At 66.5% G+C, this 56,793-nt stretch carries 51 protein-coding genes (1 of these 51 only partly in view); 20 read left to right on the plus strand and 31 right to left on the minus strand.

The genetic code is table 11. The features are described 5' to 3' along the window. On the plus strand, window positions 1–1,561 hold a 1,561-nt coding region (locus tag TSB10P1A_RS11390; protein ID WP_371515094.1), incomplete at its 5' end, for an FIST N-terminal domain-containing protein. Continuing rightward, window positions 1,558–2,910: a hybrid sensor histidine kinase/response regulator gene (locus tag TSB10P1A_RS11395; RefSeq protein ID WP_186388055.1), complete on the plus strand. Its 1,353-nt coding sequence runs from the start codon at window positions 1,558–1,560 to the stop codon at window positions 2,908–2,910. The genes TSB10P1A_RS11390 and TSB10P1A_RS11395, both read left to right, overlap by 4 nt. A gap of 10 nt (window positions 2,911–2,920) precedes the next feature. On the opposite strand, the gene TSB10P1A_RS11400 is transcribed toward TSB10P1A_RS11395, so the two are convergent. The 16 genes from TSB10P1A_RS11400 to phnG form a co-directional block, all read right to left on the minus strand. Further along, on the minus strand, window positions 2,921–3,637 hold the full coding sequence (locus TSB10P1A_RS11400; RefSeq protein ID WP_186388056.1) for a response regulator transcription factor: 717 nt from the start codon (window positions 3,635–3,637) through the stop codon (window positions 2,921–2,923). A gap of 161 nt (window positions 3,638–3,798) precedes the next feature. After that, window positions 3,799–4,533 carry an FkbM family methyltransferase gene (locus TSB10P1A_RS11405; protein ID WP_186388057.1) on the minus strand — a complete coding sequence of 245 codons (735 nt, stop codon included), beginning with the start codon at window positions 4,531–4,533 and terminating at the stop codon, window positions 3,799–3,801. A 165-nt stretch (window positions 4,534–4,698) separates the two neighbouring features. Further along, entirely contained in the window at window positions 4,699–5,280 is a 582-nt protein-coding gene (gene phnN / locus TSB10P1A_RS11410) for a phosphonate metabolism protein/1,5-bisphosphokinase (PRPP-forming) PhnN (protein ID WP_186388058.1), read from the minus strand. Between the two features lie 3 nt (window positions 5,281–5,283). After that, a complete protein-coding gene (locus TSB10P1A_RS11415; RefSeq protein WP_186388059.1) occupies window positions 5,284–6,423 on the minus strand; it encodes an alpha-D-ribose 1-methylphosphonate 5-triphosphate diphosphatase in 1,140 nt (379 codons plus the stop codon). A gap of 30 nt (window positions 6,424–6,453) precedes the next feature. Then, a complete protein-coding gene (locus tag TSB10P1A_RS11420; protein ID WP_186388060.1) occupies window positions 6,454–7,146 on the minus strand; it encodes a DUF1045 domain-containing protein in 693 nt (230 codons plus the stop codon). 126 nt (window positions 7,147–7,272) lie between these two features. Further along, window positions 7,273–8,619: a phosphonate ABC transporter, permease protein PhnE gene (gene phnE, locus TSB10P1A_RS11425; RefSeq protein ID WP_208987082.1), complete on the minus strand. Its 1,347-nt coding sequence runs from the start codon at window positions 8,617–8,619 to the stop codon at window positions 7,273–7,275. Between the two features lies 1 nt (window position 8,620). Beyond that, window positions 8,621–9,478, minus strand: a complete 858-nt coding sequence (gene phnE, locus TSB10P1A_RS11430) for a phosphonate ABC transporter, permease protein PhnE (protein WP_186388061.1) — start codon at window positions 9,476–9,478, stop codon at window positions 8,621–8,623. An 80-nt stretch (window positions 9,479–9,558) separates the two neighbouring features. After that, a complete protein-coding gene (gene phnD / locus TSB10P1A_RS11435; RefSeq protein WP_186388062.1) occupies window positions 9,559–10,464 on the minus strand; it encodes a phosphonate ABC transporter substrate-binding protein in 906 nt (301 codons plus the stop codon). A 74-nt stretch (window positions 10,465–10,538) separates the two neighbouring features. Next, window positions 10,539–11,390 carry a phosphonate ABC transporter ATP-binding protein gene (phnC, locus tag TSB10P1A_RS11440; RefSeq protein WP_186388063.1) on the minus strand — a complete coding sequence of 284 codons (852 nt, stop codon included), beginning with the start codon at window positions 11,388–11,390 and terminating at the stop codon, window positions 10,539–10,541. Between the two features lie 122 nt (window positions 11,391–11,512). Further along, entirely contained in the window at window positions 11,513–12,133 is a 621-nt protein-coding gene (locus TSB10P1A_RS11445) for a DapH/DapD/GlmU-related protein (RefSeq protein WP_186388064.1), read from the minus strand. A gap of 10 nt (window positions 12,134–12,143) precedes the next feature. Further along, window positions 12,144–12,842: a phosphonate C-P lyase system protein PhnL gene (phnL, locus tag TSB10P1A_RS11450; protein WP_186388467.1), complete on the minus strand. Its 699-nt coding sequence runs from the start codon at window positions 12,840–12,842 to the stop codon at window positions 12,144–12,146. A 35-nt stretch (window positions 12,843–12,877) separates the two neighbouring features. Further along, on the minus strand, window positions 12,878–13,654 hold the full coding sequence (phnK, locus tag TSB10P1A_RS11455) for a phosphonate C-P lyase system protein PhnK (RefSeq protein ID WP_186388468.1): 777 nt from the start codon (window positions 13,652–13,654) through the stop codon (window positions 12,878–12,880). A gap of 5 nt (window positions 13,655–13,659) precedes the next feature. Further along, the gene (locus TSB10P1A_RS11460; RefSeq protein WP_186388065.1) at window positions 13,660–14,589 is read right to left on the minus strand and encodes an alpha-D-ribose 1-methylphosphonate 5-phosphate C-P-lyase PhnJ; all 930 of its coding nucleotides are present in this window, start codon (window positions 14,587–14,589) and stop codon (window positions 13,660–13,662) included. After that, entirely contained in the window at window positions 14,586–15,704 is a 1,119-nt protein-coding gene (locus TSB10P1A_RS11465; RefSeq protein WP_186388066.1) for a carbon-phosphorus lyase complex subunit PhnI, read from the minus strand. The genes TSB10P1A_RS11460 and TSB10P1A_RS11465 overlap by 4 nt, the downstream gene beginning before the upstream one ends. Beyond that, a complete protein-coding gene (gene phnH, locus TSB10P1A_RS11470; RefSeq protein WP_186388067.1) occupies window positions 15,704–16,330 on the minus strand; it encodes a phosphonate C-P lyase system protein PhnH in 627 nt (208 codons plus the stop codon). Before phnH ends, TSB10P1A_RS11465 begins: the two co-directional genes overlap by 1 nt. After that, window positions 16,330–16,797, minus strand: coding sequence for a phosphonate C-P lyase system protein PhnG (gene phnG, locus TSB10P1A_RS11475; RefSeq protein ID WP_244293086.1), 468 nt, complete (start codon window positions 16,795–16,797; stop codon window positions 16,330–16,332). The genes phnH and phnG overlap by 1 nt, the downstream gene beginning before the upstream one ends. A 279-nt stretch (window positions 16,798–17,076) precedes the next feature. Here phnG and phnF point away from each other — a divergent pair, with 279 nt between their 5' ends. The 3 genes from phnF to TSB10P1A_RS11490 all read left to right on the plus strand — a co-directional run bounded on the left by phnF (window position 17,077) and on the right by TSB10P1A_RS11490 (window position 19,625). Beyond that, window positions 17,077–17,835, plus strand: coding sequence for a phosphonate metabolism transcriptional regulator PhnF (phnF, locus tag TSB10P1A_RS11480; protein WP_186388068.1), 759 nt, complete (start codon window positions 17,077–17,079; stop codon window positions 17,833–17,835). 120 nt (window positions 17,836–17,955) lie between these two features. Beyond that, window positions 17,956–19,260, plus strand: coding sequence for an FAD/NAD(P)-binding oxidoreductase (locus TSB10P1A_RS11485; protein ID WP_186388069.1), 1,305 nt, complete (start codon window positions 17,956–17,958; stop codon window positions 19,258–19,260). An 11-nt stretch (window positions 19,261–19,271) separates the two neighbouring features. Then, window positions 19,272–19,625, plus strand: a complete 354-nt coding sequence (locus TSB10P1A_RS11490; protein ID WP_186388070.1) for a DUF5368 domain-containing protein — start codon at window positions 19,272–19,274, stop codon at window positions 19,623–19,625. A 28-nt stretch (window positions 19,626–19,653) separates the two neighbouring features. Here TSB10P1A_RS11490 and argE read toward each other — a convergent pair whose 3' ends face one another. Further along, a complete protein-coding gene (argE, locus tag TSB10P1A_RS11495; protein ID WP_186388071.1) occupies window positions 19,654–20,817 on the minus strand; it encodes an acetylornithine deacetylase in 1,164 nt (387 codons plus the stop codon). 18 nt (window positions 20,818–20,835) lie between these two features. Next, entirely contained in the window at window positions 20,836–22,020 is a 1,185-nt protein-coding gene (gene doeA / locus TSB10P1A_RS11500; RefSeq protein WP_186388072.1) for an ectoine hydrolase DoeA, read from the minus strand. Between the two features lie 192 nt (window positions 22,021–22,212). Between doeA and TSB10P1A_RS11505 the strand changes: the two genes are divergently transcribed. The 3 genes from TSB10P1A_RS11505 (at window position 22,213) to TSB10P1A_RS11515 (ending at window position 25,732) form a co-directional block, all read left to right on the plus strand. Beyond that, the gene (locus TSB10P1A_RS11505) at window positions 22,213–22,698 is read left to right on the plus strand and encodes an Lrp/AsnC family transcriptional regulator (protein WP_208984856.1); all 486 of its coding nucleotides are present in this window, start codon (window positions 22,213–22,215) and stop codon (window positions 22,696–22,698) included. Window positions 22,699–22,842: 144 nt separating this feature from the next. Further along, window positions 22,843–24,330: an NAD-dependent succinate-semialdehyde dehydrogenase gene (locus TSB10P1A_RS11510; protein ID WP_186388073.1), complete on the plus strand. Its 1,488-nt coding sequence runs from the start codon at window positions 22,843–22,845 to the stop codon at window positions 24,328–24,330. Between the two features lie 31 nt (window positions 24,331–24,361). Then, window positions 24,362–25,732: an aspartate aminotransferase family protein gene (locus TSB10P1A_RS11515; protein WP_186388074.1), complete on the plus strand. Its 1,371-nt coding sequence runs from the start codon at window positions 24,362–24,364 to the stop codon at window positions 25,730–25,732. Between the two features lie 63 nt (window positions 25,733–25,795). Here the strand turns inward: TSB10P1A_RS11515 and TSB10P1A_RS11520 are convergent, their stop codons facing one another. Then, complete coding sequence (locus tag TSB10P1A_RS11520; RefSeq protein WP_244293087.1) at window positions 25,796–26,296, minus strand: MarR family winged helix-turn-helix transcriptional regulator; 501 nt, start codon at window positions 26,294–26,296, stop codon at window positions 25,796–25,798. Between the two features lie 214 nt (window positions 26,297–26,510). On the opposite strand from TSB10P1A_RS11520, the gene TSB10P1A_RS11525 reads away from it, so the two are divergent. The 3 genes from TSB10P1A_RS11525 (at window position 26,511) to TSB10P1A_RS11535 (ending at window position 31,328) form a co-directional block, all read left to right on the plus strand. Next, window positions 26,511–28,286: an N-acetylglutaminylglutamine amidotransferase gene (locus TSB10P1A_RS11525; protein WP_186388075.1), complete on the plus strand. Its 1,776-nt coding sequence runs from the start codon at window positions 26,511–26,513 to the stop codon at window positions 28,284–28,286. Between the two features lie 133 nt (window positions 28,287–28,419). Then, window positions 28,420–30,171 (plus strand): N-acetylglutaminylglutamine synthetase, encoded by a 1,752-nt coding sequence (gene ngg, locus TSB10P1A_RS11530; protein ID WP_208987093.1) that lies wholly within the window; start codon window positions 28,420–28,422, stop codon window positions 30,169–30,171. Beyond that, window positions 30,168–31,328 (plus strand): osmoprotectant NAGGN system M42 family peptidase, encoded by a 1,161-nt coding sequence (locus tag TSB10P1A_RS11535; RefSeq protein WP_186388077.1) that lies wholly within the window; start codon window positions 30,168–30,170, stop codon window positions 31,326–31,328. The genes ngg and TSB10P1A_RS11535 overlap by 4 nt, the downstream gene beginning before the upstream one ends. Before the next feature lie 79 nt (window positions 31,329–31,407). Here TSB10P1A_RS11535 and TSB10P1A_RS11540 read toward each other — a convergent pair whose 3' ends face one another. The 11 genes from TSB10P1A_RS11540 to TSB10P1A_RS11590 form a co-directional block, all read right to left on the minus strand. Then, window positions 31,408–32,532 (minus strand): NAD(P)-dependent oxidoreductase, encoded by a 1,125-nt coding sequence (locus TSB10P1A_RS11540; protein WP_186388078.1) that lies wholly within the window; start codon window positions 32,530–32,532, stop codon window positions 31,408–31,410. Further along, window positions 32,507–35,182: a nitrate reductase gene (locus TSB10P1A_RS11545; RefSeq protein WP_186388079.1), complete on the minus strand. Its 2,676-nt coding sequence runs from the start codon at window positions 35,180–35,182 to the stop codon at window positions 32,507–32,509. The genes TSB10P1A_RS11540 and TSB10P1A_RS11545 overlap by 26 nt, the downstream gene beginning before the upstream one ends. Before the next feature lie 4 nt (window positions 35,183–35,186). Beyond that, on the minus strand, window positions 35,187–35,522 hold the full coding sequence (nirD, locus tag TSB10P1A_RS11550; RefSeq protein ID WP_186388472.1) for a nitrite reductase small subunit NirD: 336 nt from the start codon (window positions 35,520–35,522) through the stop codon (window positions 35,187–35,189). Window positions 35,523–35,527: 5 nt separating this feature from the next. After that, window positions 35,528–37,978 carry a nitrite reductase large subunit NirB gene (nirB, locus tag TSB10P1A_RS11555; protein ID WP_186388080.1) on the minus strand — a complete coding sequence of 817 codons (2,451 nt, stop codon included), beginning with the start codon at window positions 37,976–37,978 and terminating at the stop codon, window positions 35,528–35,530. Between the two features lie 4 nt (window positions 37,979–37,982). Continuing rightward, window positions 37,983–39,713, minus strand: a complete 1,731-nt coding sequence (locus TSB10P1A_RS11560; RefSeq protein ID WP_186388081.1) for an ABC transporter ATP-binding protein — start codon at window positions 39,711–39,713, stop codon at window positions 37,983–37,985. A 4-nt stretch (window positions 39,714–39,717) separates the two neighbouring features. Beyond that, entirely contained in the window at window positions 39,718–40,797 is a 1,080-nt protein-coding gene (locus TSB10P1A_RS11565; RefSeq protein ID WP_186388082.1) for an ABC transporter permease, read from the minus strand. Window positions 40,798–40,876: 79 nt separating this feature from the next. Beyond that, window positions 40,877–42,268 carry a CmpA/NrtA family ABC transporter substrate-binding protein gene (locus TSB10P1A_RS11570; RefSeq protein WP_186388473.1) on the minus strand — a complete coding sequence of 464 codons (1,392 nt, stop codon included), beginning with the start codon at window positions 42,266–42,268 and terminating at the stop codon, window positions 40,877–40,879. A gap of 359 nt (window positions 42,269–42,627) precedes the next feature. Further along, window positions 42,628–43,776: a CmpA/NrtA family ABC transporter substrate-binding protein gene (locus TSB10P1A_RS11575; RefSeq protein ID WP_186388083.1), complete on the minus strand. Its 1,149-nt coding sequence runs from the start codon at window positions 43,774–43,776 to the stop codon at window positions 42,628–42,630. After that, a complete protein-coding gene (locus tag TSB10P1A_RS11580; protein WP_186388084.1) occupies window positions 43,773–44,372 on the minus strand; it encodes an ANTAR domain-containing response regulator in 600 nt (199 codons plus the stop codon). The genes TSB10P1A_RS11575 and TSB10P1A_RS11580 overlap by 4 nt, the downstream gene beginning before the upstream one ends. Window positions 44,373–44,466: 94 nt before the next feature. Further along, window positions 44,467–45,348, minus strand: a complete 882-nt coding sequence (locus tag TSB10P1A_RS11585; protein WP_208987083.1) for a MurR/RpiR family transcriptional regulator — start codon at window positions 45,346–45,348, stop codon at window positions 44,467–44,469. Between the two features lie 46 nt (window positions 45,349–45,394). After that, window positions 45,395–45,784: a Rid family hydrolase gene (locus TSB10P1A_RS11590; RefSeq protein WP_186388086.1), complete on the minus strand. Its 390-nt coding sequence runs from the start codon at window positions 45,782–45,784 to the stop codon at window positions 45,395–45,397. Window positions 45,785–46,001: 217 nt separating this feature from the next. Here TSB10P1A_RS11590 and TSB10P1A_RS11595 point away from each other — a divergent pair, with 217 nt between their 5' ends. From TSB10P1A_RS11595 to TSB10P1A_RS11625, 7 genes are all read left to right on the plus strand, one after another. Then, window positions 46,002–47,543: an ABC transporter substrate-binding protein gene (locus TSB10P1A_RS11595; protein WP_186388087.1), complete on the plus strand. Its 1,542-nt coding sequence runs from the start codon at window positions 46,002–46,004 to the stop codon at window positions 47,541–47,543. 115 nt (window positions 47,544–47,658) lie between these two features. After that, window positions 47,659–48,606, plus strand: a complete 948-nt coding sequence (locus tag TSB10P1A_RS11600) for an ABC transporter permease (protein WP_186388088.1) — start codon at window positions 47,659–47,661, stop codon at window positions 48,604–48,606. A gap of 43 nt (window positions 48,607–48,649) precedes the next feature. Next, entirely contained in the window at window positions 48,650–49,501 is an 852-nt protein-coding gene (locus TSB10P1A_RS11605) for an ABC transporter permease (RefSeq protein ID WP_186388089.1), read from the plus strand. Window position 49,502: 1 nt separating this feature from the next. Then, entirely contained in the window at window positions 49,503–50,504 is a 1,002-nt protein-coding gene (locus TSB10P1A_RS11610; RefSeq protein WP_186388090.1) for an ABC transporter ATP-binding protein, read from the plus strand. Then, entirely contained in the window at window positions 50,501–51,502 is a 1,002-nt protein-coding gene (locus tag TSB10P1A_RS11615; RefSeq protein WP_186388091.1) for an ABC transporter ATP-binding protein, read from the plus strand. Before TSB10P1A_RS11610 ends, TSB10P1A_RS11615 begins: the two co-directional genes overlap by 4 nt. An 8-nt stretch (window positions 51,503–51,510) precedes the next feature. Next, entirely contained in the window at window positions 51,511–52,971 is a 1,461-nt protein-coding gene (locus TSB10P1A_RS11620) for a M81 family metallopeptidase (RefSeq protein ID WP_186388092.1), read from the plus strand. A gap of 18 nt (window positions 52,972–52,989) precedes the next feature. Continuing rightward, window positions 52,990–54,069 carry a D-TA family PLP-dependent enzyme gene (locus TSB10P1A_RS11625; RefSeq protein WP_186388093.1) on the plus strand — a complete coding sequence of 360 codons (1,080 nt, stop codon included), beginning with the start codon at window positions 52,990–52,992 and terminating at the stop codon, window positions 54,067–54,069. A gap of 18 nt (window positions 54,070–54,087) precedes the next feature. On the opposite strand, the gene TSB10P1A_RS11630 is transcribed toward TSB10P1A_RS11625, so the two are convergent. Next, window positions 54,088–54,789, minus strand: a complete 702-nt coding sequence (locus tag TSB10P1A_RS11630; RefSeq protein ID WP_186388094.1) for a GntR family transcriptional regulator — start codon at window positions 54,787–54,789, stop codon at window positions 54,088–54,090. A gap of 274 nt (window positions 54,790–55,063) precedes the next feature. Here TSB10P1A_RS11630 and uxaC point away from each other — a divergent pair, with 274 nt between their 5' ends. Continuing rightward, window positions 55,064–56,470, plus strand: a complete 1,407-nt coding sequence (gene uxaC / locus TSB10P1A_RS11635; protein ID WP_186388095.1) for a glucuronate isomerase — start codon at window positions 55,064–55,066, stop codon at window positions 56,468–56,470. A 31-nt stretch (window positions 56,471–56,501) separates the two neighbouring features. Beyond that, on the plus strand, window positions 56,502–56,793 hold the 5' end (the start) of the coding sequence (locus TSB10P1A_RS11640) for a TRAP transporter substrate-binding protein (RefSeq protein ID WP_186388096.1). 689 nt of this gene lie beyond the right edge of the window; the window shows 292 of its 981 coding nt (coding positions 1–292); it begins with the start codon at window positions 56,502–56,504; its stop codon lies off the right edge, out of view.

A 56,793-nucleotide genomic window follows, 5' to 3' on the forward strand; every position in this document is an offset into this window, starting at 1 on the left:
CCGTCATCTCCCGGTCCGAAACCTGCTCAAGCTCCTCGCAGCCGGGAATGCAACGACGCAGAACATCCGCGTCGTTCAGCGCCAACCAAACAGCCCCACGACCCGCCAACAATCGATACTCGCCAACCAAATCCATGGAAGCTCCTCCCGGCCCGGCCAACCGGCGGGGCAATGTCCGCAGGGCCGCTCGTCCAGTCTCCCCCCGGACGCTGTCAGGAAAGGCCAGCCTCCCGCGCTTGTACACTGTACTTTCGGTCGAAGCCGAACGCCCGCTTGTCACCGGCAAGCCGAAGATCCTAGAGTGGGGCGTCGTCGCAAAGTCGTCCGACAGCCAGTCTGTCATGGGGAGGAGAGGCATGCGGCGCGAGGGAGGAGCGACGTGCAGCCGAATGGCGGCATCGATCACGCCTGCGGTGTCGTCGCGCTCGAATGCGACGATCCCGGCGACACCGGATTCTGGGCTCGCGTGGCGACCGCGCGGCAGCGCGTTGGTGCAGGGTTCGCTCTGGCCTTTTTTTCCTCCGCCCGCTTCCCGCCCGCCGCGGTCGCCTCTGCCCTGACAGACAGTTGCCCCGGCCTCCGTCATGCCGCCTGCTCCACCGCCGGCGAAATCACCCGGAACGGCATCTGCGAAGGCAATCTCGTGGTCATTCTGTTTCCGGCCGCGCGCTTTCGCATCGCCGCCCACCGGATCAGCGACATCCGACGCGCCGGCATGGAGCGCATCGTCTCGGAGGTCGGCGATGCGAAGCGCTGCTTCGTGGAGTCCGCGCCCGCCGAGCGCAGCGCGAGCCGCTTCGCCCTCTGTCTGATCGACGGCCTGTCCTTCGCCGAGGAAGCGGTGAGCGCTGCCCTGCACTGGGGCCTCGACGACATTCCGTTGCTTGGCGGATCGGCCGGCGACGACATGCGGTTCGGGACGACCACGCTTATCCTTGACGGCGAACCGGCGAGCGATGCAGCCATCGTGATCCTGGTCGAGACCCAGGTTCCCTTCCACATCTTCAAGACCGACAACTTCGTGCCGACCCCCCACAAGCTGGTTGTCACCCGCTCCGAGCCCGACCGGCGCATCGTGCACGAGTTCAACGCCGCTCCGGCAGCGCAGGAATATGCGCGGGTCATCGGCATGGATCCGCAGAGCCTGTCGCCGATGAGCTTTGCCTCGCATCCGCTGGTCGTGCGGGTCGGCGGCGAATATTACTGCCGCTCCGTCCAGAAGATGAATCCCGACGGGTCTCTCTCGTTCTTCTGCGCGATCGACGACGGTATCGTGATGACGGTTGCCGAACCCGCCGGCATGACGCGTACCACGCGCGCCGCCTTCGACGCCGTGCGCGAGCGCATTGGCGGCATCGATTTCGTCCTCGGCTTCGACTGCGTGCTGCGCCGCATCGACGCCCGCAACCGGCAGGTGACGCACAGGATCGCCGCCATCTATCGCGAGAACAACGTCATCGGCTTCAACACCTATGGCGAACAATACCTGTCGATGCACCTGAACCAGACCTTCACCGGCATTGCCTTCGGTCTTGGGCAAAGCGGCAGGAGCGGTTCATGAGCATTCTCGATATCGCCGACGTCGAACGCCTCAAGCGCATCAACGACGCGTTGATCCACCGTGTCGAGCGCGCGATGGATCAGCAGCGTAACGCCTTCTCGCTGTTCCAGACCGCCATCGCCCTGGAGGGACAGGTCCGCAGGCGCACGGACGAGTTGACCTCGACCCTGCGCAACCTGGAACGCACCAACGCGGAACTCGCCCGGCAAAAGGAGATTTCCGAACGCGCCGACCAGTCGAAGACACGGTTTCTCGCCGCCGCCAGCCACGACGTGCTGCAGCCGCTGCATGCGGCACAACTGACCATGTCGGCGCTCTACGACCTGCAGGATACCGAACGCGGCCGGGCGATGGTCGCTCAGGTCGAGCGCTCGCTCGACACGATGAACGAGTTGCTGCATACGTTGCTCGACATTTCCCGCCTCGATGCGGGGGTCATGGTGCCGAACCACGCGGCGGTGCCGCTCGTTCCGGTGATCGAGTCCCTGCTCTCCGACCTGAAACCGATCGCCGAGGCGAAGGGTCTGCGTCTGCAGACCTCGATCACCGGCGATCACGTCCGCTCCGACCGGACCATGCTGCGGCGCGCGCTGCAAAACCTCATCTCCAATGCCATTCGCTATACGGATCGCGGCGGCGTGCTGATCGGCACCCGTCGGCGCGGCGACATGGTGGCGATCGAGGTAGTCGACACCGGCTGCGGCATCCCCCTCGACCAGCGCGAGCGGATCTTTGACGAGTTCCACCGGGGGCCGGCAGCCAAGGAACGCGCCGGACGTGACGGCGATTGTGCCCTCGGCCTCGGCCTTTCCATCGTGCGACGCCTGGTGACCGCGCTCGGCCACGAGCTCAGCCTGAGTTCGGAAGTGGGCAAGGGGAGCCGCTTCCGCATCCTCGCCGAACGCTGCGAGCCGCCTGCGGCCGGCGAGACACGGTCCCAGACAGCCCAGCGGCCAGTCAGCGACGCCACCCTCGCGGGCCGCCGTGTTCTGCTTCTGGAAAACGACTTCGAGGTGACGCGTGCCATGTCGACCCTGCTCGACGGCTGGGGCTGCGAGCACCGGGTCGCCGCCTCTCAGGCGGAAGCAGCGGAGGTTCTGGACAAAGGTTTCCTGCCCGACCTGATCATCGCCGACCAGCATCTCGACCAGGGCGACCACGGCACCCAAACGGTCGCAACGCTGTTGCAGCGTCTGCGGCGACGCGTGCCTGTCATCCTTGCAACGGCAGACGTCTCGGAGCCGGTCATGGCTCAGGCGGCGCAGCTTGGCGCGGAATTCATGTCCAAGCCGGTCAAGCCCGCACAACTGAGAGCGCTTATGGCGCACATGCTGGCCACCGCGCCTTAGTCAAGAACCCTCAGCCCCGAATGCGCCCGCTCTCGCCGTGTCCAAGGGGATTGGCAGGGTCGAGCCCGGAGATCTGCTCCAGCCGCGACATCTCGATAACCACCTGGGTGCGGCTGTGGACGTTGAGCTTGCGCAGGATTTCCGAGACATGTGCCTTCACTGTGGTCTCGCCGACCTGCAATTCGTAAGCGATCTGCTTGTTGAGCAGGCCGTCGCAGATCATGCCGAGCACCTTGAGCTGCTGCGGCGTCAAGGTGGCGACCCGGTTGATCATGTCCCTGGCATGCGCGTCGATCTGCTCGTCGCCGGCGTCTGCGAGATTGTCCGGGACAAAAACCGCGCCATTGATCACCTTCTGGATCGCGTCGGCAAGGGCCGCCTTCTTGGCCGACTTCGGGATGAAACCGGCGGCCCCGTAGGCAATCACCTGCGAGACCACCTTGGGATCCTCGTGGCCGGAGACAACCACGACCGGCAGGCGCGGAAAATTGGTACGCAAATGCAGCAAGCCGTCCATGCCGCGCACGCCGGGAATGCTGAGATCGAGCAACGCAAGGTCGAAACCGCCCTCCGCCGCAAGGATTTCGCAGGCCTCCGGCAGCGAAGCGGCATCAAGCGTGTCGGCATCCGGATAGGCCAGCGTCACCGCACTGTGCAGGGCTTCCCGAAAAAGCGGATGGTCGTCGATGATCAGGAATTTCGCCATGGCACCGGATTGAACTGTCATGTCGGTCTCTCCGACCATCGCACCGAATGCGTGATCTTCAAAGGTTTTGTCCGAGCAAGGCGGCAGCCGCCAGCGCCCTGGCAACAAGTGTCGCCAAGCACCAGGGTTCCGGCAAGCGGACTAAAGAACGAGAGACGGCGACAAGGGCACCAGCCGGGGACTCATGCGAAGCGGGTGAAGAGCTCCGCCTCGCTGCTTTCGGTATCGCCGACCGCTTCGAAACAGACCACAGGGCCTTCCGACAAGGCCGCATTGTAGGCGAAACCCTCCGCGCACAGGCCGGCGAAGATCTCGATCATGCCGGCCTTGCCGATCTTGTGCGGATGCAGTTCCAGCACGATCCGCTTGAGGCCGCCGACGCGCAGGTTCCGGAACAGGTCGAGCTCCGCCCCCTCGATATCGGCAATGAGAACGGTGATGCCCTTGTCCGCGATGAAGGCCGAGGCATCGACGGCCGGCACACGCACCGTCTCGGTCACGCCTTCCTGGTCCTGGCCGATGCCGGAGCGCCAGAACTCCCGATGCAGGGTGAACTCGACGTAGCCCGTCTTCAGGGTCTGAGGGTCGGAGACGAAGGCCGCATTGATCACCTCGACACCGGTCACACCGTTCTTGAGATGGGTTTGGCGGATATGCGGGATGAGACGCGCGTCCGCCTCGACGGCAGCATAATAGTCAGGCCCGACATTGCGCATCACACCGGCGGAGATGAAGCCGATGCCGGCGCCGAGTTCTAGCACGCGGTCGTCCTTCCGCACAAACCGCGAGGCCATGGAGAGTTCCGAGGCTTCATAGCGGCCGCGGCGGATCTCCTCGATAATGCGGTCGTTGGCAACGGTCTCGTCCAGAGACAGCACCAACCCGCTGGTGCGGTGGGTTACCAATTGCCCCGACATCCGATCCACTCCCGTCACTCCGGCATGCGATGGTGCCACGGCCCGACCCGCAACCAGTTGCATCCGTATTTTTATCGATGCTCGCATTCCGAGCAGACTTGCCTTCTTGTCGCAAAGGTTCCGCCCCTGCGCAAGAGGCGAGACCGGACCGGGAGAGACTGCGGCTTACACGGCCGCCGACCCCGCCAGCTCGACGACCGCCGCAACGAGTGCGTCGGCGGCCTGCTCGAGGTCACCGCTGTTGTCGATGACACGGGCCGGTGCGACGGAAAGCGGCTCGTTGGCGCGGGCGATGCGGGTGGCGATCTCTTCGGCGCTCTCACGACCGCGCGCGGCAAGCCGCGCCGCCAGCACTGTCGGGGTCGCCGTGATCTGGATGACGCAAAGTGTGGGAAACCGCTCCTGCATGGCCGCAAGGGCCACGCGAGACCCATTGACCACGGCGGGATGCCCGCTTGCGAGATGCTCCGACAAGGACGCGGGAAGCCCGTAGCCAAACCCATGCGCACGCCAGCTAAAGGCGAAGGCACCAGCGCGCTCCGCCTCTTCGAAGGTCTCTGCCGTCATGGGCTCGTGCGTCTCCGCATCGGTGCCGGTTGGCCGGGTGATCGTCCGTTGCACAAAAAGCAACTCCGGTCGCCCGGACAAGGCCGCGCGTGCCCTCGCGAGCAGCGTATCCTTGCCGACCCCGCTCGGCCCGACGACCGCGATCAGCGGCCCCTGCCCTTCCGACGCTGCCCCCTGCATCGCTCAGACCACCCGGCGACCTTCGCGCCAGACCGTGCGCACGATCGGGATATGTTCCTCGACCCGCACCCGCACGAGATCGGCGCGTTTGCCGATGGCGATCTCTCCTCGATCCTCAAGCCCGGCAAAGCGGGCCGGGGTACGGGACACCATGGCGATCGACTGCGGCAGATCGATCCCGTCGACCACCTCGCCGAGAAAGAAGGCCGACTGGACGAGACTGAAGGGAATGTAGTCGGACGACAGGATGTCGAGCAGGCCATTGGCGGCGAGATCGCGCGCCGAGACATTGCCCGAATGCGAGCCCCCGCGGACAACATTGGGGGCACCCATCAGCACCGCCAGCCCCTGCGCTTTCGAGGCCCGAGCGGCTTCCAGCGTGGTCGGAAACTCCGCCACCCGGATGCCGAGCTCGACGGCTTCCTCGACATGCGCGTTGGTCGCATCGTCGTGGCTCGCCAGCACCACCCCGCGCGCCCTTGCGCGCTCGGCGAGGATCCGGCGGTTGTTGTCGGACCATTCCGCAGACTGGGCCATACGCCGTTCGCAGAACTCGTTGAACTCGGCGTCGCTCATGCCCCGCTTGCCCTTGTAGTAGACCGCATACGCCTCAAGGCTGACGAACTGGCGCTGGCCGGGCGAATGATCCATCAGCGAGGCGATGCGTACGAGCGGATCGTTCTCGAACACCTCGAAACTCTCAAGACAGTTGGGAGCCGAGACCTCGCAGCGCAGGTGGATGAAATGATCCGCCCGCAGCCTGTCCTTGGCCATCCCCGCCTCGATCGCGTCGGCCAGCCGCCGCATGTCGGCATCGGTGATGTCGGTATCCTCGTCGAGCCCGACGCGCAGGGCATCGAAGACGGTGGTGATGCCGCTGGCTGCGATCTGCGCGTCATGGGCACAGACGGCGGCAATAGGATTCCACCGCACCTTCGGGCGAGGTGCATAGTGGTTTTCCAGGTGATCGGTGTGCAACTCGATGAGGCCGGGGATCACATAGTCGCCGCCCATGTCCTCCGCAGCCGGCAACGACGAGGCGCCGCTGTCGATGCCCGCGATCTTGCCGTCGCGCAGGTGCAGCGAACCCTCGACGACCTGGTCGGCCAGCACGATCCGCGCATTGGTGAGTATGGTGTCCATCGATCCGTCTTTCTCGAAGGGAACGTCTTGTCAGCCGCCTGTTCCCGCAAGCGGCGCCTGATGCAGGCAGATGAAAGGAGCGCCTGGATCAGGCTCGACGAAGATCGCCAGCCTGTCGAAGGCGACAGGATGCGCCAGCAAGGCCTCGAACTGTCCAGCAAGCGCGCGGTGAACGGCCAGTGCCGTTTCCCCCTCCAACCTGTCGCTCAGCGTCATGTGGAAGCGGAATGCGTCGAAAATGTAGGGGTAGCCCCAGTTTTCCAGAAATTCCCGCTCGCGCGGCGACAGCCGCTCCGGACGACGGCGGGCGATTTCCTCCGCCGTGAGAGGCGCTCGAAACGGCTCGAACCGCCGCACCACGGTGGCAGCCAGCGCGTTGAGGTCTTCGGCGGGACCGGCCGGCGTCAAGGCGAAGAAGCCATCAAGATCCGAAACCTTGAGCGCGACCGGAGCGATTGGCGGCGTGTCACGGCAGAAGGCGTCGACAGCTTCGACCAGATCGGCCTCGCTTCGGGTCTCGGCGAGGCGGAAAGGCGCCTTCAACGTACCGTGGAAACCGTACCGCACGGCCGATGCGATGAGGCAGGCGCGGGCCTGTGGCGAGAACCCGCCGACATCCGTCGGCTCGACGGCGCGAGCAAACGCGCTGCGGCCGAGCCATTCCTCAGCCGCGCGAACCAGCGGATGCCCGGCATCGGGCGTAAAATAGATCGCGTATCGCATACGTTCCGCTTTTTGTGGAACCGGAAGCGGGAGCATCGCCGCGCCAGTCGCGGCGATGCCATGCCTCGCATCCGATGGTGGCGGGCCTGCCGGAGGCTTGGGGGTTCCGGCAGGGAGCCGTCGAATTTACGTCCGCCCGACCCGTCCGATCAACAGGCCTCTGAGCCATCCCGAAAGCGAGTCCATCGCCATCACCATCAGCACGATGAGAATGATGTAGTAGCTGACTTCTTCCCAGTCCTTCTGGGTGATGATGGCCTGGGTGAGCAGCAGGCCGATGCCGCCGCCGACAATGGCGCCGATCACGGTGGCGCTTCGGGTGTTCGATTCGAGGAAGTAGAGCACCTGGCTGAGGAGCACCGGGACGATCTGCGGCATCACCCCGAAGCGCGCCTGCTGGATCGGCGAGGCTCCGGTCGACTGAACGCCTTCGATCTGCTTTCGGTCGACGTTTTCCAGCGCTTCGGAGAACAGCTTGCCGAAGGAACCGGTGTCGGTCATCAGGATCGCCAGCGATCCGGTCAGCGGCCCGGGACCGAACGCCCGGCTCAGAATGATCGTCCAGATCAGCCCGTCGACACCACGGACGAAGTCGAACACGCGGCGCAGCGCAAAACGCAAGGATCTCGCCGGCGTAAAATTCGATGCGGCCAGAAACGCGAGGGGCAACGCCACGACAGCGGCGCCCATGGTTCCCAGGAACGCCATCAACACCGTTTCGAACAGCGCCCAGGCCACATCGCCGTGCCGCCACATCTTGTTCGTCCAGAACTCCGACAGCATGTGGACGATGTTCGGCCTTGCCGGATCGACGCGATCTTCCGAGACAGCAAGGCTCGCCAGTTCGCCCACCGAGCGACCACTGAACGGACTGTCGAGCGTGAAGAAGAACAACTCCCAGCCCGGCTCATAGTGGAAGGTCTCGGTCCGAGTGCGGGTCATCGAAAAGCGCCCCTGCGGGGTCGTCACGGTGACACGCGCGGGCGAGGCGTTGATCCAATCCGGAACCTCGCCTTCCGGCAGATCGAGACGGATGCCCTGCCCGTCCGGCTCGACCTGGATCACGCCATAGCCGGGGATGGTGAAGCGCGCGCCGGTCCCCTCATAGACCACCTCGTGCTCCTTGCCGAGGTCGATCCGGGTAACGCCGTCCTGCATGCTCACCCACGCGGGCAGCCGGCCGGGCGGATAGGTGCCCTTGTTCTCGCCCTCGATCGCGACACTCACCTCGCCGCTGCGATTGTCGCGCGTGACATGCGTCTTGTAACTCCAGAAGTCGGACAACAGGATCGCCGCATTGTCGGTCCTGGCGCTCGCCACCAGGCCCGGAATGTTGAAGGCGAAGAAGATATAGATCAGATAGACGAGGACCACCGCCGGGAGGGCAAAGGCAAGGCGCTGCTTGCGGCCGAAGGCGGCAAGAACCGCCTCGCCCAGCGACCCCTCATGCGTGGTGGAGAGCATGGCGGCCATGTCAGTGTCCCTTCACCAGCTTGTGCCGAAAGTGGCTCGAAACCTGGTCGATGACGACGATTGTGGCGAAGAGCAGCAGGAAGATCGCCACGACCTGGTCGTAGCGACCCTGGCCCCACTGCATCGCGGTCTTGAGGTCGTAGCCGATGCCGCCGGAACCGACGAAGCCCAGGATTGCGGAGGCCCGCACGTTGATCTCGAAGCGCAGCAACGCATAGGAAAGCCAGTTCGGCGTAACCTGAGGCAGCACGCCGAGCCACATCGCCTGGCTCCAGCTCGCACCTGCCGAAGACAGGCCCTCGACCGGCTTGCGGTCGGCGTTCTCGCTCACTTCCGAGAAGAGCTTGCCGAGAGCGCCTGTGGTGTGGAAGGCGATGGCGATCATGGCCGGTACAGGCCCGCCGCCGAGCAGGAAGATCAGAATGAGCGCGATGACGATCTCCGGGATCGCCCGCATACCATCCATCATCCGGCGGAACAGCGGGATAAGCCGCGGGAAGCGGGCAAGGCCGCGCGTCGACAGAAGCGACAGCAGCGCCCCGCCGCAGGCACCGACGAGCGTTGCCACGCCGGCAATGTTGATCGTCTCGATCAGCGAGGGAAGAAACTTCCACATCAGACCCGGCAGGTTGGCCGCCTTGGCCACCGCCTCGCTCACGACTTCGGAGGGGAAATCGAAGAACTGGTGGATGCCCGCCCAGAAGCCGCCGGCATTGCGCGCGTCGGCCAGTTGGAAACCCGAGACCATCAGCAGGACGAAGACCAGCAGCAGGATGCCGCTGTACATCTGCCGCTGGCGGGCATGGGCGAGATAGTCGGCGCGGATATCGCCCGACCTTGCGAAAGCCGTGTCCGTCATGAGGTCCTGCTGCAGGTGGCTCTGGCGAAAACGCACGGGCGGGACACAGGCCCCGCCCGGCAATCACGAAGACAGATCGATCAGTTGCTCTGGGCCTTGCGGACCGCGATGATCGACTCGTAAGCCTCATGGGCGATCGGCTCGAAGCCGGCCGTCTCGCCGGCAGCCACGTTGTAGGCGCACTGCGCGTCCTTGCCGTGCAGGTCCTTCAGAAGCTGCGTGACCTTCTCCTTGACGTCGGCCGGAAGGGCACGACGCAGCACGATCGGGCCTTCCGGGATCGGCTTGGAGCGCCAGATCTCGACCAGGTCGTTCATGTCGACCAGGCCGGCATCGACCGCCTTGCGCAGGGCGCCGGAATTGTAGCCGTCTTCCCACTCGCCCTGGCCGTCGGCCCAGGTCACGCCGCCGTCGACATCGCCGTTCTTGACCGCAACGATGGTCTGCTCATGGCCGCCGGTGAAGACGACCTCGCCAAAATAGGCGCCGTTGTCCATGGACGCACCGGTGATCTGCGGGATCTCGATGGACGGGATCAGGTAGCCGGAGGTCGAGTTCGGATCGCCGAAGCCGAACTTCTTGCCCTTCATGTCCTCAAGCGAGGCAATGCCGCTGTCCTTGCGGGCAAAACCGATGGAATGGTAGGAGAAGGAGCCGTCGAGATTGGTCTTGACGAGCACGACGTCGACCGCTTCCGGGTTCGTCAGATAGGTCTTCGCATAGGCCGAGGCACCGAGCCAAGCCATGTCGATCGAACCGCCCAGCAGCCCCTGGATCACGCCGTCATAGTCGGCGGGAGTGAAGATCTTGGTCTCGACGCCGAGCAGATCCTGGACATAAGCGCGCAGGCACTCGTTGGAGGCCAGACGGTCCTGGGCATTCTCGCCGCCGAGGACGCCGATGCGGAACTCGTTGATCTCCTGCGCCGTCGCACCGACGGACAGGGTCGCGACCGCGGTGGCGGCCAAGAGAAGCTTCTTGAGCATATGACGTCTCCTGAAAGAGTCGTTTGTCGTTGTTGCGTGTGACCGTGCGCGGACGCCGCGCCGGATCCTGCGGCTCATGCGGAGGCGTTGGCCGTCCGCAGCATGGCCGGGGATGGTGTACCCACCGCCGCTGTCGCAGGTCGGGCGGTGATGCTGGTCGAGGTGATGGCCTCGGAAATCTCGTTGCCGTCGCCGTCGGTGCCGTAGATTTCCCGCACCGCTTCAGCGGTCAGTTCGTCGGCGGTCCCGTCGAAAACCACGCGGCCTTGCGCCATGCCGATGATCCGCTCGCAATAGGTGCGCGCTGTGTCGAGCGTGTGCAGGTTGGTGATGACGGTGATTCCCTCGCGCTCGTTGATGTCCTTGAGCGCGTCCATGACGATCTTGGCGTTCAGGGGATCGAGCGAGGCGATCGGCTCGTCCGCCAGCAGCACCTTCGGCGACTGCATCAACGCGCGGGCAATCGCAACGCGCTGCTGCTGGCCGCCCGACAGGGCCTCGGCGCGCTTCAACGCATGCTCGGCGACACCCAGCCGCTCCAGAATGTCGATGGCACGCAGGATGTCCGCCTTCGGAAACAGGTTGAAGACGGTGGCGAGCGTCGAGCGGGCATTCAGCGTCCCGTGCAGCACGTTCGACACCACATCGAGCCGCGGCACCAGGTTGAATTGCTGGAACACCATCGCGCAATCCCGTCGCCAGGAGCGAAGCGCGGATCCCGAAAGGGCAGAGACCTCGGTGTCGCGGAATACGATCTTTCCGCCGTTCGGATCGACAAGCCGGTTGAGCATTCGCAACAGAGTGGATTTTCCGGCTCCCGAGCGGCCAATGACGCCGACCATCTGCCCGTCCGGGATGTCGAGCGTCACGGCATCCACCGCGGTCAGCATTCCGAACTTTCGCGTCACACCGTCGAGCTTGAACATCTGCGCCTCAATCTTGATAATTGAAGCTTGCGTACTCCGCACAGATGACAAGGAATCTGCGATTTTATGACAATTCCCTGACGTTTACCGGATGCGGAACAGTAGTGCGACGGCTGAACACTTCAGAAAGCCCGCTCATAGCGCTCCAGAAACGCCGCCGCGTCGAGAGTGCGGAAATCCTCGAGCGTTTCGCGCAGCCGGTCATGGCTCCAATCCCACCAGGCAAGTGCCTGCATCCGCGTAACAATATCCGCCGGAAACCGTTCGCGGATCAGCCTTGCGGGAACCCCACCGACGATGGTGTAGGGCGCGACGTCCCGCGACACGACCGCACCCGATCCGATGACAGCGCCGTCCCCCACCGAAACGCCGGGAAGGATGGTCGCGCCATGACCGATCCAGGTGTCGTGGCCGATCCGTACCCGCGCCGCGCGCCGCCGCTGGAAAAACTCCGCCTCCTGATCGGCATCGTCCCAGTAGTCGTTCGCCCGATAGGTGAAATGATGCAGCGTTGCCCGCTCCATCGGATGATGGGTGGCATTGATGCGGACGCAGGCGGCGATGTTCGCGAACTTGCCGATCTCCGCGTTCCAGATCATCGCGTCGCGCATCACATAGGAATAATCGTCCATCCGGGTTTCGCTGATGCTGACCCGCGCATCCACCTCCGTGTAGCGACCGAACTCGCAGTCGCTGACCTCGGCGGTCGGATGGATGAAGGGAGTTTCGGAAAGTCGTGCCATCGTCTCCCCCTCAGGCCGCGCGGGCCGGCGCGAAGCCGCGCACGTCGATGATCCTGTCCGCGACGGCCTCGCGCACTTCCTCGTCATGGAAGATGCCGATCTGGGCGACGCCCTTAGCCTTCTTCTCGGCGATCAGCTCGATGACGATCCGCCTGTTGGCGGCATCGAGCGAGGCGGTCGGCTCGTCGAGCAGCAGCACGGGATGATCGGTGATGAAGCCGCGGGCAATGTTCACGCGCTGCTGTTCGCCGCCCGAAAAGGTCGCCGGCGGCAGTTGCCAGAGCCGCTGCGGCAGGTTGAGCCGGTCCAGCATCTCGCTCGCCCGTTCGCGGGCTACCGCCGTATTGGCGCCGCGCAGGACCAGCGGTTCGGCAACCACATCGACGGCGGCGACGCGCGGAACTGTGCGCAGGAACTGGCTGACATAGCCGAGTGTCTCGCGGCGGATGGCCAGCACGAGACGCGGCGAGGCGGCGACAAGGTCGACCAGTTCCCCGCCGTGGCGGATCAGGATCTCGCCGCTGCTTGCGGCGTAGTTTCCATACAGCATCTTGAGGATGGAGCTCTTGCCCGCACCGGACGGACCGCCGAGTACCACGCATTCGCCGGCGCGAACCTCGAAGGCGGCGCCGTCCACCACGGGCAGTTCGAGGCCACCCTGCAGATGCATGCAGAAGGTCTTGGAAAGCGCGCGCGCCCGGACGGCCATCGCGGCCTCCTTTCGGCTGACGGGATCGGTCATGGTCACACCTGCAGGATGGAAGAGACGAGAAGCTGGGTGTAGGGCGCCTGCGGATCGTCGAGCACACGGTCGGTGAGCCCTTCCTCGACCACCCGGCCGTCCTTCATCACGATCATGCGATGCGAGAGCAGCCGGGCCACCGCCAGGTCATGAGTCACGACAATGGCGGCAAGTCCGAGATCGTTGACGAGCCCGCGCAGCAGATCGAGCAGGCGCGCCTGCACCGAAACGTCGAGGCCGCCCGTCGGCTCGTCCATGAAGACGAGGCGCGGCCCGGTCACGAGGTTTCGGGCGATCTGCAGGCGCTGGCGCATGCCGCCGGAAAAGGCGCGCGGCTGGTCGTCGATACGGTCCTCCGCAATCTCCACCCGCGACAGCCAATGGGTGGCAGTGTCGCGAATGCGGCCGTAATGGCGCTCGCCGACGGCCATCAGCCGCTCGCCGACATTGGCGCCGGCCGACACGGTCATGCGCAGCCCGTCGGCCGGGTTCTGGTGCACGAAACCCCAGTCGGTGCGCATCAGCAGGCGCCGTTCGGCCTCGCTCATGCGATAGAGATCGCGCATCGCGCCGTCGCGCATGCGGTAGCTGACACTCCCCGTGCTGGGCTCCAGGCGGGTCGAGATGCAGTTGAGCAATGTCGTCTTGCCCGAGCCGCTTTCGCCGACGATCGCCAGCACCTCGCCCGGATAGACCTCGAACGAGACATCCCGGCAGCCGACCCGCTCGCCGTAATAGCGCGACAGGCCCTCGACGCTCAGCAGCGGCATTTCCTGCAGCCTCATCATCGTCCCGTATCCTCCTGGACCTGGCCATGGCCCGCATAGGCCTCGTCGGGCGACAGACGACCGCGATGGCCGGCCGCGCGGCGGTCCTCGCAATGATCGGTGTCCGAGCAGACAAACATCCGCCCGCCGCGGTCGTCGAGGATCACCTCGTCGAGATAGACGCCCTCGGCACCGCACAGGGCACAGGGCTCGTCGAAGGTCTGGATCTCGAAGGGATGGTCCTCGAAATCGAGGCTGACGACCCTTGTATGCGGCGGGATGGCATAGATGCGCTTCTCCCGGCCGGCGCCGAAGAGTTGCAAGGCATCGCTCATGTCCATCTTCGGATTGTCGAATTTCGGCGTCGGCGAGGGATCCATCACATAGCGGCCGGCGACCAGCACCGGATAGGCATAGGTGGTGGCAATATGGCCGTGGCGGGCGATGTCCTCGTAGAGCTTGACGTGCATCAGCCCGTATTCCTCGAGCGCGTGCATCTTGCGGGTTTCCGTCTCGCGTGGCTCGAGAAAGCGCAGCGGCTCGGGGATCGGCACCTGGTAGACCAGCACCTGCCCTGCCTGGAGCTTTTCCTCCGGAATGCGGTGGCGCGTCTGGATGATCGTCGCCTCGCGGGTCTTCGTCGTCACCGCGACGCTGGCGACCTTCTGGAAGAAGGCGCGGATCGACACCGCGTTGGTGGTGTCGTCCGCCCCCTGGTCGATGACCTTCAGCACGTCCTGCGGCCCGATGATCGAGGCGGTGACCTGCACGCCGCCCGTGCCCCAGCCATAGGGCATCGGCATCTCACGGCTGGCGAAGGGAACCTGGTAGCCGGGAATGGCGATGGCTTTCAGGATCGCCCGGCGGATCATCCGCTTCGTCTGTTCGTCCAGATAAGCGAAATTGTAAGTGGCGAGGTCTTCGCCGAGTGCGGCTGCGGCGCTCATTCGGCGGCCTCCTGCGTGTCATGGTCGCGCGACTGCCGCACCTCGAACTCCGCCCGCATCCGGCGGACGAGATCGAGTTCGGCCTGGAAGTCGACGTAATGCGGCAGTTTCAGATGCTCGACGAAGCCCGTCGCCTGGACGTTGTCGGCATGGGAAATGACGAATTCCTCGTCCTGTGCCGGAGCGACCCGGTCCTCGCCCAATTCTCCGGCGCGCAGCGACCGGTCGACCAGCGCCATCGCCATCGCCTTGCGCTCCGACTGGCCGAAAACGAGGCCATAGCCGCGGGTGAATTGCGGCGGCAGCTTCGCCGAACCGGCGAACTGGTTGACCATCTGGCATTCCGTGACCCGGATGCGGCCGAGCGAGACGGCAAAGCCGAGTTCCGGCACGTCCATCTCCACCTCGACCTCGCCGATGCGGATCTCGCCGGCGAAGGGGTGCGTACGTCCATAGCCACGCTGGGTGGAATAGCCGAGCGCCAGCAGAAAGCCCTCGTCGCCGCGCGCAAGCGCCTGGAGACGCAGGTCCCGAGCCATCGGGAACTCCATCGGCTCGCGCGTCAGGTCGCCGGAGGGCTCCCGCGGCATCTCGGCCGAGTCACCGGTGAAGGCCCGCTCGATCAGGTCTTCCTGGGCGAGGATATCGGCGACGCGGGTCAGCGGCTCGCCTTCGCTGTCGCGCGCCGGCGCGGTCTCTACCGCCTCGTCGCCGGCAAGCGCGGGATCGAGCAGGCGATGCGTGTAGTCGAAGGTCGGGCCGAGAACCTGTCCGCCCGGCAGATCCTTGTAAGTCGCCGAAACCCGCCGTTCGGCGATCATCTCGCCGGTCTCGACCGGCTGCGAGGCGCCGAAGCGCGGCAGCGTCGTGCGATAGGCGCGCAGCAGGAAGATCGCCTCGATCATGTCGCCCCGCGCCTGCTTGACGGCCAGCGCCGCCAGATCCGGCGCGTAGAGCGAGGCCTCCGCCATCACCCGGTCGACGGCCAGCGCAAGTTGTTCGACGATCTGCTCCACTGTGATCGACGGCAACGACCGGTCGCCGCGACGGCGGTCGGCGAGCATCTTGTGGGCGTTGGCGATGGCCGCCTCGCCGCCCTTGACTGCGACATACATCAGCCTGCCTCCGGCTCGTTGACATGGGATACGACCGTGCTGCGCGGCAGCGCCATCATGCACAGCCCCGCCACCAGAACGACGTCCACGCCGCGCGGAAAGAGCGCCCGATTGGCGGCGCGCTGCGTCATGAACGTAGCCGGAAGACCGCGCGGGGCGATCCGCCTCTGCCCGTCGATACCGGGTCCTTCAAGCCTGAGGGCGGCGCCGCCATCCAGCGCCTCCACCTCGACCACCAGCGTCGTCGAGCGGTCGGGATACTCCTGCGTTCCAGACGCAAAATCGGCCATGTCCGGCATGGTCTCGCCCTTCACGAAGGCGAAGGCGGATCTCTCCGGCCCTTGTGCCAGCGGCGCTCCGCACTGGAAAGACAGCCATGCGCGCACACTCTCGCTGTCGATATCGCGATCCAGCCAGACCGGCGTGTCGGGGTCGCAGAGCGCGAGCGCGACGGCGCCCGGACCTTGCCCAAGGGGAGCGGGCGGCGCGACGCCTGCAGGAAGAGTGTGAACGGTGCCGGGTCGGGCCGTCACGTCCATCAGCGCGCGGAAGACGGCCTGCGCTTCGAACACCGGATCGCTGAACCCGCCGGAAACGGCGAGCGTCGAAAGACGGGCATCGGACATCAGTCGTCTCCCCGGACCATGGTGAAGAAGTCGACTCGGGTTGCGGCGGCCTCGCGCTTGACGCGGGAGACCTCCTCGGCACGGGCTGCGGCCAATGGCGCCAATACCTGCGCCTCGATGTCTGTTCGGCGCGCGCCCTCGCTCCACATGGCCGCGAGCACAGCCGAAAGCCGCGCCTTTGCCCTGTCCTGCCCCAACGCATAGGCATGACCGACAGCCCCGCTCGCAAGCCGGACCGTCGCCCGCGTCACCGCAGCCTCTCCGAGATTGAAGGGCGCGCCGTCACCGCCGATGCGGCCGCGCACCATCACCAGCCCGATCTCGGGTCCCCGCACCGGCGCCGCCTCCGGCAGGGATCCGAGCGCCTCGGCACAGGCGTCGATCTCATCGCCCGGCGAGGCAGCCAGCACATCCATCAGCCGTTTCAGTCCCTGTTCAGAGCCGCCTGCCGTCTCTGCCTTCGCCATCCGCAACTCCGTCGTCTCTCCTGGGCTGCGAGCGCCTGTATCAACAGGCGCTCTCGCAAGCAGCCCCGCGCCCATCGGCGCCGCCCAACATGCGCTACCTACATCCGTACACGTTATTTGTCTAGTATTATAGACAACCGACAGTTCACACTGTACGCGGATCGAGTGACGGAGGCATGACGGGCCGCGCCAATCCGCGATCCGACCGGGTGGCTGTCTGAGCCGGCGTCTTTGCTCTAGAAGGAAGATGGCGGCCGAACCGAGGGCGAAAGGAAGCGCATGACCGGCATTGAACGGCAAACGGGCGTTGCCCTGTGGCGGCAAATCGCCGACGAGATTCGCGCCGCCATCGGCAATGGCGATCATGACGACACAGGTCGCCTGCCGACGGAGGCGGTGCTCGCCGCCCGTTTCGACGTCAACCGCCACACCGTGCGTCAGGCTCTCGCAGCGCTTGCCCGAGAGGGCATCGTCGAAACCGTTCAGGGCCGTGGTACAGCCATCGTTCCGCGCCGCCGCGTGACCTATCCGATCGGCCCCCGCACCCGGTTTTCCGCCGGCCTCGGCGGACAGGTGACACAGGCCGTCACCCGTTTGATCGACGTATCGGAAGAGCCGGCCTCTGCCGACCTCGCCGCCCTGCTGCACCTGCAAGCGGGCGCGCCTCTCCTCAAGCTGGAAACGCTGGGCGAGGCAGACAGCATCCCCCTATCGCGCGCCGTCCACTGGTTCGATGCACGCCGGTTTGCCGGCCTGCCCGATGCTTACCGCCTGGAAGGGTCGATGACGCGGGCGCTCGCCGCTTGCGGCGTCCCGGACTATATCCGTCTTTCGACCGAAATCTCGGCCGCTCCGGCCACCGCATCCGACAGGGCAGACCTTGCGCTGCAGCCTGGAGCCGTCGTGCTTCTCACCCGTTCGGTGAACGCGGATTCCGAAGGACACCCGATCCAGGCGAGCCACAGCCGCTTTGCGGCCGAACGGGTCAGTCTGTCGGTGGCCAACGACCGCGACAAACCCCTCCCGGCGCGCGGCTGAGAGCATCGCGCTTGCGCCAGATCACTGCATGACGTATATAATTTATATTATTCGCAACTACGAATGTAAAGGGGTGTTGGGCCGTTGAGCGAAACGCATCCCGATCAGGAGGAAACTGCCTTGCTTGCCAACAGACGACAGTTTCTCGCGCTGGCCGCCGCTGCGTCGGCGCTTGTCGCGCAGACTGGCTCCGCGCGTGCCCAACCGGTGGCGACCGGAGCACAGATCCTCATTCTTGGAGCCGGCGCGGCCGGCACGGCGCTTGCCAATCGTCTGGCGACGCGGCTGCCGGGTGCCCGGATCACGCTGCTCGACCCTCGTCAGGCACACTACTATCAGCCCGGCTTCACCCTGATCGCCGCCGGCCTGAAGCCCGCATCCTACTCGGTCTCCACAACCGCCGAGTGGCTGCCCCGCAATGTCGACTGGATCGCGGAAGCTGCCGCGGAAGTCGATCCTGAGGCCAAGCGCGTGGTCACGACGTCCGGGCGCGCCCTCTCTTACGACTACCTTGTCGTCGCGACCGGCCTGAAGCTCGACTTCGACGCGATCGAGGGCATGTCGACGGATCTGATCGGCAGCAACGGCATCGGAGCCGTATATGCCGGCCCAGATCAGGCCGCCGCCACCTATGCGGAAATGAGCCGCTTCACGGAAAAGGGCGGCACCGCCCTCTTCACCCGCCCCGCGACCGAGATGAAATGCGCGGGCGCCCCGCTCAAATATGCCTTCCTCACCGACGATACGGCCAGACGCAAGGGCACCCGCGGCAAGGTGAAGATCATCTACGCCGCGCATGGCGGCGCCTTCTTCTCGGTGCCGATCGTCAACGAGAAGGTCCGCATGCTGTTCGAGGAGCGCGGCTTCGACACGGTCAAGAACCACGTGATGGTCGCCATCGACCCCGGCAAGCGCATCGCGACCTTCGATACGCCCGAAGGGCGCAAGGAGATCGGCTACGACTTCACCAATGTCATCCCGCCGATGCGGGCACCCGACGCGATCCGCTTCAACAGCCCGCTCTCCTGGCAGGAGGGCCCGTTTGCGGCTGACGGCTGGGTCGAGGTCGACAAGCATTCCTTGCGCCACCTGCGCTATCCCGAGGTCTTCGCCATCGGCGACATCGCCGGCGTTCCCAAGGGAAAGACGGCCGCCAGCGTCAAATGGCAGGTGCCCGTGGTCGAAGACCATATCGCGGCCCAGATCGCCGGCAAGGAAAGCACCGCCAGCTATGACGGCTACACGTCCTGCCCGCTGATCACCCGTATCGGCCGAGCCATGCTCGTCGAATTCGACTACAAGGACAATCTCGTCCCCTCCTTCCCCGGCCTGATCGCGCCGCTGGAGGAATTGTGGGTTTCCTGGCTGATGAAGGAGATCGCCCTGAAAGCCACCTACAACGCCATGCTGCGCGGCCGCGCCTAAGGGAGGACGCCATGAAGGAACTCACGCTTTCAACCATGATCGCCGTGTTCGAGGAGATGTTCGGACCGGCGCTGTTCTGGCTCCTCGTCGTGGTTGCCGCGGCGATCACGGTGGCCTTTATCTTCGTCCTGCTGCGCCAACGCCGCCTGGTCGGCAACTGGCTGCTGCGCGCCGAGTTGCTCGCCCCTATCGGAGCGCTCGCCGCGATCTACTTCGTGCTGACGATCACCAGTTCCGGTTTTTCCGATCTTGGCGGGCCGATCGACGCGATCGTGATGATCCTGATCGGCGTTGCCGGCGCCATCGGACTGACCATTCTTGCCTATGTGGCGCAGGCCCTGATCGGAAGCCGGCGGGTTCAGTAACGCCGCCCGTCGAAACGATGCCGGACGCTCACGCGACTGCGAGGCGTCCGGCAAGCCGTTCAAGCATCGCCAGACAGGCGTGCAACTGCTCCAGCGAAACGAACTCATCCGGCTTGTGAGCCTGGGCGATCGAGCCCGGCCCGCAGACGACCACCGACATGCCGAGTTGCTGGAAAAGCCCGGCCTCGGTTCCGAAGGACACCACATCGGCGCCGTTGGCGCCCGTCAGTTCGGCAACGATGCGCCGGGCCTCGTTTTCCTCGACCGGTTCGAGGCCAGCGACCTCGCCCACCACCTCGCGGCGGATCGAGGCCTGCGGATGCACGCTGCGCATGGCCGGCAACAACTCGTCATGGACATAGGCATCGATGGCCTCGCAGACGAAGGTGCGGTCAGCCTCGGTGACGGGGCGCATCTCCCAGTCGAGGCTGGCGAGCCCGGGGATGACGTTATGCGCCACCCCTCCCATCAGCCGCCCAAGCTGCAGCGTCGTCCAGGGCGGCTCGAAGCGGCTGGCAGCCGGCGCCCTCCCCTTCAACTGCTCCTTCAGCTCCATCAGTCGTATGCCGTAGCGCAACGCGTATTCCACCGCGTTGACGCCGGCATCGGGGACGGAACCATGCCCTTCCAGTCCGCGAAAGGTCGTTGTGTATTCGCAGCAGCCCTTGTGTCCCTCGATGATCCGCATTTCCGTCGGCTCGCCGATCACGGCGAGCGCCGGCCGCACCCCCATGCCGGGCAACTCGCTCACCAGCTTGCGCGCGCCAAGGCAGCCGACCTCCTCGTCATAGGTCAGGCAGATGTGGACGGGGCGCGACAGCTTCGACGCGGCAAAGAGCGGCGCCGTCGCCAGCACCGCCGCGATGAACCCCTTCATGTCGCAGGCACCGCGCCCATAGAGCAGCCCGTCCGCCTCGCGCATGCGGAATGGATCGGATGACCAGTCCTGATCCGCCACCGGTACGACATCGCTGTGGCCGGACAGGACGATGCCGCCATCCTCGTTCGGACCGATGGTCGCGAACAGGTTGGCCTTGCTCCCGGTCTCGTCGACCATCACCCGGGTGTCGGCGCCGAGTTCTCCCAAGCGGTCGGCGGCCCAGGCGATGAGTTCCAGGTTGCTGTCGCTCGAAACGGTGGCGAAGGCGATCAACTCCGCGAGCAGGCTTTTCATGTCGTCGATCAGCGCCATGCGGTCCCGCGTCCCATCTCAGTCCTTGACGAAGAGCGCGCGCGGGCGGTTGCACAGACACTCCGCCGGCCCGTCGTCCCGGATCAGGATGCTCTCGGTGATCTCAAGGCCCCAATTGTCCATCCACAGGCCGGGCATGAAGTGAAAGGTCATGCCCGCTTCCAGCACCGTATCGTCTCCAGGGCGGAGCGAGATCGTCCGCTCGCCCCAATCCGGCGGGTAGGAAACGCCGATCGGATAGCCGCAACGCGCCGCCCGGTCGATGCCGGCGCGCTCCAGCGGAGCGCCCAGCGCCCGCGCGATGTCGCTGGCCCGGTTGCCCGCACGCGCAGCTTCCAGCCCAGCCTCAAGGCCCTCCACCAGTGCGGCCTCCGCGTCGAGCAGGTATTGCGGCGGTTTGCCGAGATAGACCGTTCGGCAGAAGGGCACGTGATAGCGGCGGTAGCAGCCGGCGATCTCGAAGAACGTCGCCGTGTCGGCGGCGATGTGCCGGCCGTCCCATGTCAGGTGCGGAGCGGCGGCATCCGAGCCGCTCGGCAGCAGCGGCACGATGGAGGGATAGTCGCCCCAGGCATCCTCGGTGCCGCGGATCGCATCGGCATAGATGTCGGCGACGAGATCCGTCTTGCGCATGCCGGGATGGATCCGGTCGAAAATGCCGTCGATGATCTTCTCCGAGATCCGGGCAGCGCGACGCATGAACACCAGTTCCTCGTCGGACTTCACCGCGCGCTGCCAGTTCACCAGCGCCGTCGCATCGACAAAGGTCGCCTGCGGCAGCTCTTCCTGCAGGGTCAGGAAGGCCTTGGCGGAAAAATAGTAGTTCTCCAGCTCGACACCGATCCGGGCTTTCGCCAGACCCGCCTCACGGATCAGTTCCGCCAGCGTCTGCATCGGATGGCAGATCGTCGACTGGACAAAGTGGTCCGGATAGAAGGCAACCCGTTCATCCGCCATCCAGACCGTGCGCACCGCGCCGTTCGCGTCCTGCCGCCGTCCCCACCAGATCGGATCGACGTCATGGAACACCAGCACGCCCTGGTGGACATAGAAGGACCAGCCGTCATAGCCGGTCAGCCAGGCCATGTTGGCGGGATCCTCGACGAACAGCACGTCGATATCCTTCTCGCGCATCGCCTTGCGGACCTTTTCGAGCCGCCTTGAGAACTCCGCATCAGAAAACGGAAGATCAGTGCCCGGCATTCCTGTCTCTCCTCGTCGGCCGGCTCCATCGACCGGAGGCTTCACGCGACCAGCCGGCAAATCGTTCTGCACTTTGCACGCTGGCCCCACCATTTGAAAACCCGTCAGACGGAGGCCGAGGTCGGCGTCTTGCACTGCCCAGTGTCGTCTGGCAGATGGACTCTCCTGCCTCAATCCCGCTATGACGCCTGCATGATCCGCCTCGACGACCGCGACATCGCCATTCTGAAGGTGCTTTCCCGCGAAGGCCGCCTGTCCAAGGCGGAGCTGGCGCGCCGGATAAATCTCAGCCCGACCCCCTGCTGGGAGCGTCTGAAGCGGCTCGAAAAAGCCGGGGTCATCGAGGGCTATCGGGCCGAGGTCGCCCTGCGCAAGACCGCCCCCCACGTCACCGTCTTTGTGACTCTGGAGCTGGAAAACCACAGTTCCGCGGCCTTTCAGGCCTTTGAGCGGGCTGTGGAGGCGTATCCGGAGATCGTCCAGTGCTGGGCGCTCGGTGGTGGTTTCGACTACCTGCTGCAGGTGGTCACCCGAGACGTCGACAGCTATCAGCGGCTGATCGACCGCCTCCTAGACCAGGGGCTCGGGCTTGCCCGCTACTACACCTACATCGTCACGAAACCGGTGAAGACCGGGTACGCCCCGCCCCTTGATCTGCTACTTGGCAAGGCAGACTGATCGGCCTGCCGGTACGCCGCAAAAAAGACGAATCGTCTCCACGGCAGGTGTGGTTAAGACGCTTGTTCCCCCGTTTTCGCGCCATGCTGTCCCTGTGCCGCACATGGCGGCGCACTGACCCCAGCCACATGCGGGAGACGGAACATGACGGCACCGAACACCAGGTCCGCGGAACGGACCGCCCCCCTTCTCGACGATGCCCGCCTGCTCAGGCAGTTCTCCTATGTCGCCGGACGCTGGTCGGCGGCGGCGGACGGCCGCACCTTCCCGGTGCGCAACCCGGCCGACGGCAGCCGCATCGGCGACGTGGCAAGCCTGTCCGCGGACGAGGCGCGTGCCGCCATCGATCCCGCCCATCGCGCGTTTGCAGGCTGGTCGGCCCTGCTTCCGCAGGAGCGGGCGCATCTGCTGCGCCGCTGGTTTACGCTCATCTGCGACAACCGCGAAGACCTCGCCCGGCTGATGACGCTGGAGCAGGGCAAGCCGATTTCCGAGGCGCGCGGCGAGATCGACTATGCCGCCGCCTTTGTCGAGTTCTACGCCGAGGAAGCCCGCCGGCCGGACACGCAGAGCGTCACCTCGCACCTGCCGGACGCGGAGATGGAGACCTGGCTAGAGCCGGTCGGCGTGGCAGCGCTGATCACCCCCTGGAACTTCCCTTGTGCGATGATCACCCGCAAGGCGGCCGCGGCCCTTGCCGCTGGCTGCACCGTCCTCGTCCACCCCTCGCATGAGACGCCCTTCTCCGCCCTGGCGCTTGCCGAATTGGCGGAGCGCGCGGGCTTTCCGGCGGGCGTGTTCAACGTCGTCACCGGCGATGCGGCAACCATTGTCGGGACGTGGATGGAGGACACCCGCGTGCGTGCCGCGTCCTTTACCGGCTCCACCGAAATCGGCCGCCTGATCTACCGGCAGGCCGCCTCGACGGTGAAACGTCTGGTGCTGGAACTCGGCGGCCACGCCCCCTTCCTCGTCTTTTCGGATGCCGATCTCGACCGCGCGGTCGCCGAGGCCATCAAGGCGAAGTTCGCCACCTCCGGTCAGGACTGCCTCGGCGCCAATCGCTTCCTCGTCGCCCGGCCGCTCTACAAGGCGTTCTGCAAGCGCTTCGCGGAAGCGGCTGCGGCGCTCTCCGTGGGGCCAGGGCTCGAAGACCCGGCCATCGGCCCCTTGATGAACGAGCCCGCTGTCGCCAAACAGGAGGCACATGTCGCCGATGCGCTGGAGCGCGGCGCCAAGCTCCTCACCGGCGGCAAGCGCCTTCCGGCCGGTCCGCTCTTCTACGCGCCGACCGTGCTGTGCGACGTGCCGGAGGACGCGCTGATCATGCGCGAGGAGACCTTCGGCCCGGTAGCGGCGATCCGCCCCTTCGACAGCGAGGACGAGGCCATCGGAATCGCGAATGACAGCGAATACGGCTTGATCGCTTACATCCACAGCGAGGACCCGCGCCGCATCTACCGCCTGTCGCGGGCCCTGCGCTACGGCATGGTCGCGGTCAATCGCACCAAGGTGACCGGAGCGCCGATTCCCTTCGGCGGCATGAAACAATCCGGCATCGGCCGGGAGGGCGCGGCTGACGGCATGCGCGCCTTCATGGACCTCAAATATGTCTGCCGCGACTGGGCCTGATGCCCATCGGCCTCAACCAAGGGAGCTATCCATGCTGACCAACGACCAGCTCGACAAGTGGGACCGGGAGAACTTCTTCCACCCCTCCACCCATCTGGCACAGCATGCGCGCGGCGAAAGCCCCTCGCGCATCGTCACCGGGGGTGAAGGCGTCTTCATCCAGGACCGTGACGGCAACCGCCTGCTGGATGCGTTCGCGGGGCTTTACTGCGTCAATGTCGGCTACGGCCGCACCGAGATCGCCGAGGCCATTGCCGCCCAGGCGAAGGAACTCGCCTACTATCACGCCTATGTCGGTCACGGCACCGAGACCTCGATCACGCTGGCGAAGATGGTCGTCGAGCGCGCACCCGCCAACATGTCGAAGGTCTATTTCGGCCTCGGCGGCTCGGATGCCAACGAGACCAACGTCAAGCTGGTCTGGTACTACAACAACGTCCTCAGCCGGCCACAGAAGAAGAAGATCATTTCGCGCTGGCGCGGCTATCACGGCTCCGGCCTGATGACCGGCTCGCTCACCGGTCTGGAGCTGTTCCACAAGAAGTTCGACCTGCCCTTCGCCCAGGTGCTCCACACCGAGGCGCCCTACTATTTCCGCCGCCCGGACCTCGACATGAGCGAGGCCGACTTCACGGCCCATTGCGTCGCCGAACTGGAAGAGCTGATCGCCAATGAGGGCGCCGACACCATCGCCGCCTTCATCGCCGAGCCGGTCCTGGGCACCGGAGGCATCGTGCCGCCGCCGGCTGGTTACTGGAACGAGATCCAGCGCGTGCTGAAGAAGCACGACATCCTGATGATCGCCGACGAGGTGGTCACCGGCTTCGGGCGTCTCGGCACCATGTTCGGCTCCGATCACTACGGCATCGAGGCCGACATCATCACCATCGCCAAGGGCCTGACCTCGGCCTATGCGCCGCTGTCCGGCTCGATCATCTCCAAAAAGGTCTGGGAGGTGCTGGAGCGCGGCACCGACGAGAACGGCCCGATCGGCCATGGCTGGACCTATTCCGCCCATCCGATCGGTGCCGCCGCCGGCGTCGCCAATCTCAAGCTCATCGACGACATGGGCCTTGTCGCCAATGCCCGCGAGACCGGCGCCTATTTCAACCAGGCCATGCGTGCCGCCCTCGCCGACCACCCGAAGGTCGGCGACGTGCGCGGCGAGGGGCTGCTGTGCGCGGTGGAATTCGTCAACGACAAGGCCTCGCGCCGCTTCTTCGACGCCTCCGCCAAGGTCGGCCCGGCGGTCGCCAGCGCCCTCCTGAAGCGCGGCGTCATCGGCCGTGCCATGCCCCAGGGCGACATCCTCGGCTTCGCGCCGCCGCTTTGCCTCACAAGCGCGGAGGCCGACCGCGTCGTCGAGGCGACGCGCGCCGCCGTCGCCGAGGTCTTTGCCTGAACCGGCAAATCGCCAACACGGCACAAGAGGGCTGGAGCACACGCTCCGGCCCTTTTTTCTGGCTCAGGCCGGAAGACCCGCTTCCGCGGGGCCATTGCCGGTGCCGCCTCCGGGCTCATCCGGCTCCAGCAGGTCGGCAACCGTGTGGAACGCGCGGATGATCGATGCCTGCTCCTCGGCGCTCATCGCCGCCATGCCGGAAAAGAAGCGTTTGTGAATGAGCGGCGGCGCCTCGGCCAGCACCGCCTTGCCGCTTTCCGTCAGCTCCGTGTGCACGATGCGGCGATCGATCGTACTCCTGCGCCGGGTGATGAGACCGCGCAGCTCAAGCTTCTCCAGGATCGTCACCGTCGTCGGCGGGCTGATATTCGCCACGCGCGAGATCTGCGCCGTTGTCGCCGCCGCGAAGTCCCGCACCGCGTTGAGCACGACGATCTGCGGGATCGTCAGGCCGGTCTCGCGCGCCACCCGCTTCGACCGGACATCCATCGCCTGCACGATCCGCCGGATCGAGCGAATGACATCGCTTGCATCCTTTTGGGCGGCTGCGCGTTCGTCCGTCACGGGTCTCTCCTAGCGCTGGATCCTATTCGATGGCTTGCACAAACAATTACAGCACAAAAGATTTGATTTCAAATGATTTGTATTCTAACTAATAGCGCAAGCCAGCCGCCGAAGCGACGGGCCCCGCGCCCTTTCTGGTGGCAGATGTCATCCGCAAGCCTCCGGGAAAACCGGCCTTGCGGCAACACGAGAAACAGCAAAGGGGCTTCCTTTCATGTGCGGTATTGCCGGCGAATTTCGCTTCGATGGACAGTTTGCGGATGCGGAGGCGGTTGCCCGGATGACGGAGCGCCTGTCGCCGCGCGGCCCGGACGGATCCGGCGTCATGGCACAGGGTCCCGTCGCGCTGGGTCACCGGCGGCTGAAGATCATCGACCTGTCGGAGAAGGCGGCCCAGCCCATGGCCGATCCGGCGCTTGACCTCGCCATCGTCTTCAACGGCTGCATCTACAACTATCCGGAGCTGCGCAAGGAGCTGGAAGCCAAGGGCTACAGCTTCTTCTCTCATGGCGATACCGAGGTGATCCTCAAGGCATTCCACGCTTGGGGCGCCGACTGCGTGAAGCGGTTCCACGGCATGTTCGCCTTCGCCGTCCATGACCGCCGCGACGGGTCGGTCACGCTCGCCCGCGACCGCTTCGGCATCAAGCCGCTCTATCTGGCGGAACGAGGCAAGCGCCTGCGGTTCGCCTCCACCCTGCAGGCGCTGCTGGCCGGCGGCGACGTCGACACCGGCATCGACCGCGCGGCGCTGGCCTGCTTCATGAGCTTCCATGCGGTGGTGCCGGCCCCGCGGACGATCCTCGCGGGCGTGCGCAAGCTGCCGCCGGCGACCGTGCGCCGGATCGAGGCGGACGGGCGCTCCAGCGAGCACCGTTACTGGAACGCCTCCTACACTCGCCGCGAGGAAGACAGCAGCCTGTCCGCCGACGACTGGCGTGACCGGGTGCTGGAGGCGCTGCGCCTCGCCGTGCGTCGCCGCATGGTCTCGGACGTTCCGGTCGGCGTGCTGCTGTCCGGCGGCGTCGACAGCTCGCTGATCGTCGGCCTGCTCGCCGAGGAAGGCCAGAAGGACCTGATGACCTTCTCCATCGGCTTCGAGGAGGCCAATGGCGAGAAGGGCGACGAGTTCGTCTATTCGGACCTGATCGCCGAGCGCTTCGGCACCGACCACCACAAGATCTTCGTGCCCTCGGCCGACCTGATGACGTCGCTGCCGGACACCATCGCCGCCCAGTCGGAGCCGATGGTCTCCTACGACAATATCGGCTTCTTCCTGCTCAGCCGCGAAGTCTCGAAGCACATCAAGGTGGTGCAGTCGGGCCAGGGCGCCGACGAGGTGTTCGGCGGCTATCACTGGTATCCTCCGCTCGCCGGCTCCAATGACGTTGTCGCCGACTACGCCCGCGTCTTCTTCGACCGCTCGCGCGAGACGATGGGCCGGCACCTTTCGCCCGAATGGATGGCCGACAAGGACGAGGCCCTCGATTTCGTCGCCGCGCACCTGATGCAGGGCGGGGCCGAAACCCCGGTCGACCGGGCGCTGCGCCTCGATGCCGAGATCATGCTGGTCGACGACCCGGTCAAGCGGGTCGACAACATGACAATGGCCTGGGGCCTGGAGGCGCGCGTTCCGTTCCTCGACCATGAGCTGGTCGAGCTCGCCGCACGCATTCCGCCGGAGCTGAAGCTGGCGCAGGGCGGCAAGGGCGTCCTGAAGGAAGCCGCCCGCAAGGTCGTCCCGCACGAGGTGATCGACCGCAAGAAGGGCTACTTCCCGGTGCCGCAGCTCAAGTACATCCAGGGTCCCTACCTGGATATGGTGCGGGATGCCCTCACCTCGGCTCCCGCACGCGAGCGCGGCCTGTTCCAGAGGGGCTATCTCGACAGCCTCTTCACCGACCCGACGGCCCATATCACGCCGCTGCAGGGCTCGGAACTCTGGCAAGTCGCCCTGCTCGAACTCTGGCTGCAGACCAACGACATCTGAGGATACGACGATGACGGCAAGCAAGACCGGCGGTACCGGGGGAAAGCGTGGCGACGGGTCGGGGCGCACACCCCGCGACACCCGCCAGAAGGACGCACGGCACCGGGACGCCTATTCTCATCGGCTCAAGCGTATGCGCGAGCACGGCCTGAAGCCGCCGATCGACAACCAGCCGAGCGACGCGCCGGCGGTCACCGTCGACTGCGCCCTAGACCTCGGCTGGGGACGCCTGATCTTCGGACAAACCTTCTCCGAGCCGGAACGGCTGGTCGCGACGCTGGAGGGCGAGTTGCCCGACCGCCGCGACATCGCCGTCTATGTGCGCGACCCGCATGTGCTCCTCGCCAACGCGCCGCAGGAGATCTTCCTCGATCCTTCGCACACGTTCCGGCTCGACCTTTCCACCTACCGCGCCTCCAAGCGAGCGCCCTCGGGCTTCTTCCTGCGCCGCCTGACGTCACAGGCAGATGCGGAGGAGATCAACCGCATCTATGCCGCCCGGGGCATGGTTCCCGTGCCGCCGGACTTCTTCTGGTCAAAGCGCGACGCCCGTTCGATCTGCTATTTCGTGGCAGAGGATGAAGTCAGCGGCGAGATCCTCGGGACCGTTACCGGCGTCGACCATTTCCGCGCCTTCAACGATCCCGAGCGCGGTGCCTCGCTCTGGTGCCTCGCTGTCGATCCTCAGGCCCGGCATCCCGGCGTCGGCCAGGCTCTCGTGTGCCATCTGGCGGACTACTTCGCCGCGCGTGGCCTCGCCTATCTCGATCTCTCGGTCATGCACGACAACGAGCAGGCCATCGCACTCTACGAGAAGCTCGGCTTCCAGCGGGTGCCCTATTTCACCGTCAAGCGAAAGAACCCCTTCAACGAGACCCTCTTCACCGGCCCTGACGTCGATGACGCGCTCAACCCCTATGCGACGATCATCGTGCGCGAGGCGCGCCGACGCGGCATCCGCGTCGAGGTGACCGACGCCGAACGCGGCTTCTTCTCCCTGTCGCAGGGCGGACGCACGATCCGTTGCCGCGAGAGCCTGAGCGAGCTTACCAGCGCCGTCGCCATGTCGATCTGCGACGACAAGACGGCCACGCGAAAGGTGGTCGAAGGGGCCGGCGTGCAGGTGCCGGCGCAGATCCTCGCCGATGCCGGCGACAGCGCGCTCCAGGATTTTCTGGCCCAGCATGGCAAGGTCGTTGTCAAACCGGCTCGCGGCGAGCAGGGCCGGGGCGTCTCCGTCGGGCTTGCGAGCATGGAGGACATGCGCGCGGCGATCGAGGAGGCCCGCCAGCTCTGCGACACGGTGCTGGTGGAGGAATTTGTCGAAGGACAGGATCTGCGGCTGGTCGTCATCAACTACCGCCTCGTCGCCGCCGCCGTCCGCCGGCCACCGAAGATCGTCGGCAACGGCCGCAGCAGCATTCGCGAGTTGATCGAGGCCCAGAGCCGCCGCCGCGCTGCCGCCACCGGGGGCGAGTCCCACATTCCGCTCGACGCCGAGACGCGGCGAACCATCGCCCAGGCCGGCCACGATCTGGAGGACGTGCTGACGAGCAGCGCCGAATTACAGGTGCGCCGCACCGCCAATCTGCACACCGGCGGCACCATCCACGACGTCACCGACATCGTCCACCCGGCACTCGTCGAGGCGGCTGTCCGCTCGGCTCGCGCCATCGACATCCCGGTGACGGGCATCGATCTGATGGTCGCCTCGCCCACCGGCCCCGACTATCGTTTCATCGAGGCCAACGAGAGACCGGGCCTCGCCAACCACGAGCCGCAGCCGACGGCGGAACGCTTCGTCGACTTGCTGTTTCCGCTCTCGATGCCGGCGACCGCCCGCCAGGCCGTCATCGACCAGCATGCGAACCAGGGGGCGGCATGACGCGGCTGACCATCGATACCGATTATCTCGCGCAGACCCTGAAGGCACTGCTCGCGATCCCGAGCCCGACCGGCTACACCGACACCGTGGTGCGACACGTTTCGGCCGAGTTGGAACGGCTGGGGCTGCCGGTCGAACTGACCCGGCGCGGCGCCATCAGGGCGATCCGCCGCGGCCATCAGACGCGAGGCGCGCGCGCCCTTGTCTCGCATCTCGACACGCTCGGCGCCCAGGTGAAGTTCCTCAAGGACAATGGCCGGCTGTCGCTGGTTCCCATCGGCAACTGGTCGGCGCGTTTTGCCGAAGGCGCCCGCGTCACCCTGTTCTCGCATTCCGGCGCCTATCGCGGCACCATCCTGCCGCTGAAATCGTCGGGCCATACCTTCAACGACGAAATCGACACCTCTCCCATCGGCTGGGATCACGTGGAATTGCGCGTCGACGCGCTCGCCTTCGGCCGCGCCGATCTCGACCGGCTCGGCATCGAGATCGGCGATATCATCGCCATCGATCCGCAGCCGGAGTTCCCCGACAACGGGTTCATCATCTCCCGTCATCTCGACAACAAGGCAGGCGTCGCGGTGATGCTCGCCGCACTGAAGGCCATGACCGAGGCCGAGGCCGAAACACCGGTCGACATCCACTGGCTCTTCACCATCGCCGAGGAAGTCGGCGTCGGGGCTTCCTCGATCATCACCCACGACGTCGCCTCCCTGGTCGCCATCGACAACGGCACCACCGCGCCGGGACAGAATTCGAGCGAGTTCGGCGTCACCTTCTCCATGGCCGACCAGACGGGCCCGTTCGACTATCATCTGACGAAGAAGCTGGTGGAGCTGTGCCAGGAGCACGACATCCGCTACCAGAAGGATGTCTTCCGCTACTATCGATCCGATTCCGCCAGTGCCATCGAGGCCGGCGCCGATGTGCGCACCGCATTGATCACCTTCGGCGTCGACAGTTCGCATGGCTATGAGCGCATCCACATGCATGCGCTGCGTTCGCTCGCCGAACTGATCACCGTCTATGCGTCGAGCCCGGTGGAGATCCCGCGCGACTACCAGGAAACGGCCGGCGTCTCCGGCTTCACCCGCCAGCCGACGGCGGAGGCGGAGCAGACGCTGACCCCCGACGCCGAGAACTCCGATCTGCCGTAGCGAACCTTCACGCCCAGCCACGGCACTGCGCGCGCGTTCATCGGCGGGCGGCAAGCCAGCCGGGCCCCGGCCTGCGATGTCATTCCCGCCCCATCGCGCGACGGGACACTACAGCGACACCCGCCGCCTCGCCGTCCGCGGCATCCCCGACACCCGGCACCAGCCGGCTTGCCACGCCCTGCCGGTGCAGCGCATCGAGGAACGCGGCCGCTTCCTCGCTGCTGCCGTCGCCCGGGACCAAACGCACGACCTGGCGTCCCTGTGCCGCCAGTTGCGCCGCCAACGCTACGCCCTCGCGATCCGGCGAACCCTTGCCGCTGACACCGGCAACCAGCAGCCGGCGTGCCTCCCGCCGTGCCAGATCCAGCACCTCGCCAGATACCCCCTCGCCATAGAGGACCACATCCGCGCCTTGCAGCGCGCGGATCGCCTTCATGGTCAGGTGCTCCGCCGGCCCCGGCCCGGCACCGACGAGCGTCACGGATCCGGTCTCCATCGCACCGGCCAGCGCCAGCCGCGACACCACCGCCTCCCAATCTCGCCCGCCCCCGACGGGCGGCCGGCCCGAGAAGGCCTGGCCAGCAAAGTCTTCCCAGAACAGCCGCCGGCGGCGGCCGGCGGGCAGCCGCGCCATCACTCCGGTCCTGATGCGCGCGGCGAGAGCGGCCCAGTCGGCGAGCGCATTCGGCAGCAGAGTCTCGATCCGCTGGCGGATCGCCTGCCCCAGGATCGGCGCGGCCCCGCTTGTCGAGATGCCGACGACCACCGGCGAGCGGTTGACGATGGAGCCGAACTGGAAGTCGCAGAAGTCCGGCCGGTCGATCACGTTGCAAGGCACGCCGGCGGCTTTCGCAGCGGCGGCGAAGCGCTCTGCCTCCCTGTCGTCCTCGGCATCGGCGAGCGCCACCGCCATGCCGGCGAGGCTGTCCGGGCTCCAGTCCCTGGCATGATGGACGAGCCGGCCGTCGACGGCGGCGTCCTCCAGCAGGCCGCGCATCGCATCGCCCGGCTCGGGCGAGCAGACATGGACCTCGGCGCCGGCTGCCGCCAGCAGTTCCGCCTTCCAGGCGGCCGCATCGCTTCCACCGGCGACCAGGACCGGACGACCGGCCAGCGGCAGAAATACCGGCAGGCAGGCAAGCTTGCCTACCCGTGGCGCCCTCACGCCCTCCACTGCCTCAGACGGCTTCCGCAATCGGCGCATGATCCGCTTCCTCCTGTTCGAGCCGGGCAAGGATCGCGCCGATCTCCGAACGGCAGGAACCGCACTGGGTCCCGGCCTCCAGCGCCTCGCCGATCGCCGCTACGCTCACCGCACCTCCGCGCGCAGCCGCAGCGATCTGGTTGACGCCGATGCCGCGGCAGGAGCAGACGATGGCGCCGATGTCCCGCGCGGCACCGCCGGGACGACCCGCCAGCAACGAGAACCGCTCACGCTCCGCAAGCGCGCCACTGGCAAGCAGCCCCGACGCCCAGCTCCGCGACACGGCCACCGGCCCGCGCGAGAAGAAGAACGCAGCAAGGAGCCGCTCTCCCTCGAACCAGGCCATGCGCAGGTCGCCGCTCGCCGTGTCCAGGTATGAAAGGCCTGCTGCTGGATCGCAGCCGGACAGCCGGCCTGCTAGGGCGACAAGGTCCACGTCATCCGCCCCGGCGCATTCCAGCCTGACGCCGCCGTCCGCCGGCGCCAGTGCCCAGTAGTCGGTGCCCACGCTTGCCGGGCGCGCGCTCATCACCGCAAACCCGTACCAGCGCGCGGCGAAGCGCCGGACCGAGACCGGCGTGAACTTCGATCCCGGCTGCCCGGAGATCGGGTCCGTCTCAGGCGCCACCACCGCATCGATCCGTCCAGTGGAGGAAAACTGCCCGCTCCAGTGCATCGGCGCGAAGACAGAGCCTTGCTGTGCCCGCTCGCTCACCAGCACCCGCAGCAAGGCCCGCCCATGCGGGCTTTCGACCACGGCGAGATCCGCATCCTCGAGCCCGGCCGTCGCGGCGTCGCGTGGGTGGATCTCGCAGAACGGTTCGGCGAGATGGGTGAAAAGGCGCGGGCTCAGCCCGGTCCGGGTCATCATGTGCCACTGGTCGCGAATGCGGCCCGTATTGAGCACCAGCGGATAGCGCCGCGGATTTGTTCGCGGCGGCACATAAGCGACCGGCACCAGCACCGCCCGCCCGTCGCCGGTGTAAAAGCTCCCATCGCCAAAAAACCGCGCCCGGCCTTCCTTTGCACCCGCCGGCTGTGGCCACTGGAACGGCGCCAGCGTCTCGTAGTCCTGCGCCGCAATCCCGGCATGGGCGCCGATGTCGAAATCCCGCCTGCCGCCATTGCCCGCTGCCGAGAGCGCTGCGTGCTCACGGAAGATGTCAACGGGCGCGCGGTAGTCGAACGCGTCCGCATGGCCCATCCGCCGCGCCACCTCGGCAAGTGCCCACCAGTCCGGCCGCGCCTCGCCGGCAGGTGCGCGAAAGGCCCGCTGCCGCGAGATCCGGCGCTCGGAATTGGTGACCGTGCCGTCCTTTTCGCCCCAGGCCGCGGCTGGCAGCAACACGTGGGCACAGGGCACCGTGTCGGTGCGGCGGGTCACGTCGGACACGACGACGAACTCGCAGGCCTCAAGCCCCGCGCGCACCGCATCCGCATCCGGCAGGCTGTCGACCGGATTGGTCGCCATGATCCAGATCGCGCGGATCCGTCCCCCGCGCACCGCCTGAAACATCTCCACGGCTTTCAGCCCCGGTCGCTCGGCGATGCGCGGGCTTTGCCAGAAGTCCCGCACCAGCTTGCGATGGTCCGGATTTTCCAGCGCCATATGCGCCGCCAGCATGTTGGCGAGGCCGCCGACCTCGCGTCCGCCCATCGCGTTCGGCTGGCCGGTCACCGAGAAGGGACCGCAACCCGGTCGGCCGATCCGCCCGCTCGCCAGATGCACGTTGAGGATGGCATTGACCTTGTCGGTGCCGGTCACCGACTGGTTCACGCCCTGGCTGTAGACGGTCACCGTCCTCGGCGTCTCCGCCACCCAGCGGTAGAACAGGGCGATGTCACTGGGTGCGAGACCCGTCTCGCGCGCCGCCGCTCGAAGGTCTGCCGGACCGGCGGCGGCAAGCGCGGCCTCCACGCCGCTCGTATGCCGCGCAAGATAGGTCCGGTCGAGCTTGCCCACCTCGGCAAGATGCGCGAGCAATCCGTTGAACAGCGCCACGTCCGTGTCGGGACGAAGGGCGAGATGCAGGTCGGCGACCGCGGCCGTCGCCGTTCGCCGCGGGTCCACCACCACGACCCTGAGCCCGGGCCGCGCCGCCCGCGCGGCCTCCAGCCGCTGGAACAGCACCGGATGACACCAGGCAAGGTTGGAGCCGACCAGCACCACAAGGTCGGCCTGCTCCAGATCCTCATAGGTGCCGGGCACCGTATCGGCACCGAAGGCGCGGCGGTGCCCCGCCACAGACGAGGCCATGCAGAGCCTGGAGTTCGTGTCGATATTCGCCGAGCCGATAAAGCCCTTCATCAGCTTGTTGGCGACATAGTAGTCCTCGGTGAGGATCTGACCCGACACATAAAAGGCAACGCTATCCGGCCCGTGCTCGGCAATCGCTTGCGAGAACTTCGCCGCGACGAGATCGAGCGCCGCTCCCCAGTCGGCCCGTTCGCCGCCGATTTCCGGATGCAGCAGCCGCTCAGCGTCGACAAGCGTATCGGCCAGCGCCGATCCCTTCGAACACAATCGTCCGAAATTTGCCGGATGGTCCGGGTCGCCGGCAACGCTGACCCGGCCGTCGTCATGACGGGTGGCGATCACCCCGCAGCCGACACCGCAATAGGGACATGTCGTGCGCACGCTGTCCGGCATGAGCCTATTCCTCCGCCGCCGGCAGCCGCGCTCCAGCGATCAGCAGCACGCCGTCGCGCACCGTCACCGGATAGGTCGCGACCTGCCCCTCATCGGCGCCCTGCGCCACGCCGCTGGCAAGGTCGAACACCCAGTTGTGCAAGGGGCAGGTCACGGAGGTGCCATGCACGATGCCCTGGCTGAGCGGTCCGCCCTTGTGCGGGCACCGGTCATTCAGCGCATAGACCCGGTCGTCCTCAGTGCGGAACACCGCGATGCAGCCCGCCGGCGTCTTCACCACCCGCGCACCGGCACGGGGAATGTCCTCCAGCCGGCCGATCTCGATCCACTCCGCCGTCATCGCGGTCATTGCGCGGCCTCCAGTTCAAGGATCGCCAGCGGGTTGAACTCGTGCTTGTCCTTGCCGGAGACGCGCTCCGACCACGGGTCAACCTGGGCGAACTGCTGCGAGAAGACGAAGCGCTCGTAATAGGCCGCACGGCGGCCCGCATCGTCCATGATCTGCCGGCGGATCTCGTCGAGGCCGATGCGCTTCGCCCATTTGTAGATCCGTTCCAGGTAGTGGCCCTGCTCGCGATACATCTGCACCAGCGCGGCGATGTGCCGGAGCGCCTCCTCTGCCGTTGCCACATGGCCGAGAACTTCCGTACCCTTGATGTCGAGCCCGGCCGCGCCGGCGAAATGGATCTCGAAGCCGCTGTCGACGCAGATCACCCCCACGTCCTTGCAGGTCGCCTCCGCGCAGTTTCGCGGGCAGCCCGACACGGCCATCTTGACCTTGGCCGGCGTCCACGAGCCCCACATGAACTTCTCGATGGCGATCCCGAGGCCCGTCGAATCCTGCGTGCCGAACCGGCACCAGTCCGAGCCGACGCAGGTCTTCACGGTGCGCAGCCCCTTGGCATAGGCATGGCCGGAGACGAAGCCGGCCTTGCCGAGATCCTCCCAGACCGCCGGCAGGTCCTCCTTGCGGATGCCCAGCATGTCGATGCGCTGGCCGCCGGTCACCTTCACGGCCGGGATATCGAACTTGTCGACGACATCGGCGATCGCCCGCAATTCCTTGGCGGAGGTCATCCCGCCCCACATGCGCGGCACCACCGAATAGGTGCCGTCCTTCTGGATGTTGGCGTGCACCCGTTCGTTGATGAAGCGCGACTGGTAGTCGTCCGCGTATTCGTCGGGCCAATCGCAAACGAGATAGTAATTGAGCGCCGGCCGGCACTTGGCGCAGCCGCCGGACGAGCGCCATTCCAGCTCCTGCATCACCGCCGGAATGCTCTTGAGCTCTTTCGCGCGGATCAGCCGCCGCACCTCGTCATGGCCGAGCGGCGTGCAGCCGCACATCGGCGTGACCGCCTGCGGCGTGAACGCGTCCCCCAGCGTTGCCTGCATCACCTGCTCGACCAGCCCGGTGCAGGTGCCGCAGGAGGCCGACGCCTTGGTGTGGGCACGCACCTCGTCGAGCGTCGTCAGTCCCTTCTCACGGATCGCGCCGACGATCCGCCCCTTGCACACGCCGTTGCAGCCACAGATCTCCGCCTCATCCGGCAAGGCTGCAACGGCCGCCATAGGGTCCAGCGGGGCGCCCCCCTGGAACGACTGGCCGAAGATCAGCGTCTCGCGCATCTCCGAGATGTCGGTGCGGTTGCGGATATGGTCGAAGAACCAGGGACCATCTGCCGCCTCGCCGTAGAGCACCGCCCCGACGATACGGTTCTCTTTGAGAACCAGCCGCTTGTAGATGCCCGAGGCTGCATCGCGCAGCACGATCTCCTCGCGGTCCTCGGCATCGGCAAAGTCACCGGCGGAATAGAGATTGACGCCGGTCACCTTGAGCTGGGTCGCCGTTTCCAGCGGCCGGAATGCTGCTGTCTCGCCCAGCAGCGTCTTCGCCGCAACGCTCGCCATGGTGTAGAGCGGCGCAACCAGCCCGTAGCAGACCCGCTGGTGCTCGACACATTCCCCCACCGCCAGGATGTCCGGGTCGGAGGTCAGGGCCTGATCGTCGATGAGGATACCGCGCTCAACCTCAAGGCCCGCATCGACCGCGAGCCGCGTCTCGGGACGGATGCCGACGGCCATCACCACCAGATCCGCCGGATAGACCGTGCCGTCATCCAGCAGAACCGCCTCGACACTCTCATTTCCGAGGATCGCCTTGGTCTGTGCCTGCGTGTGAACGGTGATGCCGCGCCCCTCCAGTTCCTTGCGCAGCAGGTGGCCGGCGGCCGGATCGAGCTGACGCTCCATCAGGTGCCCCATCAGGTGCAGGACCACCACCTCCATGCCGCGCGAACGCAGCGCCGCTGCGGCCTCCAGACCCAGCAGGCCGCCGCCGATCACCACGGCACGGGCTCCGGGCTGCCCTGCAGCCTCGATCATCGCCTCGACATCATCGAGATCGCGAAAGGCGCGCACGCCCGGCAAGTCGCGCCCGGCGACCGGGATGATGAAAGGCGCCGAACCCGTGGCGATCACCAGCTTGTCGTAAGGCGTTTCGCCGCCTGCGCTCGTGACCGTCTTCGCATCCCGGTCGATGCGCGTTACCGCTTCTCCGAAACGGCAGGCGATGCCCTTGCCCGCGTACCAGGCGGCGTCATGGGTGACGATGTCCTCGTAGGCCTTGTCCCCCGCCAGCACCGGCGACAGCATGATGCGGTTGTAGTTGCCGCGCGGTTCGGCCCCGAACAGCGTGATGTCATAGGCGTCCGGCGCCGCCTCCAGCAGGGTTTCCAGCAGGCGGCCGGACGCCATGCCGGCACCGATCACGACCAGTTTCTTCTTCGTCGTCATTGTCTCACTCCGCGGCTGCAAGGCGGGCGTCCTTCTGGCGCGCGATGCGCGCCGCCCGACGCTCGGTAATGGCGGCAAGCTGGGCCGCGTCCGGGTTGGCGCCGCCCTCATAGGCCTCGAGAAACTCCAGCAGCTCCTCGCGATAGGCGTAGTAGTCGGGATGGGAGATCAGCGCCTTGCGCGAGCGCGGCCGCGGCAGGTCCACCTCCATGATGTTGCCGATGCGGGCATTCGGCCCGTTCGACATCATCACCACCCGGTCGGCGAGCAGGATCGCCTCGTCCACGTCATGGGTGACGCAGATCGCCGTCACCGCGCTGCGGGCCCACACATCCATCAGCACGTCCTGCAATTCCCAGCGGGTCAGGCTGTCGAGCATGCCGAAGGGCTCGTCGAGCAGCAGCAGCTTGGGCGACAGGGCGAAGGCCCGGGCGATGCCCACCCGCTGGCGCATGCCGTTGGACAGCTCCGACGCGCGCTTGTGCATGCTGTCGGCGAGCCCGACGCGGCCGAGATAGTGCTCGGCGATGTCCCGCCGCTCCTCGCGTGTTGCGCCCGGATGCACCTGGTCGACACCGAGCGCGACGTTCTCGTAGGCCGTCAGCCAGGGCATCAGCGACGGCGCCTGGAACACGACGGCCCGGTCGGGTCCGGCTTTGGTCACATGGGTGCCGTCCAGCACCACCGCGCCGCCGGAGATCGGGTTGAGGCCGGCGGCCATCGACAGCACCGTCGACTTGCCGCAGCCCGAATGGCCGATCAGCGTCACGAACTCGCCCTTGCGCATGGTCAGTTCGAAGCCGTCGACCACGGTCAGCGGTCCCTTCGGCGTCGGATAGACCTTGCGCAACTCGCTGAACTGCAGGAAGCGCTCGTCCGCCTGCCGCACCTCGCCCTGCTCAGCCCGTCCCGCCGGGCGGAGTTCGGGCAGGCGCAGCACGGCGGCCTCCTCCCCGCCCCGCGCGGCGCCGGCCTCCATCAGATACGCGGTCACCTCCGCCCGCAGCGCGATGAAGGCATCGTCATGGTTGAGCTCGCTGCGATCGCGCGGCCGCGCGAAGGGCACGGCAAACTCGCGGCCGAGCGTTGCCGGCCGGCCGGGAAGCAGCGGCACGATGCGGTCCGCCAGCAGGATCGCCTCGTCCACATCATTGGTGATGAGGACGATGGTCTTCTTCTCCTTCTCGCAGATGGCCGCGAACTCGTCCTGCAGCTTCGCCCGGGTCAGCGCGTCGAGCGCCGACAGGGGCTCATCCAGCAGCAGTACCTCGGGGCGCATGGCCAGCGCCCGCGCCACCGCCACCCGCTGGCGCATGCCGCCGGACAGTTCCGCCGGCCGCCGGTCGCGGGCATGGGCGAGGCCGACCATGGCGATATAGTCCTCGGCGATCGCCACCCGCTCCGCCTTCGGCAGCTTGCCGAAGACGCTGTCGACCGCCAGCATCACGTTGCCGAAGACGGTCAGCCACGGCATCAGCGAGTAGGACTGGAAGACGACGCCGCGCTCCGGCCCCGGCCCGTCGATCTCGCGGCCCTTGTAGATCCCCCCGCCGCTGTCGGCCTCGATAAGCCCCGCCAGCAGCGAAATCAGGGTCGTCTTGCCGGTGCCGGAATAGCCGACAATGGCGATGAACTCGCCCTCGGCGACCTTCAGGTCGATATCGGCAAGCACCTCGGTGCGCGCATGGCCCTCGCCATAGCCCTTCGACAGCTTGGAGATTTCCAGGATCGTCATCGCCTTACCTCGTCGCGGAGAAGGTGAAGGCGCGCTGCAGCGCATACATCACCCGGTCGAGGGCAAAGCCGATCAAGCCGATGGTGAGAACCGCGACCATGATGCGGGCGAGCGACTGCGAGGAACCGTTCTGGAACTCGTCCCAGACGAACTTTCCGAGCCCCGGGTTCTGCGCCAGCATCTCGGCGGCGATCAGCACCATCCAGCCGACGCCGAGCGACAGGCGCAGGCCGGTGAAGATCAGCGGCAGCGCCGAGGGCATGACCAGCTTCACCACCGTCTTGCGGGTGGAGAGCTGCAGCACCCGGCCGACATTCATCAGGTCCTTGTCGACCGAGGCGACGCCCAGCGCCGTGTTGATCAGCGTTGGCCACATCGAGCACAGCGTCACGGTGACCGCCGAGATCAGCAGCGATTTTGGCAGCCAGTCGGCCGGGTCCGCATAGAGTGCCGAGACGATCATCGTGACGATGGGCAGCCAGGCGAGCGGCGACACCGGCTTGAAGATCTGGATCAGGGGATTGATCGCGCCATTGAAGGAGCGCGACAGGCCCGAGGCGATGCCGAGCGGCACGGCGATCAGCGTCGCTATGCCGAAGCCCAGCCCCACCGTCACCAGCGAGGTGACGATCTGGTCGAGATAGGTCGGCTTGCCCGTATAGCTGCGCCACTTCACCTGGTCGTGCCGGCCGGCCGCCTCCAGCTTGGCGTTGCGCTCGTCCTGACGAGCAAAGAAGTCCGCGGCCTTTTCCCGTTCGCGCAGATGGTCCTGCCACAGGTTGCCGGCCTGCTCCCAGACCTCCGCCGGCCCGGGCACGGCACCGAGCGAGGTCTGCACCTTTGGCGCCAATACCGCCCAGGCGACCAGAAAGACGGCGATGCCGACCAGCGGAATGACCAGCAATCGCTTGAGCTCTCCGAGCTGCTCGCGCGGATCCTCGCCGAGCGCCAGTCGGCCCAGCGGCACCAGCCAGGAGAGACCGAGGGCGTCGAGCCATCCGGCCGCCCGCGACAGGGCGGAAAGAAGCAAGCTGCGGCGGGAGGCGCCAGCCGCATCCGGTGCGGTGGTTTCGGCATGTGCCATGGAAACTGTTCCTCTTGTCCTTCGCGGGCGAAAGCACCCGGCCGGCCGGCAGCGGCCCGCCGGCCGGGCGCACGCGGCCTCAGCCGCCGATCACCTCGTTGCCTTCGACCGTCTGCCCGCTCTTCAGGCCGATCGGCAGGCTGTCGATGTAGGCGTTTGGGGCGCGGCCGTCGTAGGGAATGCCGTCGATGATGTCGGCGGCCGGGGTCGGTGCCCGGTAACCGTCGCTGTCGAAGGGGAAGTCGGCTTCCGCGGCCAGCCCCTCGTCGACCAGCAGGCGCGCGGCCTTGAGGTAAATCTCCGGCAGGTAGACCTGCTTCGCCACCTCCGCATACCACTCGTCCGGCTTGTGTTCGGCGATCTGGCCCCAGCGGCGCATCTGGGTCAGGTACCAGACCGCATCCGAATAGAAGGGATAGGTCGCGTGGTGGCGGAAGAAGACGTTGAAGTCCGGCACCTCGCGGATGTCGCCCTTCTCGTATTCGAATGTGCCGGTCATCGAGTTGGCGATCACTTCCTGGTCGGCGCCGACATATTCGGGCCGCGACAGGATCTCGACCGCCTCCATGCGATTGGCGTTGTCGTTCTCGTCCAGCCACATGGCAGCGCGGATCAGCGCCTTGGTCAGCGCCAGGACGGTGTTTGGATTCTCGTCGACGAAGGCCTTGGTCAGGCCGAACACCTTCTCCGGATTGTTCTTCCAGATCTCGTAATCGGTGATCACCGGCACGCCGATGCCCTTGAACACCGCCTGCTGGTTCCACGGCTCGCCGACGCAGTAGCCGTTGATCGTGCCGGCCTCGAGCGTTGCCGGCATCTGCGGCGGCGGCGTCACCGACAGCAGCGCCTCGGCCTTGATCTGCCCGGAAATGTCGGAGGTGGAGTAGAAGCCGGGATGAATGCCGCCGGAGGCGAGCCAGTAGCGCAGTTCGTAATTGTGGGTCGAGACCGGGAAGACCATGCCCATGTTGAACGGGCGTCCTTGTGCGCGGAAAGCATCGACGACCGGCTTCAGCGCGCTTGCCGGGATCGGGTGCACCGGCTTGCCGTCGGCCTGCATCTCCAGATGCGGCTTCATCATCTGCCACACCTCGTTGGAAACGGTGATGCCGTTGCCGTTGAGGTCCATCGAGAAGGGCGTGACGATATGCGCCTCAGTGCCGAAACCGATGGTCGCCGCCAGCGGCTGGCCCGCCAGCATATGGGCGCCGTCGAGCTCGCCGGTGATGACCCGGTCGAGGAGAACCTTCCAGTTCGCCTGCGGCTCCAGGGTGACGAACAGCCCCTCGTCCTCGAAGAACCCCTTCTCATAGGCGATCGCCAGGGGGGCCATGTCGGTCAGCTTGATGAAGCCGAATTTCAGCTCGTCCTTCTCGACCATCAGCATGTCGGCCTGTGCGCTCGCCGGCAGGATCGCGGCGAACGCCAGAAGGCCGATGGCCGCGCGGCGGACAGGGTGCGGGATCTGCATCACGTCTCTTCTCCCTCTGCTCGGGCCGTCCCTCTGAGATCGGCCTCGGGCCAACAAAAAAGCCGCCGTCGAGACGCAAGGCGCGGGAGGGCGCTGGCTGGTCTCAACGGCGGCTTTGCCGGAACGCCCGTCCTTGGGCGTGCTATGTCGTGGCCATCTTTGGCACGTTGTTTCCCTTGCAGGAGGCGTGCCAGTTGCGGATTTCCCGACAGTAAATTGATTTCACAGAGAGAATCGCAACACCTGAAAACCGGGCAGATCCACAGGCGCCGAAAGCCCGGGCACTTCGCACAGGCAGGTGACCAATCCTTGTGCAGCGCAACAAGAAACAGCAGCGCGAACACGAAGGGAAAAAGGCCTCAGGCGCGGACCGGGAAGGCTGCCGCATAGTCGGCAACCGCATCGGGATCGAAGCCCACGCCATCAAAGAAGGTGAGGCTCGCGGCTTCGGCCCGCACGCCCGTTGCGGCCTCCAGCAGATCGGGGCGATAGGTCGCCCGCACCACCGCCTCGCGCTCGGCACTGTGCGTTACCTGTCCCCAGCGGAGCATCTGGCTGTAGAACCACAACGCATGGGCGGGCTGCGGGCTGAGCGCGGCCTGCCCCGCAAAGGACAGGAAATCCGGGCGTGAAAGCGGCTCGTCCCGCGACAGCAGCAGTTCGCCCGACAGTGCCGGACGGCAATACTCCGCCGGACAGTCGAGATAGTCCGGTCCGGACAGCAGTTCCGCCAACTCGCGATGGTTCTGCGGGTCGGCGCACCAGGTCGCCGCTCCCGCCAGTGCCCGGATCAGTGCCGCCAGCAGGTCGGAATTCGACGCGGCCCATTTGCGCGTCACGCCCAGCACCTTCTCCGGGCTTTTCGGCCAGATCGCCGCCTTGGTGGTGACGATGCGGCCTGTGCCGGCAAGGACGGCCGCCGTGTTCCAAGGTTCGCCGACGCAATAGCCGTCGAGCCGATCGGCCGCCAGTGCGTCCGCCATCAGCGGCGGCGGCAGCACGGTGATCTCCACATCCCTGTCCGGATCGATGCCGGCGGCCGCAAGCCAGTAGCGCAATTCGTAGGCATGTCCTGAGAACGGGTGCACGACGCCGAAGCGCAGCGGGGCGCTCCCGCCGGATGCGGAGATCACCCCCTTGAGCGCCCGTGCTGTTCCGGCCGGATCGCCGTCGCGAGGCGCGCCGTGGTCGCACATGCGCTGCCAGAGGATGTTGGACACCGTGATGGCATTGCCGCCGAGCCCCAGCGTCATCGGCACCAGCATCGGCACGGCGAGCGAGGTGATTTCCAGGGACGCGGCAATGGGCATCGGCGCCAGCATATGGGCAACGTCGAAATGGCCGATGGCGATGCGGTCGCGGATATTGGCCCAGGAGGTCTCGCGCACCAGCTTCAGGGTCACTCCCTCGCGCGCGGCAAAGCCCCGCTCCGCCGCCGTCACCAGCAGCGCACTGTCGAGAAGCGGGATGAAGCCCGCAATCACCGTGTCGCCGTCCGCTCGCCTCATGCCTCGTCCCGTTTCTCCAGCAGCCCTGCGGAGATCACGAGGCCTTCCGCCACCTCGATGATCCTGCGGCCCTGGTTCATCGCCGTCTTGCGCAGCAGCCGATAGGCCTCGTCCTCGCCGATGCCGCGGTTGCGCATCAGGATGCCCTTGGCCCGTTCGATGGTCTTGCGCTCGGCCAGTTCGTTGCGCGCCGCCTCCAGTTCCTGCGACAGCCGGTTGAACGCATTGAAGCGGCTGATCGCCATGTCGAGGATCGGCTTGACCCGCTCGCGCTTCAGCCCGTCCACCACATAGGCGGAGACGCCCGCGTCCACCGCCGCCTCGATGGCGCCGGCCTCGGAGCGGTCGACGAACATGGCGATAGGCCGGCGGACCGCGCGCGAGACCTGAAAAATATGCTCGAGCTGGTCGCGATTGGGGTTTTCCAGGTCGATGACGATCACATCCGGATCGATCTCGGTAATCTTCCGCACCAGGCCGTCCATGCCGTCGACAACGATCACCCGCTCATGCCCGGCATCGCGCAATCCCTGCTCGATGATGGACGAGCGGATCCGGTTCGTATCGATCACGAGAATGGCGAGCTGCTCACGCATGCCCACATAATGCGCATGCCGTAAAATTGTTCAATCGAACTTTGCTGCAACGCAGCGCGAGTGGTGGAAAAATCTCCAGCGACAGGCTGGCCGCTCAGTCGCCGATGGGCTTGGGGCCCACATCCTTGGACAGCGGCACCAGCGAGGTGCGGATCCGGCGCAGGTATTCGCGCACACGTTCGGGCCGCTTGCGCGCGGCGCCGGCCGCCAGCACGTCGATGATGGCCACATAGGCGAGCCGCGAGGCGCTTGGCTTGTAGATATCCTGGTCTTCCGGCAGGTCGAGGCCAAGCGCGATGTCGGTGGCGGCGGCCAGATCCGAGCCGGCCTTGGTCAGGCTCAGCGTCTGGGCGCCGTACTGGCGGGCGATGGCGACGCTGTCGAGCAATTCGGCCGGCGTGCCGCTCGCCGAGACCGCGAAGACCACGTCGCCGCGCTCCAGCGTCGAGGCGATCATCCGCTGCAGGTAGCCGTCCGAATGCGCCTCTGCCGGCACGCCGAGGCGAAAGAAGCGGTTTGCCCCCTCCCGCGCCACATTGGCCGAACCGCCGCCGACGCCGAAGAAGACGATCCGCCGCGCCCCGGCCAAAAGGTCGATCGCCGCCTCCACGGCCAGCGGATCGAGCTGCGCCCGCGCCCGGTTCAGCGTGTCCATCAGCGCGCCGAACACCTGCGCCACCAGCGCGTCGGAAAACGACCCGCTGTCGGGCGCCTGCACGTCCATGTATTGCAGCGAAACGGCGACGCTCTGGGCGAGACGGATCTTGAAATCCTTGAACCCGTCGCAGCCCAGCGTCTGGCAGAACCGGTTGACCGTGGCATCCGACACGCCCGCCCCATTGGCGATCTCGCTCTGGCGCTGATAGGCGATGGTCTCCAGGTTCGCCAGCACATAGTCGGCAACCCGCTGCTCGCGCTTGGGGAAGGCGCCGTCGAGCCGCCTGAGCTGCGCGATGATGTCGATCACCTTGGCCACGCCCCCGGCCCCTTCCCTGCCATCCGCCCCGGTTTCGGGAACCAGACTAGTCGGCTTTGTAGGCGATGACATCCATCTCGACCTTCGCATCCACCATCAACGGCGACTGCACCGTGGAGCGCGCCGGCGGATGCGCCCCGAAATGCCGCTCGAACACGGCGTTGAAGCTGGAGAAGTCGCGGGCATCGTCCAGCCAGACATTGACCTTGACCACATGCTCCAGCCCGCAGCCGGCCAACGCCAGCACCGACCTGATGTTCTCGATCACCTTTTCCGTCTGCGCGACGATGCCGCCGGCGATGATCTCTCCGCCCTCCGCCGGCACCTGGCCGGAGACGTAGACGAAACCGCCGGCGCTCACCGCCTTGGCGAAGGGACGTTTCTGGCCGCCGGCGGCGAGATCGGCGGTATCGTGACGGATGATGCCCTTGGTCATGGAAATCCTCAGCTCTATATGAAAGTTTCTTTCATTATCTACCGCAGTTTAGCGGGAAATTCAAATTCCCGTTTGACAGTTTCGGCAGATTATGAAAATTTTTTACACAACGAACAGCCGGCGCAGACACGGCGGATCGTGGGGTGACCGGTCGGTGGATGCACGCCGGCATGGATCATCCGAGCTACCCAGAGGACCCTGTATTTGGAGGAGTGGAATGTTCCGACGCACCCACTGGAAAACCGTGTTCGCCGCGGCGATCGCGACATCCATGGCCAGCACCGCCTTCGCGGCCGGCACCCTGCGCTACGCCACCGTCGGCGAGCCGCCGAGCCTTGATCAGCATGTCGTCACCTCGGATCTGTCGACGACTATCGCCCATCACATGTTCGAGGGTCTCTACACCTTCGACGCCAGCAATTCGCCGGTGCCGCTGCTCGCCGAGAGCGACCGTCTGGAAGATGACGGACGCACCATCGTCATCACCCTGCGCCAGGGCGTGACCTTCCACAACGGCACCGACATGACCTCGGCCGACGTCGTCGCTTCGCTGAAGCGCTGGGGCGAGTTCGGCTCGCGCGGCAGCCTGCTGTTCTCGAATGTCGACAGCATCGAGGCGACCGGCGACCACGAGGTCACGCTGCGCCTCAAGCAGCCCTTCGGCCCCTGGAAGAACCTTTTGGCCTTCATCAATGGCGGCCCCGCGATCTACCCGGCCTCCGTGATGGAAGGCGCCGGCAAGGAGCCGATCGCGCCGGAAAACTACATCGGCACCGGCCCCTACCGCTTCGGCGAGTGGCAGCCCAACCGCCATGTCGAGCTCGTGCGTTTCGACGACTATGATTCGCCCGAAGGCGAGCCGAACGGCTATGGCGGCGCCCGCAAGGCCGAGTTCGATGCGCTGCGCTTCATCCCGGTTCCCGATGTCGGCACCCGCGTCAGCGGCCTCCAGGCCGGCGACTACGATTATGCCGAGACCATCCCGGGCGATCTGTTCGACGCCCTCGATGCCAGCCCGGACGTCACGACGATCCTCAACGGCGGCCCGATCTTCGGCCTCGTCTTCCTCAATTCCAAGGAAGGGCCGCTGAAGGAGAACTTCGCCCTGCGCCGCGCCATCCAGACGGCGATCAACAAGACGCCGGCGCTGCAGGTCGCCATCGGCCCGGAGAAGCTGTGGCGGGCGAACGGCTCGTTCATGCCGCAGGGCAACGTCTGGTACACCGAATCGGGTGCTGAGAACTTCAGCAAGGGCGACGCGGCCGCCGCCAGGGAGCTGGCCAAGGAAGCCGGCTACAACGGCGAGCCGATCAAGTTCATGGTGTCGACCAACTACCCGTTCCACTACGACACGGCGATCGTCTATACCAAGCAGCTTGCCCAGGCCGGCTTCAACATCGACCTGCAGGTCTATGACTGGGCAACGCTCATCAAAAAGCGCGGCGAGCCGGACCAGTGGGACCTGTTCTTCACCCATCACGGCTTCGTGCCGGATCCGATCCTGATCTCGGTGATGAACCCGACCTATCCCGGCTGGTGGACCACCCCGGAAAAGACCGAACTGGCGGAGAAGTTCACCGCCTCGGCCGATCCGGCGGAGCGCCAGAAGCTGTGGGGCGAGCTGCAGGCGCTGATCTACGAGCAAGTCCCGACCATGAAGACCGGTGACGTCTACACCTACAACATCGCCTCCCCGGAGCTGAAGGGCCTCGGCGAAGCAACCCTGATCTGGCCGCACTTCTGGAACGTCTCGAAGTAACGCACGGTCCTCTCGGCCCCCTCCGGCCTTTGCGAAACTCCGTCCCTAGGACGACACTCGCAACAGGCCGGGGGCGGGCTGGCCGCCTCCCGACATTTCGCGGAAAGTCACGCTCATGCTCGGATATGCCCTGCGGAGACTGCTGACGCTCGTGCCGACGCTGCTCGCCGCCTCGCTGCTGGTCTTCCTCTTCGTGCACCTGATCCCTGGTGATCCGGCTGCCGTCCTGCTCGGCGACAGCGCCACACCCGAGGAGATCGCCAGCCTGACGCGCGAGCTCGGCCTCGACCAGCCGCTCTATACGCAATACCTGCTGTGGCTCGGCAATGTGCTGCAGGGCGACCTCGGCACGTCGATCTTCTTTCGCATCCCCGTCACCGCGGTGATCGCCGACGGCGCAGAGACCTCGATCCTGCTCGCGCTGATGACGATGGTCTGGATCGTCATCCTTGGCGTGCCGATCGGCGTCGTCGCCGCCAGCTATCGCGGCACTTGGGTCGACCAGGTCACCTCGGGCGGGGCCATGCTCTTTGCTTCCGTGCCGACCTTCTGGCTCGGTCTCTACCTGATCCTGATCTTTTCGGTGACACTCGGCTGGCTGCCCTCGTCCGGCTATCCCTCGATCCGCGACACGGGCGGGCTTGCCAACCTGCGCTACCTGCTGCTGCCGAGCTTCACCCTCGCCGCGCCCAACGCGGCGCTGATCATCCGCCTGGTGCGCGCCTCCATGCTCGACGTACAGCGCGAGGATCATGTGCGCACCGCCCGCGCCAAGGGCCTCGCCCCGTGGAAGGTCTCGGTGAAGCACGTGTTCCGCAACGCGCTGATCGCCGTTGCCGCCGCCTTCGGCTTCACCTTCGCCGCCCTCGTCTCCGAGGCGGTGGTGACCGAAACCGTCTTCTCGCTGCCCGGCATCGGCCGCCTCGTGGTCCAGTCGATCCTGCGCCGTGACTATCCCGTCATCCAGGGCGTCATCCTGGTGATCGTCGTCCTCTACATGGTCATCAACCTTCTGGTCGACCTCGCCTATGCGCGCCTCGACCCCAGGGTGTCGCTGAAATGACCCGGACCCGTTCTCTCAAGCCGCAAAGCCAGGGAGCTGAGGCATGACCGCGATCCTCACCATGGGCCGCATCTTCCGCGGGCGCTGGCTCGCCACCGCCGGACTGTGCTGGCTGATCCTGGTCGCGCTCGCCGCGATCTTCGCTCCGCTTGTAGCCCCTTACGATCCGCTGGAGTTCGATCCGCTCGTGCGTCTGTCGCCGCCGAGCCAGGAGCATCTGTTCGGCACCGATCACTTCGGCCGCGACAGCTTCTCGCGCAGTCTCTATGGCGCCCGCATGGCCATCGTCATCGGCTTCGGCAGTGTCGTCGTGGCGCTGGTCGCCGGCGGCCTTGCCGGCATGATCTCGGCCTATTTCACCCGCCTCGGCCATGTGATCATGCGCATCGTCGACGTGCTGATGGCGTTTCCGGCGCTGCTGCTCGCCCTCGTGCTGATGACCCTGCTGGAGCGCAGCGTCGTCAACACGGTGATCGTGATCGGCATCGTCTATGCCACCACCACCGCCCGCATCCTCTTCGGCATGACCTTGAAGCTGAAGGGCGAGGTCTTCGTCGATGCCGCCACCTGCTCCGGCGCCGGCCATGCCAGCATCCTGTTCCGCCACATCCTGCCGAACCTCGTCTCGCCGCTCCTGGTGCAGGCGAGTTTCATCTTCGCCTTCGCCCAGTTGCAGGCCGCGGCCCTCGACTTTCTCGGTCTCGGCCTGCCGCCGGAAGTGCCGAGCTGGGGCAACATGCTGTCGGAATCGCGCATCTACGTCACCCGGGCCTCCTGGCTGCTGCTGTTCCCGGGCGCCCTGATCATCCTGTCCGTCTTTTCCATGAACCTGGTCGGCGACGCCCTGCGCGACAGCATCGACCCGCGGTTCCGTAACGACATCAAGGGGGTGTGAGATGACGCGCCCGAATACAGACGCCAGCGACCTGTTGCTCGACATGCGCGGCCTGACGCTCGGCGTCGCCACGCCCGACGGCATCCTGCCGGTGGTGCAGGACCTCTCGCTCAGCCTGTCGACCGGCGAAACGCTCGGCATCGTCGGTGAAAGCGGCTGCGGCAAGAGCCTCACCTCGCTCGCAATCATGGGCCTGCTGGAGGGAACGCCCGTGCGCGTTCTTGCCGGTGAGATCTTCTTCCGCGGCCGCGACCTCCTGCGTCTGTCGCCGCGCGAGCGCCGCGCGATCATGGGCAACGAGATGTCGATGATCTTCCAGGAGCCGATGACCTCGCTCAATCCGGTCTACCGGATCGGCGACCAGATCATCGAGGCGATCCGCGAGCATCGGCCAATGTCGCGCCGGGCAGCGCGCGACCGGGCGCTGGAACTGCTGACCATGGTCCGCATCCCCGATCCGGCCGGACGCATCGACAGCTTCCCGCACCAGCTTTCCGGCGGCCAGCGCCAGCGCGTGATGATCGCCATGGCGCTCGCCGGCTCGCCGCGCCTGCTGATCGCCGACGAGCCGACCACGGCCCTCGACGTCACCGTTCAGGCGCAGATCCTCAAGCTGATCGTCGAACTGCAGAAGGACACCGGCATGGGCGTCATGCTGATCTCCCATGACCTTGGCGTCATCGCCGAGACCTGCGACCGCATCGCCGTGATGTATCGCGGCCGCGTGGTCGAGACGGCGGGTGCGCGCGAGCTGTTCCAGGACATGCGTCATCCCTACACGCGCGGCCTGCTGGATTCGATTCCCGAAGCCGATGAGGACGTCGACCGGCTGTCCGCGATTCCCGGACGTGTCCCGACGCTCGACGAGACCATCACCGGCTGCGCCTTCCATCCGCGCTGCGCGCGGGCAGGAGCCGGCTGCGACAGCGACCAGCCGGCGCTCACCGCCTTCGCGCCCACCCATTTCGCCCGCTGCCACTACCCGCTGGAGCCGGACGCATGACCGACGCAGCCCCCCTCCTCCAGGTCCGCGACCTGAAGACCCACTTCACCTTCCGCGCGCCTTCCACCGGCGTGTTGCCGGGGCCAAAGCGCGTCCTCAAGGCAGTCGACGGCGTCTCCTTCGACCTTGCCGAGGGCGAGGTGCTGGGCATCGTCGGCGAGAGCGGCTGCGGCAAGTCCACGGTCGGGCGCACGCTGACGAAGCTCGAGCCGGCGACGAGCGGCGAGGCGCTGTTCCGCGGCCGCGACATTCTGGGGCTTTCGGCCGGAGCCTTCCGGCCGCTGCGGCGCGAGATCCAGATGATCTTCCAGGACCCCTTCGCCTCGCTCAACCCGCGCCTCACTATCGAGCAGACGCTGGCCGAGCCGGTCCGCATCCACGGACTTGCCCGCACCCGCGAGGAGGTGCGCGCGCGCATCTCCGACACGCTGGTGAAGGTCGGCCTCGATCCGAAGGTGATGACCCGCTATCCGCACGAGTTCTCCGGCGGCCAGCGCCAGCGCATCGGCATCGCCAGGGTGATGATCGTCGAGCCGCGCCTCGTCATCGCCGACGAGGCTGTCTCCGCGCTCGACGTGTCGATCCAGGCGCAGGTGCTCAATCTCATCAAGGACCTGCAGCGCGACAGCGGCATCTCGATGCTGTTCATTTCCCATGACCTCGGCGTCGTGCGGCACATCTCCGACCGCGTCGCCGTCATGTATCTCGGCCGCATCGTCGAGACGGCGCCGAAGGCTGCCATCTTCGAGAAGCCCGCGCATCCCTACACGCGCCTGCTGCTCGCCTCCATCCCGCGCATCCGGCCAGGCCGGCAACCGGTCGTCGATCTCGGCGAACCGGCCAGTGCCGCCTCGCCGCCCTCCGGCTGCGCCTTCCATCCACGTTGCCCGCTCGCCACCGACATCTGCCGTTCGACGCGGCCCGATCCGGTGGACCTTGGCAACGGACGTTCCAGTGCCTGCCACCATGCCGGCCAGCTTCTCGGGGAGGCCGCCTGATGGCCGGAATGAAACGCGTATTCGTCGGGTCCCTGGCAACGGAGACCAACACTTTCTCACCCCTGCGCACCGACCTGCAGGACTTCCGCGACAGTTTCTATGCCGGCCCCGGCGAACATCCGGCGACGCCGACGCTGTGCAGCGCGGTGTTTCCGGTCGCCCGTGAGCGTGCCCGCCAGTACGGCTGGCAGGTGATCGAGGGCACCGCCACCTGGGCGGAGCCGGGCGGGCTCGTCAACGCCCGCACCTGGGAGCTGCTGCGCGACCAGATGCTGGCCGAGATCCGCGCCGCGCTGCCGCTCGACATCGTGCTGCTGGGCCTGCATGGCGCGATGGTCGCCGACGGCTGCCTCGACTGCGAAGGGGAGATCCTGGAGGCGGTGCGCGCCATCGTCGGCCCCGACACGATCATCGGCGCCACCTTCGATCCGCATAGCCACCTTTCGGCAAAGCGCACCGCCAATGCCGACCTTCTGGTCGCCTTCAAGGAATTCCCGCACACGGATTTCGTCATCGCCGCCGAGAGCCTCGTCGATCTCGCCCACCGCACATCGGTCGGCGAGGTGACACCGGAAATCTCCGTCTTCGACTGCCGGATGATCGAGGTGCTGCCGACCAGCCGCCAGCCGATGCGCGGCTTCATCGACAAGCTGAAGGCGCTGGAGGGGCATGACGGAGTCCTATCGGTCTCGGTCATCCACGGCTTCATGGCCGCCGACGTGCCGGATCTCGGCTCCCGCCTCGTCGTCATCACCGACGGCGACCGGGCGAAGGGCGACCGGCTGGCGCGCGAACTCGGCATGGAGCTCTTCTCCTTCCGCGGCCGCACCCGTCCGGACTTCCTCACCCCGGCTGAGGCACTCGACAGGGCGGCCGAGATCGACGGCCATCCGGTGGTCATCGCCGACGTGTGGGACAATCCGGGCGGCGGCGTGCCGGGCGATTCCACCATCGTGCTGCGCGAGATGATCGCGCGCGGGCTCACGGACGCTGCCCTCGCCTCCATCTGGGACCCGGTCGCGGTTCGCACCTGCATTTCCGCCGGCGAAGGCGCGACGCTGCCCTTGCGCTTCGGCGGCAAGATGTCGGCCGCCGCCGGCGAACCCATCGATGCCGAGGTGACGGTGGAGAAGGTGGTGCGCAACGCCGTGCAGAGCTTCGGCACCAGCGTGGTGCCGCTGGGCGATTCGGTAGCGATCCGCATCAAGGGCCTGCGCGTCGTGCTCAACACGGTACGCTCGCAGATCTTCAGCCCGGACGCCTTCTCCAACATGGGGATCGACCCGGCGGCGATGAAGATCCTGGTTGTGAAGTCGACCAATCACTTCCACGATGCCTTCTCGCGGATCGCCTTCGACATCCTCTATGCGGCGGTCGACGGGCCTTACCCCAACGATCCGGCGACCAACACCTACCACACCCTCACGCGCGCCATCTGGCCGCGCGTCGAGGATCCCCACGCCGCCTGAGACATACGGAACCACGCCATGACCGCCGATGCGCCCTTCCAGCCGGAGACCCCCGCCCTCGTGCTGGACGAGGCGGTGGCGCTCGCCAACATCGCCCGCTTCCAGGCCCATTGCGACCGGCTCGGCCTCAAGAGCCGGCCGCATATCAAGACCCACAAGCTGCCGCGCTTCGCCAAGGCGCAGATCGCGGCCGGCGCGCGCGGCATCACCTGCCAGAAGATCGGCGAGGCGGAGGTGATGGCCGATGCCGGCATCGACGACATCCTCATCACCTTCAACATCCTGGGCGAGGCCAAGCTCCAGCGGCTGAAGGCGCTCGCCGGGCGCATCGCCCGTCTTGCCGTCGTCGCCGACAGCGGGACGACGGTGGACGGTCTGGCCTCCGCCTTCGCGGATAGTGCGGCAACGCTGCATGTGATGGTGGAATGCGACACGGGCGCGGGACGCTGCGGCGTCCAGACGCCAGAGGAAGCGGTGGATCTCGCCGCCCGCATCAAGGCTGCGCCCGGCCTCGTCTTCGCCGGGCTGATGACCTATCCGGCCCCCGGCAAGGCCGGCAATGTCGAGCGCTTCATGGGCGAGGCGCTCGGCCTGCTCGGCGAACGCGGCCTCGAATGCCCGGAAATCTCCAGCGGCGGCTCGCCCGACATGTGGCATGCGGGCGAGGCGGAGGGCGGGTCCCGCAACCTCGTCACCGAATACCGGGCCGGCACCTATATCTACAACGACCGTTCGCTGGTCGAGCGCGGCGCCTGCACCCTCGACGACTGCGCCCTGACGGTGCATGCCACCGTCGTCAGCCGGCCGACGCCGACCCGCGCCGTGCTGGATGCCGGCTCCAAGGCACTGTCCTCGGATCTGCTCGGCCTCACCGGACACGGCACCATCATCGGCCATCCGGATGCGCAGATCGCCGCGCTCAGCGAGGAGCATGCGGTGGTCGAGATCCCCGCCGGCAGCCTTGCCGTCGGCGACCGCGTCCGCATCGTGCCCAACCACTGCTGCGTGGTGACGAACCTGTTCGACCGCGCCTGGCTGCTGGCAGCCGATGGCGGCGTCGAGGAGATCGACATCGCCGCGCGCGGCCGCATGACCTGACCGGCTGGCCCGGCGGCGTCACGCCTCGTCGGGATCGAAATAGGCGCCATGCGCTGCGCGAATGTCGTCGATGATGCCGGCGATCCGTCCCAGATGCGAGCGCATCCGCGCCACGGCCGCCACCTCGTCGCCGGCCCGCACCGCCTCCAGAATGGAGACGTGATCCTCCATCGCCAGCCTTGCGCCGTTCTCCAGCGACAGGTAGCGCACCCGGTCCATATGCGCCTTGTGGTCGCGGATCAGCGCCCAGACATGCCCCTGTCCGGCAATCTCGCAGATCCGGTTGTGGAAACTGTCGTCGAGCGCGTGGAAGCCGGCGCGATCATCCCGGTCCGCCGCCTTTTCCTGCTCGCCGATCAGGTCTTCCAACTCGCCGAAATGCTCGGGGCGGATATTGGCCATCGCCGCGCGCACGGTCTCGAGTTCCAGCGCGGTGCGGATGAAGCGGGCCCGGTGGACCGCCTCCACGGAGATCGGCGTCACCACCGTGGCGCGCTGCGGGCGGATCAGCAGGAAGCCCTGCTGCGACAGGCGGTAGAAGGCGTCGCGCACCGGCTGCCGGCTGACCCCCATCTGCTTGGCGACTTCCGCCTCCGACAGTTTGGTGCCGGGCAACAGGTCGAGCCCGACCACCCGGTTGTAGAGTTCCGCGAAGACCAGATCGGTCACGGACGGCACGCGGGTCATGTCGAGCGTCCTGAGCTTGATCTGTTCCGTCATTCCCCTGCCCTCCCTGCGGCCGCCCTGTCCGCCTCCGGATGATCCGAAGCCGCATACGGAGCCGCCACGCTGCCGGACGTGTCGTCCGCGCCGGTTTTCCGGCATTTGCCGGGAGGCCCGTCCTAGCGACTGCCGCCCGGTTTGACAATTCGCTGCCGTCCTCGTTCGGCGGCGTTGACTCAACTTACAGACTAACATATTAGATTACTAGTCAGTTCGCCAGCCCCAACAACGAGACGCGAGAACGCGACAGGGGCTGGCAGGGAGGATCGAAATGGCGCTACTGGACGAGGACCGGCTGTTTCCGGTGGAGCCGCGCACGCGTGGCCTTGCCCGCGACATCTACCGGACCATCCGCGACCTGCCGATCGTCAGCCCGCATGGCCATACCGACCCGGCCTGGTTCGCGCTGAACGAGCCGTTCCCCGATCCGGCCGAGCTCTTCGTCGTGCCGGACCACTACGTCTTCCGCATGCTGGGTTCGCAAGGCATCCCGCTGACCGATCTCGGCGTGCCGAGGGTCGACGGCGGCGCCAGCGAGCGCGACCCGCGCCGCATCTGGAAACTGTTCGCCGACAACTTCCACCTGTTCCGCGGCGCGCCCTCCGCACTCTGGCTGACCCATTCCTTCCAGGAGGTCTTCGGCATCGACGAGCCGCTCGGCCCTGAGACCGCGACGCGCATCTACGACCACATCGCCGACTGCCTTGCCCGGCCGCAGTTCCGGCCGCGCGCCCTCTACGATCGCTTCAACATCGAGGTCATCGCCACCACGGAATCCGCGCTGGATCCGCTGGAGCATCACCGCGCAATCCGCGACAGCGGCTGGGGCGGCCGGGTCATCACCGCCTACCGGCCGGACGCGGTCACCGATCCAGAATTCGAGGGTTTTGCCGCAAACGTTGCCCGGCTCGGCGAGATCACCGGCGAGGAGACGACGACCTGGTCCGGCTACCTTGCCGCCCACCGGGCGCGCCGCGCCGTCTTCAAGGACCATGGCGCCACCGCCACCGACCACGGCGTGCCCAGCGCCCGCACCGAGGACCTGTCGCCCACCGAGGCTGCCGCCCTCTTCGACAGGGCGCTGGCCGGGCGCTGCACGGCGGAGGAAGCCGACCGGTTCCGCGGCCACATGCTGACCGAGATGGCGCGCATGAGCCTCGACGACGGGCTGGTGATGCAGATCCATCCCGGCGCCTTCCGCAACCATTCCCCTGCCGTGATGGCCCGGCACGGCCGCGACAAGGGTTTCGACATCCCCACCCGCACCGACTATGTCCGCGCGCTCAAACCGCTGCTCGACGCAGTCGGCCACGAGCCCGGCCTCACCATCATCCTCTTCACGCTGGACGAGACGTCCTACGCACGCGAGCTGGCGCCGCTCGCCGGTGCCTATCCGGTGCTCCGTCTTGGCCCACCCTGGTGGTTCCACGACAGCGCGGAAGGCATGCGCCGGTTCCGCGAGATGGCGACGGAGACCGCCGGCTTCTACAACACCGTGGGGTTCAACGACGACACCCGCGCCTTCTGTTCCATCCCCGCCCGCCACGACGTGGCGCGCCGGTCGGATGCGGCATTCCTCGCCACACTCGTCGCCACCGGGAGGCTCGGCGAAGGCGAGGCATATGAGGTCGCACGCGACCTCACCTACACTCTGGTCAAGGCCGCCTACAGGCTGTGACCGGCGAAACTGCTCTAGGGAGGAACTGAACATGAAGCATTGGAAGACCATGACGGCAGCCTTCGGGCTGCTCGCCGCCTCGGCCATGACGGCGCAGGCGGCCAACATCGTCCTGCGGTCCTCGGACACCCATCCGGACGGCTACCCGACCGTCGAGGCGGTCAAGTATCTGGGCGAGCTCGTCAAGGAGCGCTCCAACGGCCGCATCGAGATCGAGGTGTTCCACTCGGCCCAGCTCGGCCAGGAGAAGGACACGATCGAACAGACCCAGTTCGGCGTGATCGACATGAACCGCGTCTCGCTCGGGCCGTTCAACAACATCA

The organism is Stappia sp. TSB10P1A (assembly GCF_900185725.1).
In the GTDB taxonomy this organism is placed as follows: domain Bacteria; phylum Pseudomonadota; class Alphaproteobacteria; order Rhizobiales; family Stappiaceae; genus Stappia.

Excerpts from the sequence above, each read along its gene's own strand:
- TSB10P1A_RS11395 (WP_186388055.1), top strand. The coding sequence starts at position 1,558 with ATGAGCATTCTCGATATCGCCGACGTCGAACGCCTCAAGCGCATCAAC.
- TSB10P1A_RS11400 (WP_186388056.1), bottom strand. The coding sequence starts at position 3,637 with ATGACAGTTCAATCCGGTGCCATGGCGAAATTCCTGATCATCGACGAC.
- TSB10P1A_RS11405 (WP_186388057.1), bottom strand. The coding sequence starts at position 4,533 with ATGTCGGGGCAATTGGTAACCCACCGCACCAGCGGGTTGGTGCTGTCT.
- phnN (WP_186388058.1), bottom strand. The coding sequence starts at position 5,280 with ATGCAGGGGGCAGCGTCGGAAGGGCAGGGGCCGCTGATCGCGGTCGTC.
- TSB10P1A_RS11415 (WP_186388059.1), bottom strand. The coding sequence starts at position 6,423 with ATGGACACCATACTCACCAATGCGCGGATCGTGCTGGCCGACCAGGTC.
- TSB10P1A_RS11420 (WP_186388060.1), bottom strand. The coding sequence starts at position 7,146 with ATGCGATACGCGATCTATTTTACGCCCGATGCCGGGCATCCGCTGGTT.
- phnE (WP_208987082.1), bottom strand. The coding sequence starts at position 8,619 with ATGGCCGCCATGCTCTCCACCACGCATGAGGGGTCGCTGGGCGAGGCG.
- phnE (WP_186388061.1), bottom strand. The coding sequence starts at position 9,478 with ATGACGGACACGGCTTTCGCAAGGTCGGGCGATATCCGCGCCGACTAT.
- phnD (WP_186388062.1), bottom strand. The coding sequence starts at position 10,464 with ATGCTCAAGAAGCTTCTCTTGGCCGCCACCGCGGTCGCGACCCTGTCC.
- phnC (WP_186388063.1), bottom strand. The coding sequence starts at position 11,390 with ATGTTCAAGCTCGACGGTGTGACGCGAAAGTTCGGAATGCTGACCGCG.
- TSB10P1A_RS11445 (WP_186388064.1), bottom strand. The coding sequence starts at position 12,133 with ATGGCACGACTTTCCGAAACTCCCTTCATCCATCCGACCGCCGAGGTC.
- phnL (WP_186388467.1), bottom strand. The coding sequence starts at position 12,842 with ATGGCCGTCCGGGCGCGCGCGCTTTCCAAGACCTTCTGCATGCATCTG.
- TSB10P1A_RS11460 (WP_186388065.1), bottom strand. The coding sequence starts at position 14,589 with ATGAGCGCCGCAGCCGCACTCGGCGAAGACCTCGCCACTTACAATTTC.
- TSB10P1A_RS11465 (WP_186388066.1), bottom strand. The coding sequence starts at position 15,704 with ATGTATGTCGCAGTCAAGGGCGGCGAGGCGGCCATCGCCAACGCCCAC.
- phnH (WP_186388067.1), bottom strand. The coding sequence starts at position 16,330 with ATGTCCGATGCCCGTCTTTCGACGCTCGCCGTTTCCGGCGGGTTCAGC.
- phnG (WP_244293086.1), bottom strand. The coding sequence starts at position 16,797 with ATGGCGAAGGCAGAGACGGCAGGCGGCTCTGAACAGGGACTGAAACGG.
- phnF (WP_186388068.1), top strand. The coding sequence starts at position 17,077 with ATGACCGGCATTGAACGGCAAACGGGCGTTGCCCTGTGGCGGCAAATC.
- TSB10P1A_RS11490 (WP_186388070.1), top strand. The coding sequence starts at position 19,272 with ATGAAGGAACTCACGCTTTCAACCATGATCGCCGTGTTCGAGGAGATG.
- argE (WP_186388071.1), bottom strand. The coding sequence starts at position 20,817 with ATGGCGCTGATCGACGACATGAAAAGCCTGCTCGCGGAGTTGATCGCC.
- doeA (WP_186388072.1), bottom strand. The coding sequence starts at position 22,020 with ATGCCGGGCACTGATCTTCCGTTTTCTGATGCGGAGTTCTCAAGGCGG.
- TSB10P1A_RS11505 (WP_208984856.1), top strand. The coding sequence starts at position 22,213 with ATGATCCGCCTCGACGACCGCGACATCGCCATTCTGAAGGTGCTTTCC.
- TSB10P1A_RS11510 (WP_186388073.1), top strand. The coding sequence starts at position 22,843 with ATGACGGCACCGAACACCAGGTCCGCGGAACGGACCGCCCCCCTTCTC.
- TSB10P1A_RS11515 (WP_186388074.1), top strand. The coding sequence starts at position 24,362 with ATGCTGACCAACGACCAGCTCGACAAGTGGGACCGGGAGAACTTCTTC.
- TSB10P1A_RS11525 (WP_186388075.1), top strand. The coding sequence starts at position 26,511 with ATGTGCGGTATTGCCGGCGAATTTCGCTTCGATGGACAGTTTGCGGAT.
- ngg (WP_208987093.1), top strand. The coding sequence starts at position 28,420 with ATGCGCGAGCACGGCCTGAAGCCGCCGATCGACAACCAGCCGAGCGAC.
- TSB10P1A_RS11535 (WP_186388077.1), top strand. The coding sequence starts at position 30,168 with ATGACGCGGCTGACCATCGATACCGATTATCTCGCGCAGACCCTGAAG.
- TSB10P1A_RS11540 (WP_186388078.1), bottom strand. The coding sequence starts at position 32,532 with ATGCGCCGATTGCGGAAGCCGTCTGAGGCAGTGGAGGGCGTGAGGGCG.
- TSB10P1A_RS11545 (WP_186388079.1), bottom strand. The coding sequence starts at position 35,182 with ATGCCGGACAGCGTGCGCACGACATGTCCCTATTGCGGTGTCGGCTGC.
- nirD (WP_186388472.1), bottom strand. The coding sequence starts at position 35,522 with ATGACGGCGGAGTGGATCGAGATCGGCCGGCTGGAGGACATTCCCCGT.
- nirB (WP_186388080.1), bottom strand. The coding sequence starts at position 37,978 with ATGACGACGAAGAAGAAACTGGTCGTGATCGGTGCCGGCATGGCGTCC.
- TSB10P1A_RS11560 (WP_186388081.1), bottom strand. The coding sequence starts at position 39,713 with ATGACGATCCTGGAAATCTCCAAGCTGTCGAAGGGCTATGGCGAGGGC.
- TSB10P1A_RS11565 (WP_186388082.1), bottom strand. The coding sequence starts at position 40,797 with ATGGCACATGCCGAAACCACCGCACCGGATGCGGCTGGCGCCTCCCGC.
- TSB10P1A_RS11570 (WP_186388473.1), bottom strand. The coding sequence starts at position 42,268 with ATGCAGATCCCGCACCCTGTCCGCCGCGCGGCCATCGGCCTTCTGGCG.
- TSB10P1A_RS11575 (WP_186388083.1), bottom strand. The coding sequence starts at position 43,776 with ATGAGGCGAGCGGACGGCGACACGGTGATTGCGGGCTTCATCCCGCTT.
- TSB10P1A_RS11580 (WP_186388084.1), bottom strand. The coding sequence starts at position 44,372 with ATGCGTGAGCAGCTCGCCATTCTCGTGATCGATACGAACCGGATCCGC.
- TSB10P1A_RS11590 (WP_186388086.1), bottom strand. The coding sequence starts at position 45,784 with ATGACCAAGGGCATCATCCGTCACGATACCGCCGATCTCGCCGCCGGC.
- TSB10P1A_RS11595 (WP_186388087.1), top strand. The coding sequence starts at position 46,002 with ATGTTCCGACGCACCCACTGGAAAACCGTGTTCGCCGCGGCGATCGCG.
- TSB10P1A_RS11600 (WP_186388088.1), top strand. The coding sequence starts at position 47,659 with ATGCTCGGATATGCCCTGCGGAGACTGCTGACGCTCGTGCCGACGCTG.
- TSB10P1A_RS11605 (WP_186388089.1), top strand. The coding sequence starts at position 48,650 with ATGACCGCGATCCTCACCATGGGCCGCATCTTCCGCGGGCGCTGGCTC.
- TSB10P1A_RS11610 (WP_186388090.1), top strand. The coding sequence starts at position 49,503 with ATGACGCGCCCGAATACAGACGCCAGCGACCTGTTGCTCGACATGCGC.
- TSB10P1A_RS11615 (WP_186388091.1), top strand. The coding sequence starts at position 50,501 with ATGACCGACGCAGCCCCCCTCCTCCAGGTCCGCGACCTGAAGACCCAC.
- TSB10P1A_RS11620 (WP_186388092.1), top strand. The coding sequence starts at position 51,511 with ATGAAACGCGTATTCGTCGGGTCCCTGGCAACGGAGACCAACACTTTC.
- TSB10P1A_RS11625 (WP_186388093.1), top strand. The coding sequence starts at position 52,990 with ATGACCGCCGATGCGCCCTTCCAGCCGGAGACCCCCGCCCTCGTGCTG.
- TSB10P1A_RS11630 (WP_186388094.1), bottom strand. The coding sequence starts at position 54,789 with ATGACGGAACAGATCAAGCTCAGGACGCTCGACATGACCCGCGTGCCG.
- uxaC (WP_186388095.1), top strand. The coding sequence starts at position 55,064 with ATGGCGCTACTGGACGAGGACCGGCTGTTTCCGGTGGAGCCGCGCACG.